The following is a 53,791-nucleotide window of genomic DNA, read 5'->3' on the forward strand; positions in this document are numbered from 1 at the left end:
AGCGAGGCCACCAGTGGCGCGACGTTTTCTGCCAGCGCATGCTCATAGGCGGCGTCATCGGCCAGGTGGACCTTGCCCACGCCCGCAATCTTGGCGGCGGTGTCAGCAACGGCTGCACAGCCCGAGCCTGCGACAAGCAGGTGGACTTCGCCCAGCTTCGCCGCAGCGGTGACGGCCGACAGCGTGGCGTCCTTGACCGAGGCGTTGTCGTGTTCGACCCAAACGAGAGTTTTCATCTGTGAATCCTTTCCTGTCAGGGCCGCTTACGCGATGCGCGGCCCTATTTCGCGGGCTCTTAGGCGATCCCGAGGGCCTTGATCTTGGCGACGAGCGCATCGACGTCGGCCACCTTTTCACCGGCCTGGCGGACGGGCGGTTCGGCGACATGGGTGGTGGTGAGGCGCGGAGTGATGTCCACGCCGAAATCGCCCGGGGTCTTGGTGTCGAGCGGCTTCGACTTCGCCTTCATGATGTTGGGCAGCGAGGCGTAGCGCGGCTCGTTGAGGCGCAGGTCGGTGGTGACGATCGCCGGCAGCGACAGCTTGACGGTCTGCAGCCCGCCGTCGATCTCGCGCTTCACGACCACGCTGTCGCCATCGACCTCGACGGTGTTGGCGAAGGTGCCCTGCGGCCGGTTCATCAGCGCGGCGAGCATCTGGCCGGTCTGGTTGCTGTCGTCGGAAATCGACTGCTTGCCCAGCATGACGATGCCGGGCTGTTCGGCGTCGGCAATTGCCTTGAGGATCTTGGCGACGGCCAGCGGCTCGACATCGACGTCGTCATCGACCTGCACCAGGATCGCGCGGTCGGCGCCCATGGCGAGCGCGGTGCGGAGCGTTTCCTGCGCCTTGGCCGGGCCGACGCTGACGGCGACGATCTCGGTCGCGGCGCCTTTTTCCTTCAGCCGGATGGCTTCCTCGACGGCGATCTCGTCGAACGGGTTCATGCTCATCTTGACGTTGGCCAGGTCCACGCCCGTGCCGTCCGCCTTGACGCGCGGTTTGACGTTGTAGTCGATGACCCGCTTGACGGGCACGAGGATTTTCATGGGAGTTCCTTCCTCTTCCAAAAGTCCTTGGCAAGAATCGCAAAAGCCAATCTTGGCCGTCCGCCTAGCTTGCGTTTACGTAAACGTCAAGTGAGGCGGGCGAAGGTCGATCCTTGCCTTGGCGACTTCCCTTCACCTGTGCCGCACATAGGTCAAGACTGGCTTTGGGCCAGAGTGTGCTACAAGGTGGCAGTCGCATCGGATCGATGGGGGGATTGCATGAATTGCAAAACGTTTCTGGCGCTGCTGGCAACGCTAACGGCCGCGCCGCTTGCGGCACAGGAAACCCGCGTCGGCGAAGCCGATTTTGCCTCTCCCCCTGCCACGATTGCCGATGCCGCCTGGCTGATCGGGCAATGGAGCGGCGAGGGCATCGAGGGGGCCGAAGCCCACGAAAGCTGGCTTGTCCCGTCGGCGACCACCATGGTCGGCACCTTCGTGCAGGAAACCGAAGATGGTGGGATCATGTTCACCGAACACATGTACCTGATGGAACAGGACGGCAGCCTCGTGGTGAAGCTCAAGCATTTCAACGCCGACCTGACCGGATGGGAGGATAAGGAAGGCATGGTAACCTTCCGCCTGCTCGCGGCGGAACCTTGTGCGCTCTATTTCAACGCGCTCACCTATCGCTGCGACGGCGAGGGCGGGATGGTGGTGGCGGTGCGTATGAAAAGCGAAGGGCCGACGCCGACCGAGCTCCTGTTCCGCTTCACCAGGCAGCCTGCACTTTCGGACTGACGCGAAACCAATGCAGCGCCCGGCCGTTGTGGCGGCGGGGAGCATTACGATGGCCGCCACGCCGCTTTGTGTCGCCGATACGCTGGATTGTCTCGACGAACTCGCTGCCCAGAGCGAGCGGGTGTCGGTCGGCAGCATAATGGATGCCTTCGGTACGCGCAGCTACGGCCCGATGATCATGATGCCCGCCCTGCTCGAACTGACCCCGGTCGGCGCCATTCCCGGCGTGCCGACCTTCCTCGCGGTCACCATCATGGTCGTCGCGGCGCAGAAGATGATCGGACGGCCGCGACCATGGCTTCCGGGTGTTCTCGGCAACCGGACGGTGTCAGCGGACAAGCTCGGCAAGGCATCGGTCAAGCTGCGACCGCTCGCCGACCGGATGGACCGGGTCTTCACTCGCCGGCTGAAATTCATGACGCGTGCACCCTTCGCGCAGATCGCGGCGGGCATGGTCATCATCCTCTGCCTGACGGTGCCCCTGCTCGAAGTCCTCCCCTTCGCCAGCAGCGTGCCGATGATCACCATCGCGGCCTTCGGATTGGCGGTGCTGGTGCGCGACGGCGTGGCGATGATCGCGGCGCTCGCGGTCAGCGTCGGTGCGTTGGGAATGGGGTTGGACTTGTGGGACGGCGGGCTCAGCGACACGGCGCAGGTCGACGGCATGGTCGACCAGCAAATGGTCGACGATGCGCAGCAGGGTGCAATGGAGGCCGGTGAGGCCGTGAGCGCAGCGAGCGAAGAACTCGGCGAAGTAGCGGGCGAGGTCGGCGAAGAAATCGGGCAGGCGGCCGAGGACGCGGGCGAGGATATCGGACAGGCGGCCGAGGACGCCGGCGACAGGACTGCCGACGCGCTCGGAACCGAATGACCGCGCTGGCCCGGCGTCAGGCTGCCTTCTTGACCTCTGCCACGATCTTGCGGGCTGCGTCACCCAGGTCGTCCGCACTGACGATGGCCAGCCCCGAATTGTCGAGGATCGCCTTGCCTTCGTTGACATTGGTGCCTTCGAGGCGGACCACCAGCGGGACCGACAGGTTCACGTCCTTCGCCGCCTGGACGATCCCATTGGCGATGACGTCGCACTTCATGATCCCGCCAAAGATATTGACGAGGATACCCTCGACCGCCGGGTCCTTGAGGATGATCTTGAACGCCGCGGTCACCTTTTCCGTGGTGGCACCGCCGCCCACGTCGAGAAAGTTGGCCGGGAAGGCGCCGTTCAGCTTGATGATGTCCATCGTCGCCATCGCTAGCCCTGCGCCATTGACCATGCAGCCGATGTTGCCGTCGAGCTTGATGTAGGCGAGGTCGTATTCGCTCGCCTCGACCTCGGCCGGGTCTTCCTCGGTCTCGTCGCGCAGCGCTTCGACGTCGGGATGGCGATACATGGCATTCGAATCGAAGCTCATCTTGGCATCGAGCACCATCAGCTTGCCGTCCGATTCGGCCAGCGGGTTGATCTCGATCATCGAACAGTCGAGCGCCATGAACGCATCGTAGAGCTGCTTGCCGAGTTTCTGCGCCTGCTTGTTGAGGTCGCCCGTCAGCTTGAGGCCGAAGGCGAGTGCGCGGCCGTGGTGGGGCATGAAGCCCTGGGCCGGGTCGATCACGATGGTGGTGATCTTCTCGGGCGTCTCGTGCGCGACATCCTCGATGCTCATGCCGCCTTCGGTCGAGGCAATCATGGCGACACGGCCGGTTGCCCGATCGACCACCATCGAGAGGTAATATTCCTTGCCGATGTCGACACCGTCGGTGATGTAGAGGCGGTTGACCTGCTTGCCGGCATCGCCCGTCTGGACCGTCACCAGCGTGTTGCCGAGCATTTCGCGCGCATTGGCTTCGACTTCCTCGACTGACCTTGCCAGCCGGACGCCGCCCTTTGCATCGGGGCCGAGCTCCGTGAACTTGCCCTTGCCGCGCCCGCCGGCGTGGATCTGGGCCTTGACGACCCACAGCGGACCCGGAAGATCCTTGGCAGCGGCAACCGCGTCCTCGACCGAGAGGGCAGGGATGCCGCCGGGAACCGGCAGGCCGAACTTCGCCAACAGTTCCTTGGCCTGGTATTCGTGAATGTTCATGGAGAGCGCGTCCTGTGCGTCGTAGCTGCGGGTAAGTGATCGCTGCGCGCCTAAGCATGGATCGGGGCGCTTGAAAAGTGCCCATCGGGGCCGCATGGCGGTTCGTGCGACGTCCCATGATCGACCACACCCGTCTCCAGTCCATTGTGCGCCAGGCCGGCGCGATTGCGCTCGCCGCGTGGCCCGGGGCCGGGCATGTGCTCCAGAGCTGGGACAAGACCCCGGGCAACCCCGTCAGCGCCGCCGACATGGCGGTGGACCATTTCCTGAAACATGAACTCGGGTCGCTGCTGCCGGCAGCCGGATGGCTGTCGGAAGAGACCGCCGACGCACCCCATCGCCTCGATAACCGGCTGATCTGGCTCGTCGATCCGATCGACGGCACGCGCGATTTCATCAAGGGCCGCAGCGGCTGGTGCGTTTCGGTCGCGCTGATCAGCGAAGGGCGGCCGCTCATCGGCATGCTCAGCGCCCCGGCGCGCGACGAGGAATGGATCGCAGTCGCCGGCCAGGGAGCGACCCGCAACTGCCGCGCCCTGACCGCTTCACGGCGCACAAGCTTTATCGGAGCGAGGGTGCCGACCGATTCGCTGATGCGCGACGATCGCATGCTCCAGCCGGTCGACAAGCCGAACAGCATCGCCTTGCGGATCGCCATGGTCGCGGCGGACGAAGCCGATCTGGTGGCCACCCTGCGCTGGGGCTATGAATGGGATATTGGCGCGGCGGCTCTCATTGCCCGCGAGGCGGGTGCCGCGACCACCGATGCGTTCGGCCAGCCCCTGGCATACAACAAGCGCGATCCCCGCGCGTTCGGCCTCCTCGTCAGCGCACCGGCCATCCATGCCGAGGCGGTCGAGCATCTCTCGGCCCGGGCCAGCGCGATTGCGGCAGGATCGCGGCCGGAGGTGACCTGAAAGCAAGAAGGGCCGGCATCGCTGCCAGCCCTTCCGCGAAAATACCGGAACGGTTGTCCCGGTCAGTTGCCGCGGGCGGCGCGGACATCCGCCTCGCTGATCGGCACGATCTTGATTTCCACGCGGCGGTTGAGCGGCTCGGCCACGCCATCGGCGGTCTTGACGCGGAGATACTCGTAGCGTTCGCCGAAACCCTGCGTGGCAAGGCGCGAGCGGGCGACGCCGCGAGCGGCGAGGTAGTCGTTCACAGCCTGCGCACGCTGCTCCGAGAGGCGCTGGTTGAGATCGGTCGAACCGGTGGTGTCGGTGAAGCCGTACACGTCGATCAGGCTGTTGGGATATTTCACCAGGCTGGCAGCCACCGAATCGAGCGTCGAGTAGAAGCCCGCATTGATGCTGGCCGACCCGCTGGCAAAGGTCACGCCGTCGGGCAGGCGAACGAGGATCGCATCCTGGTCGCCGATTTCCTCGACGTCCACGCCGCTTCCGGCAGTCTGCTCGTCCAGTTCCTTGATCTGGTCGTCGAACTGCTTGCCGATCACCGCGCCGGCGCTGCCGCCGATGCCGGCACCGATGATGCGGGCCGTGTTGCCGCCGATGGCGCCGCCGAGCAGGTAGCCGAGCGTGCCGCCGATGGCCGCACCGGCCACGGTGCGCGAGAAGGTCTTTTCGCCGGTATTGGGGTCGGTCACGCAGGCCGAGGTTCCCAGCAGCGCAAGGGTCGCCACCGAGGCGAGGATCTTTCTGGATGTTTTCATTGTTCGTCCCTCTTCTGTTTCGCGGCACCCCCCGCGCGGGATCGTGTGCCCGCAAGGGCACCCTCTTCGCCTTAAACCGCCGATGCCCCGGCCTTGTTCCGCGCGTTACGCAGATTCCGGCACCGGGCATGGCGTTCGGGCTGGCACACCTTTCGTTTTGTGCTAGCGCATCTTCGCCGTGACACCCTTTCCCTGGCCTGACTTGCTGATCATCGGCGCGCTGATCCTGCTCAACGGGATTTTCGCGATGTCGGAACTCGCGATCGTTTCGGCGAAGCACAACCGGTTGAAAGCAAAGGCTGAAAAGGGCAGCGGCTCGGCCCGGGTCGCGCTCGACCTGGCTGCCAATCCGGGTAAATTCTTGTCAACCGTGCAGATCGGCATCACGCTGGTGGGCATCATCGCCGGTGCCTATTCGGGCGCCAGCCTCGGCGGACCGGTCGGCGAGCGGCTCGAGGCATCGCTGGGAATGGAAGCCGACGATGCGGCGCAACTGGGTTTCGGCCTCGTCATTGCGGTCGTGACCTATCTGAACCTCGTCATCGGCGAGCTCGTGCCCAAACAGCTCGCCCTGCGCGCGGCGATGCCGATTGCGCTGGTCATGGCACGTCCGCTCCAGCTCCTCTCGCGAATTGCCGCGCCCATCGTGTGGTTGCTGGACACTTCGTCGGGGACCATCGTCCGACTGTTCGGCGTGCGTCCGGCGGGCCAGGCATCCGTCACCGCCGAAGAGCTTCACATGATGTTCGCCGATGCGACCCATTCGGGCGTGCTGGAGGAAGAGCAAAGCGCGATCCTGACCGGCGTTGTCCGGCTGGCGGAACGTCCCGTGCGCGAAGTCATGACCCCGCGTACGGATATCGACTGGATCGATGCGGGCGCCAGCGAGGAAGAGATTGCCAGCACGATAGCGGAAAGTCCGCACTCGCTGTTGCCGGTGGCCGACGGTTCGCCCGACCGGATGCTGGGTGTGGTCAAGGTTCGCGAGATCCTCGCTGCCCAGGTTGCCGGGCAGCCGGTCGATCTCGTCGCGCTGATGAAGAAGGCCGAAGTGATACCCGACCAGCTCGACGCGATGGACGCGCTGCGGGTATTGCAGCAGGCCGAGATCGCCATGGCGATGGTGCATGACGAATACGGCCATCTCGACGGGATTGTTACACCCATCGACCTGCTGACAGCCATCGTCGGCCAGTTCGCCAGCGACCAGGACCAGGGCGAGATTCCCGATATCGTCGAACGCGAAGACGGCTCGCTGCTGGTATCGGGCGCGCTGCCGGCCGATGCCCTCGCAGACCGGCTGGGACTCGATTATGGCGAGGACCGCGAGTTCGCGACCGTGGCCGGCTATGTCCTGGCAGTGCTCAAGAAGCTGCCAGAGGAAGGGGAGCACTTCACCGACCAGGGCTGGCGCTTCGAGATCGTCGACATGGACGGGCGCAAGATCGACAAACTGCTGGTCAGCGAAGAGGGGTGAGTTTGTTTTCCGCACGCCATCTGGCGCGCGATATCCTCGCTCAAGGGGCCTGGCGGCCCAATCGCTGCGTGCGGCCGGTCGGCCTTGCCCTCGCCTTACGGCTCGCGTTTGGAGAGCAGAGCTGGACTCTGCTGGAGGTGTCATCACCGGGCCGGTGGAGGCCCGGCAAGGGCGACTGCCCGCCCGCAGGGGCCCGTAGCGAAGCGAAGGAACAGCCCCGAGGACGCACCCGCGGAGGCGGGTGCGCAATCACAGGCTTCAACCCGGAATAACGCTCTGCGCTGCCTGCCCGTCGCCTTCCGGGGCGGCGATGATGTCGCGGGTGACGCGGCCCTTGGCGACCGTATTGGTCTGGGGGTCGCCGACGCCGGAACGGATGCCGGGAGCCGCGCTGCCCGCCCGGCTGATGGCAGTGCTTTCGACCGCGCTGCGCGGGGCCGGGCCGCCGAACAGTACATCGAGCGCCTGTTCGGCTGCAGAACCTTCGGTCGGGCGCGGGGCGCCCGGGCTCGGCGGTTCGAGGCTGAAGTCGGGCGGGACGACCAGCGGCGCCTGCCGCTGCACGGCGAATTCGTCGGGACGTTCGCGGCCGAGGATGCCGCCGCCCGAACCGCAGGCGGCGAGCATGGCGCTGCCCGTGACGAGCAGGAGGAGGCTGGAGGTCTTTTTCATCGCTTTCAACTCTCTGCCGGAAGCTGGTCCGGCGTGTCTTGATCGGCTGGCTTGGCCTTCTTTTCGGGCACCAGGAACGATCGGGCAAGGATAATCAGCACCCCGATGGTAATCGCGGCATCGGCGATATTGAAGATCAGGAAGGGACGGAATTCCCCGAAATGCAGGTCGGCATAATCGATTACATAGCCCCAGCGATAACGGTCGTAGATGTTGCCCATCGCCCCGCCGAGGATCAGCGAAAGGCCGAAGATATCCCCCTTGGCCGTTTCGCGCAGCAGCCAGACCAGAACGACGAGCGCAATCAGTGCCGTCGCGGCGACGAGGCCCCAGCGCATCTCCATGCTGGTCGCCTCGAACATGCCGAGCGAGATGCCGAAGTTGCGGGTCCAGCGCAGGTCGAAGAAGGGGAGCAGTTCGTAGAGCCCCTCCGGCCGGTTGCGCAGGTCAAGCTGAACGCGCACCACCCATTTGATGTACTGGTCCGCCGCGCAGACGAACAACGCCAGGACTATGCCCCACAGGCGGCGTTTTCCGATCGTGCCCATCAGCCCACTACCTCGTCACAGCGCCCGCACAGCGCGCCGTCCTCTATCACTTCCGGCAGGAGACGCCAGCACCGGCCGCATTTGTGATTGGTTGAACGCGAGACGGCCACGGTGTCGCTATCGCCGCGCGTCACTGACGCGGTGATGAACAGTTCGGCGAGGTCCGCATCGCTGAAGCCCTCGGGCACGGCGCTGGCAGGAACAACCACGTCGGCCTCGTTGCTCGAGCGGATGACCTTGTCGCGCCGCAGCGGCTCGATCGCTTCGTTGACCCGCTCGCGCAGGGTGCGGATCGCGGCCCAGCGTTCGCCATCGGCCTCGACACCGGGCACGCATGGCCATTCGAGCAGGTGGACGCTGCCGCCGTCGGGGTAGCGCGACTGCCACACTTCCTCTGCCGTGAACACCAGCACGGGCGAGGCGTAGCGCACCAGGGCGTGGAACAGGATGTCGAGCACGGTGCGATAGGCGTTGCGCTTGTCGCTGTCCGGCCCGTCGCAATAGAGGCTGTCCTTGCGGATATCGAAGTAGAACGCGCTGAGGTCCTCGTTGCAGAAATCGACCAGCAGGCGGGTGTAGCTGTTGAAGTCGTAGGTCTCGACCGCATGGCGAAGCTTGCCGTCGAGATCGGCCAGCAGCGCCAGCACATAGCGCTCCAGCTCCGGAATCGCGCCCGCATTGCCCATGTCGCCGACAAAGCCGTCGAGCGCGCCGAGCAGGTATCGGAAAGTGTTGCGCAGGCGGCGGTACTGGTCGGCCACGCCCTTGAGGATCTCGTCGCCGATGCGGTGGTCCTCGGTGAAATCGACACTCAGCGCCCACAGCCGGATGATGTCGGCCCCGTATTCCTCCATCACCTTCAATGGATCGACGGTGTTGCCGAGGCTCTTCGACATCTTCTTGCCCTTGGCATCCATGGTGAAGCCGTGGGTCAGGATCGCGTCGTAGGGCGCGCGGCCACGGGTGCCGCAGCTTTCGAGCAGCGAGGACTGGAACCAGCCGCGATGCTGGTCGCTGCCTTCGAGATAGAGATCGGCGGGCCAGCGCTGGTCGGGCCAGCGATCGCTCTCGAGCGTGAAGACATGGGTGCAGCCCGAATCGAACCACACATCGAGGATGTCCATCACCATCTCGAATTCGTCGGGGTTGTAATCGGGGCCGAGGAATTCTGCCTTGCGGCTTTCCTCCCAGGCATCGACGCCCTGCTCGCGCACGGCAATGACCACGCGGGCGTTGACCGCCGGGTCCTGCAGGTAAGTGCCGTCGGGGCGCACGAACAGGGTGATCGGCACGCCCCAGGCGCGCTGGCGGCTCAGCACCCAGTCGGGGCGGCCTTCGACCATCGAGCGGATGCGGTTGCGACCCTTCTCGGGGAAGAACCTGACCCGGTCGATTTCCGAAAGCGCGCGTTCGCGCAGGGTCGAATGATCGCGGCTGACGAAGGGCGCGACCGCGCCGCCGAGCGGGCTGGCGGGCGCAACCTCGAAATCGCCGACGTCCAGCGGCTTGTCCATCGGCACGAACCACTGCGGGGTGCAGCGATAGATGACCTTGGCCTTCGACCGCCACGAATGCGGATAGCTGTGCTGGTAATCGGCGCTCGCGCTCAGCAGCGCGCCGGCGGCGCGCAGGTCCGAACAGATCGGCCCGTCGGGCGCGTTGAAATTGGCGTTGATGACTGCGCGGCGGCGCGGCTTGCCTTCGGCATCGACATCACTCGCGCCCAGCCACAGCCAGTCGTCGCGATAGACCCCGCCGTCATCGACCGCGAACACCGGATTGATGCCGTGGGCCTTGCACAGGTCGAAATCGTCCTCGCCATGGTCGGGTGACATATGGACGAGGCCGGTGCCGCTGTCGGTGGTGACGAAATCGCCCGGCAGCAGCGGACGCGGCGCGGCGTAGAACCCGCCGAGATGGTGCATCGGGTGGCGGGCGACTGTTCCGGCGAGGTCGGAGCCTTTGATTGTTTTGAGTACAGTGAGACTCTTCACCGAAGTTCCCGGCGGAGCTTTGCGCTCTTCCGCCAACTTCCTGAACTGCGCGTCGATCCTGACTTTCACGGACTCGAGCAGATTTGCAGCGAGAAGAATGCGTCGCGGCTTCTGCTTCGCAACAGCTTCCTTGATTCCGTCGACAAACTTTCTGGAAACTTCGTCTGTTGGTTCCGGCATCCTCGAAAGCAAATCAAGATCGATGGTGGTCAGAACATACTCAACCTCCGGCCCATAGGCCAAAGCCTGGTTCACCGGGATCGTCCACGGCGTCGTCGTCCAGATCACCGCATAGGCGCCGACCAGTTCCTCGACAGGCGACTCCACAATCTCGAACGCCACATCGATCTGGGTTGAGACGATGTCCTCATATTCGACCTCGGCCTCGGCCAGCGCGGTCTTTTCGACCGGGCTCCACATCACCGGCTTGGCCCCGCGATAGAGATTGCCCGCTTCGGCAAACTTCATCAGCTCGGCAACAATGGTCGCCTCGGCGTCGAAATCCATCGTAAGGTAGGGATTGTCCCAGTCGCCCTGGATGCCGAGCCGCTTGAACTGTTCGCGCTGCACATCGACCCAATGCTGGGCGTAGGCGCGGCATTCGGCGCGGAACTCCTTGGCCGGAACCTCGTCCTTGTTCTTCTTCTGCTTGCGGTACTGCTCCTCGACCTTCCACTCGATCGGCAGGCCGTGGCAGTCCCAGCCGGGCACATAGGGCGCATCCTTGCCCAGCAGGCTCTGGCTGCGCACGACCATGTCCTTCAGCACCTTGTTGAGCGCATGGCCGATATGGATCTCGCCATTGGCGTAGGGCGGGCCGTCGTGGAAGATGAACTTCTCAGCACCCCGCCGAGCCTCGCGCAGCTGGCCATAGACATCCTCAGCCTGCCAGCGCGCCAGAATGCCCGGCTCCTTCTGCGGAAGGCCGGCTTTCATGGGGAAGTCGGTCTTGGGAAGGAAGACCGTGTCGCGGTAGTCAGGCTGTTCAGGCATAGGAGAGCGCCGTTAGGGCAATTGTGCGCGGCGATAAAGGGCGAGTTCGCGCCCGCACCGCTATAGCGCGCGGCGCCGTTCCAGGGCAGCCTCTGCCGCGTCGACTTCCTGCTGCCGACGGTTGTCGAACCGGGGCACCCGCGCGGGTATCACGGTGAAGCCGTCCTCGACCAGGATGAAGCCGTTGAAGCTGCGCGGGATATCGCCCAGCTGCTCGGGCAGGGTCAGGCCACGCAGCGGTGCCCCCTCGTCGTAGGATTCGACCACCACGATCTTGCCGCCGTGTTCCTCCATCCGCTGGATGAGCCGGTTGGGCCAGCCCCATAGGGTCCACTGGCTGTCGAGCGGCACCAGCATGGTCTTGCCCTTGCAGCTTTCGGGCAGAAACCCCGTCCACCCGGTCAGGCGATAGTCGCTGGTGCATTGCCAGGCCTCCTCCCGTGTCCAGGCCCAGGCCTTGGGGAAGAGTTGGCGGATGCGGGCGACGGCTGCGGGCTCGCCGTAAAAGGCATCGCGCGCCTCCACAGGATCGCGCCCGGCCTCCCTCAGCCGCTTGGCAAGCAGGTCCGCATCGCCCGCCTCGTCGGCAGTGAACCGGTACAGGATGCGGGTACGGCGCGGGGTGAAGGCATGCATTTCCGCCAGCGTCGCCATCTTGCCTGTGCCGCGACCGCGCAACGGGAAACTCAGACCGTTCGCCGTGTAGCCGTACCCCATGTCGAGCGCCTTGAGCTCCGTTAGCGTCTTGCCGCGCACCGGCCCTGTGCCGTCGGTCCGGCAATCGAGCGCCGCATCGGCAAAGAACACGATCTCGTCGTCGCGCGACTTCGTGACGTCGAGCGAAACCAGATGCGCGCCCAGTTGCACCGCCCGCCGTGCCGCGTCGACCGTGTTGTCGATCAGGAGGTGATAGGGCTCGTCGATGCCGCGGGCGCTGCAGTCGTTCGCCGCCTTGCCGCTGGCGTAGGAAAGCTGGCCGATCCCGCGGTGCGCCACCAGCATGGGCACGCCCGATGGCTTTGCTGCAAGCCAGCTGGCATTGACCACCGTGTAGGCCAGGAACGCAATCGCCAGTCCCATGCCGGCGACCCTCAGCCATGAATTCACGCAAGCAGTTCCTTAGCCCGGGCGCAATCCGCCTCCATCTGTTCGACGAGCGCTTCGAGCGTGTCGAATTTGGCCTCGGACCGCAGGAAATGATAAAATGCGACTTCTATTTCCTGCCCGTATAGATCGCCTTTGAAATCGAAGAAATAGGGTTCGAGCAATTCCTTCGGCGGCTCGAATTGGGGGCGAATGCCGATATTCGCCGCGCCCTTCAGTATTTGTCCGGTTGCGAGGATGCGTCCCGTCACTGCATAGATACCGTAGCGCGGGCGCAGATAGCTCTCGATGCTGAGATTGGCGGTGGGATAGCCGATGGTGCGCCCGCGTTTGTCGCCGTGCTCCACTACGCCCCTGATGGCGAAGGGCCGGGTCAGCAGGCGCGTCGCCGTCTCGCAGTCGCCGTCGCGCAGGGCCTGGCGGATGCGGCTGGAGGAGATGACCTCGCCATCGCTGACGGCTTCGACCACGCGGCTTTCAAGGCCATGCGTGCCGCCGAAGCTTTCGAGCAGTTCGACATTGCCCCTGGCCCCTTGGCCGAAGGTGAAATCGCCGCCCGTCACCACGCCGTGCGCGCCGAACCGGTCGAGCAGGATCTGCGCGATGAAATCCTCGGCGCTGGTGCTCGCCAGCTCCCTGTCGAAATGGAACACCAGCATCGCAGTCGCCCCGGCGGCGAGGTAGAGTTCGTGCCGCTGTTCCAAAGTGGTCAGCCGGAACGGCGGGGTGTCGGGCCGGAAGAAGCGCACCGGATGCGGGTCGAAGGTGGCGATGATGCTCGGCCGACCTTCGGCATGGGCCCAACGGATCGCCTCTCCCGCCACTGCCTGGTGGCCGCGGTGAAAGCCGTCGAAATTGCCGAGCGCGATAATCGCACCACGCAAGGGTTCAGGAACGGAATTCCGGTGATCGAGCCAGCGCATCAGCGACGCTCATAGGTGATGTAGGAATAGGCGGGAAGCGTATCGGTCGCGGGATGATCCTCGCGCGCCACCTCGCACCACTCGCTGCCGGGCGCGTCCATGAAAGTGTCGCCGTCGTAGTCCGCATGGACCTGGGTCATCTCGATGCGGGCCGCCTCGCCTTCGAACAGGCGATAGACTTCCGCCCCGCCGATGATGGCGACGGGGTCTTCGCCTGCGAGAGCCAGCGCTTCGGCCTTGGAGTGAACGACTTCCGCACCCTCCGCCTGCCAGCCCCTTGCCCGGGTCAGCACGATATGGCGGCGGCCGGGCAGGGGCCTTGGGAAACTCTCGAAGGTCTTGCGCCCCATGATCATGGCATGGCCCATGGTGAGCGCCTTGAACCGCCTGAGGTCGGCGGGGATATGCCAAGGGATCGTCCCGTCCCTGCCGATGACGCCATTCGCGGCGCGAGCGTAGATCATGAAGGGCGACAGCAATCCCGCCACATCAAGCGCCCCACACCAGCTGCGTCGCATGGCCCATCTTGCGCCCGTCGCGCGCCTTGGCCTTGCCGTAGAGGTGCAGGTGGGTCGCCGGATCGTCGAGCCAGCGCGCGGCATTGTCCGCGTCCCTGCCGACGATGTTGGTCATCACCACGCCGGGGCTGACGGTGCGGGTATCGCCTAAAGGCAGGCCGCAGATGGCGCGGATGTGGTTCTCGAACTGGCTCGTCGCCGCGCCCTCGATGGTCCAGTGGCCCGAATTATGCACCCGCGGGGCCATCTCGTTGAAGACGGGACCCTGGGGTGTGGCGAAGAACTCCAGCGTCAGCACGCCGACATAGCCGAGCGCATCGGCGACTTCGCCCGCCAGCCGGCGCGCTTCGCCCAGATGCCGCTCCACCGCATCGCCGGCGGGGAGGGTGGAGGTGTGCAGAATGCCGCCGACATGGACATTGGCGGTGCTGTCCCAGAACGCCTTCTCGCCTTTGGCAGTGCGGGCGAGGATGACGGAAAATTCCGCCTCGAACCGGACCATGCCTTCATAGACGCAAGGCGCATCGGGCAGCGAAATCCCCTCGGCATCGCGCGAAGTGGCAATGCGCCACTGGCCCTTGCCGTCATAGCCTTCGCGGCAGGTCTTGAGGATGCCCGGCGTGCCGATCCGCTCCAGCGCGTCCATCAGCTCCTGGCGCGAGGAGACCGCGACGAACGGCGCCGCGCGCCCTCCCAGCCGCTCGACGAACCGCTTCTCGTTGAGCCGGTCCTGCGCCGTTTCCAGTGCGCGCGGGTGCGGCGCGAGCAGCGCCTCGATCGGGCCGAGCGCGGCGGCGGGGACGTTTTCGAACTCCCACGTCACCACGTCGCATTTCTGCGCGAAGGCGGCCATGGCCAATGTGTCTTCCCATCGATTGACGAAGACATCATGGCACACGTCCCCAACGACATGGTCCTTCTCGGGCGTGTAGGCAATGCAGCGATAGCCAATCTGTGCGGCGGCAATCGCCATCATCCGGCCGAGCTGGCCGCCGCCCAGGATCCCGATCGTGCCCCCCGGTTTGATCATGTTACTCGGGCTTCTCCGCCACCGCCTCGGTTCGCGCGGCGCGCCAGGCCTTGAGCCGTTCGGTCAGGGCCGGGTCGGACGTGGCGAGGATACTCGCGGCGAGCAGCCCGGCGTTGGTGGCCCCGGCCTCGCCAATCGCCAGCGTGCCCGTGGGGACGCCAGCGGGCATCTGCACGATCGAAAGCAGGCTATCCATGCCGCTCAATGCCTTCGACTGCACCGGTACGCCCAGCACGGGAAGGTGGGTCATCGCCGCGACCATGCCGGGCAGGTGCGCCGCGCCGCCCGCGCCCGCGATAATGACCTTGAACCCCTCGGCTTCCGCGCCCTTGGCGAAATCCGCCATCCGGTCCGGCGTGCGGTGGGCCGAAACGATCCGCGCGTCATAGGCGACGCCCAGTTCGTCCAGCACCTTGGCGGCGCAGTGCATGGTCGGCCAGTCGGACTGGCTGCCCATGATGATCGCGATCGGTGCCGCTGCCATCCTCACATGTCCTTCAGGTAACGGCGTTCGCCAGGCTGCATCGCCTCGTCGAAGTCGTAGACGATCGGCTGGCCGGTGGGAATCTCGAGCTCGGTGATCTCGTCGTCCGATATGCCGGAGAGATGCTTGACCAGCGCCCGTAGCGAATTGCCGTGGGCGCTGATAATCACCGTCTCGCCGCTGGCGAGCACCGGCAGGATCGCGCTTTCCCAATAGGGCAGCACGCGCTCGATGGTCAGCTTGAGGCTCTCGGTCGAGGGTATCGCGATGCCGGCATAACGCGGGTCGCTGGCGAGATCGTACTCGCTGCCTGCCTCCAACACCGGTGGCGGCACATCGAAGCTGCGGCGCCAGATATGGACCTGCTCGTCGCCATGGCGCTCGCGGGTCTCCTGCTTGTCGAGCCCGGTCAGACCCCCATAATGCCGCTCGTTGAGCCGCCAGTCCTTGGTTTCCGGGATCCACAGGCGGCCGCAATGCTCCAGCGCGAAATGGAGCGTCTTGATGGCGCGGGTCTGGAGCGAGGTGAAGGCCGCGGTCGGCAGAAGGCCCTTTTCGCGCAGTAGATCACCGGCAGCGCGCGCCTCGGCCTCGCCTTGCGACGTCAGATCTACATCCCACCAACCGGTGAACCGGTTTTCGAGGTTCCATTGGCTTTGGCCGTGGCGGACAAGAATGAGGGTGGGCAAGAGTTCGCTCCTCAGCGGATCAGGAGCACGCCGCGTTAGCCGCGCTCGCCTCCGTTGGAAACCCCGCTTTCGCCCGATTCGCGGTCCGAGGCGCCCATTTCCCGCGCCTGCGCCTTCCTCCGGCGGAGGTTCTCGCGCAATTTGGCCGCGAGGCGCTCCTCGCGCGACATATTCTTGTGCGGGGCTTCATTCATGCGAAATGCTTTGGCCTTATTGCCGTCCAACCTCAAGCTTGGCTTGACAATCGGGGCACCCGCGCCAATAGGCCGCGCCTCGTTCCGGTACGCTGCTGTAGCTCAGTGGTAGAGCGCACCCTTGGTAAGGGTGAGGTCGGGAGTTCAATCCTCCCCAGCAGCACCATATTCCCGCAAACATCCCGTCAATCAGACGGCGCCTGGCCGTCCCGGGCCGGGACATGCCCGCCTGCGGGGTAAACGTAAGCGTCGATCGCTGTATGGAGGGGGTCCTGCACGCGATGGGCGACTATGATTCCTGCCGATTTCCTTCTCAATGTTGCGGTCATCGGCGCCGACAGCCCGATCGGGCTGACTGTCGTGCGCGAACTCGGCATGCACGGCCTGAATGTGCTGGTTCTGAGCCGCAAGCCGACTTCGCTTGCCCGCTTTTCGCGTTGGGCCAGGACATTCGGATTGTTACGAGGCTCGCTCGCGGAGTCGCTTCCGGCCCTGCTGACGCGGCACCGGATCGGCGCTGTTCTCGCGATTTCCGAAAGCGATCTGGTGCAGCTGGCGGAACTCAAGACATCGCTCCCCGAGCACAATTTGCTGGTCCCCGACAGCGACAAGCTGGCGATCGTGCTCGACAAGGCGCAGACGCTCGAAATTGCCGCCCGCATCGGGATCGACGTGCCGGCCTCGTGGCAGCCGCAAGCGGGCGAGGACTTTGCCGAAAAGGCGCAGGAACTCGCTTTCCCGGTGGCGGTCAAGTGGGCCGACCCGGGCACGGTCCTGCCACTACTGGAGGCACATCGCCTCGCCTTCGAAAAGGTCGAATATGCCGACGATGCGCCGTCGTTGCTGCGCATCCTTGCGCGATACGATGCTCTCGGCCGCTGGCCGCTGGTGCAGTATCGCTGCCCGGGCTACGGGTTCGGCCAGATGCTCAACATGCACCGCGGCAAGGCCACGCTTCGGTTCCAGCACGAACGTCTGCGTGAATACCCGCCCAGCGGCGGCGTTTCGTCCTTCTGCCAGTCGCTGCCCGTGACGGACCACGCCGCCCAGTTCGAACTGTCGGAGCGGCTGTTGCAGGAAATCGGCTGGGAGGGCCCGGCGATGGTCGAATACCGCCACGACCCGCAGACGGGCAAATACTGGCTGATGGAGGTCAACGGGCGGTTCTGGGGCAGCCTGCCGCTCGCCCATCATTGCGGGGTCCATTTCGCATGGGAAAGCTACCGCTGCCAAATGCTCGACCAGGAAGCCGCGCCGCAGGTCCGCTATCCCGGTCGCCGGGCGCGGTTCCTGATCCCCGATGCCAAGCATGCACTGGCGGTCATGACCACACCGGAATGGTCGATCCGCCGTCGCCTTGGAACCCTCGCATCTTTCGTAGCCGGCTTTTTCGATCCGCGTGTCAGATATTACGTAGGCAGCCTGCGCGATCCGCGCCCGCTGCTGGTCGACCTCTGGCTCGGCCTCACGAAGTTCCGGCGGCGGGAAACGACCGGCAGAGGAGCCTGACCGCATCCTCGATCCTGCCGAGGCAGGTAGGCAGGTATTCCTCCGCGAGCATGTAGGGATCGTGCAAGTGCGGCACCGGAACTGGCAAGTAACTGCCTAGCAGCACGCGGGGGAAGGCCCCCAGCACCGGGTCTGCCGCAAGCCGGTGAAGGTGGCGCACCTCCATCGCGACGAGCAAGTCCCCTTCGGCGGCACGAAAATCGGCAAGAGCGGTCGACCGGTGCGCCGAAAGATCGTGCCCCATGGCCGCCGCCTGCGCCGCAACAGGGGGATGGGCCGGCTTGCCGCTGGCGGTCGAAAGGCCGAAGGATGCCGTACGATATCCCGCTTGCCGGGCTATTTCCTCGCCGAAGGGGCTGCGGCAGATATTGCCGTGGCAGACGAACACCAGCCGCCGCACGGCGACGGGTTCGGGCGCCCGCACAGCGGCGATACCTGCGGCGACCTGGATATAACTGAGCGCCAGCCGCAATCCGCCGCGCCAGGTTCCAAAGGATCGCGAGGCGATGCCGGCCATCAGCCGTACAGGTAATTCGCCAGCGCCTGCTCGCCCATCCGCCACGCGGTCCGGGGCAGGCTGTGCGGCAGGGGAGCGAGAGGCCGGACTTCATCCTGTGTCCGGCGCAGGAGCATGTCCGGATCGAGATCGCCGAAGGGCAGGGTGGAACATCGCGCCGCGTCTCCCAGCCATTCGCAAAACCGCTCGAACCGGCGCTGCACGATGCGGTTGGCGAGTTGTCGCCGTCGGTTGACCAGCTCGAAGCTGTGCGAGACGATCACGAAGGCGGGCCAGTCTGCCTCGCGGGCATGGCGGACACCGGCGGCAAGTTCGCTGTGCGACAGGGCGGTGATCTGGGCGTGGCGCGCTCCGCCTCGCGGGCCGCCGATGAGGCCGATGGGAATTTCGAGGGTGCCGTGATGGATGACGGGCGCGATGTCCTCGCTGCCAAGCGAAATGCGGCAGGCCGAGGAAGGAATGCCAGGTGCATGGCTGGTGTCGTAACGGATGCCGAGCTGCGCCAGCGCTCTCAGTGTTGCATCGTCCGCGCCGTAATTTCCGGCCCTGAACGCCGCAGGCATGGGCGCACCTGCGGCCATGAGCTGTCCAGCCGCGTAATCGAGCAGCGACAGCTGGTCCTCGTAGCCGAAATCCGCGAGGGTCTGCCCTGTCTTGCCCGGCCATGGTTTGTCGGGTGCCAGGGCCAGCCATTCGGTGTGGAGGTGCAGCTGCACATCGTGCCCGCGCTCCAGGATCGGCTTCACGATGCGTTCGATGGGGCCGATCCCCCAGACGAGCGATGGCATGGGATCGACGAAGAAGGTCGCTGTCAGGCCGTGCCGGTCGAACACGTCCATCTGGTAATGGATACCTGCCGGTCCGTCCGCCGTGTCGCAGCCGACGCAGCGGCGGTAGCTTTCCTCGGGATCGCGGGCGATCCCGGCGGCGAACAGGCCGGCCGAATACTCGGTGTCGATGGTCAGCAGCACGGGCAGCATGAGGGCGATCCTACCGGTTTCGCCTTAAGGTTCGGTAACGTGGCATGGCACCGCTTGAAAACCGGACTGTCTTAGACCATTGATACACCATGACTGACGGGGAAGACGGGGGCGCGCTTGCCGCGCCCGGGACGCTTGAAAATGTGGTTGCGCGGTCGCCGGCGATCGTGCCCGAGACGTTCGAGGATATCGACGGAACGCTGACCCGGGTCCACCGCGATTACGAGAAGGTGGTCAGGATCAGGGGCGCGGGCTTCGCCCTCGTCGGCGCGATTGCCACGGTCGCCGGTGACGCGGCCTTGCCCTTCGTGCCGGGCGCGATAGCGGTGCCGGTGCTCGTGCTGCTGGCAGTCCTGTTGTGGCAAATGCCGCATCGCCGCTTCATCGCGCGCGGCTATTCGTTCGATCAGGACCGGTTGCGGGTGGTGCGAGGGCTGCTGTTCCGGTCGGACACGGTGGTTCCTTTCGGACGGGTCCAGCACATCGACGTCGATCGCGGGCCGCTGGAACGCTATTTCGATCTCGCCACCATCACGCTGCACACGGCCGGCACCCATAATGCCTCTGTCAGCCTGCCCGGCCTTGCGCACGACACAGCTCTAACCATGCGCGAGGAGATTCGCGCCCGCATCAGGCGCGAAGCGCAGTGAACGGTGAGGCGACAGCCTTGCGGGAAACCGTCGGTGCGGAAGCGCGCCGGACCCATCCGCTCAGCTTCGCGGTCAAGGGCCTGCAGGCCCTGCCACAGCTCGCCGTGCCGCTGGCCTTCGGGGGATACAGCATCATCGACAGCGAGCTTTCGGGGCTTGCCGGCAGCCTCGCGTTCGGCGCGCTTCTGGTCATCGCCGTGCTGTTCCTGCCATCGTGGCTACAATGGCGCCGCTTCACCTACAGCGTGGGGGCAAACGACATCCGGGTCGAGAGCGGCGTCCTGTCGCGCGCGGCGCGCTCGGTCCCCTACGAACGCATCCAGGATGTCAGCCTCGAACAGAAATTCGTGCCGAGGCTGCTGGGGCTGGTGCAGGTCAGGTTCGAGACCGGGGCGGGCGGCAAGGACGAACTGGCGCTGTCGTGGCTGTCGCAGTCCGAAGGCGAAACGCTGCGCGAACTGGTGCGCGAGCGGCGCGAGGGCAACGCCGCCGTCGAGACGCCAAGCGATGCAGCCCCGGTCCGCGAGGAGACCGAGCTGCTCTTCGCCATGGGCCCGCCGCGCCTGCTGAAATTCGGTGTGTTCGAGTTTTCTCTTGCCGTCTTCGCCGTGCTTGGCGGCCTCGCGCAATATGCCGAGATGTTCTGGAACGTCGAGGTTTGGGATCCCGATCTCTACATGGACTGGATTGCCGGTCCCGGGCACTGGTTGCTCGAACTCGGCCTGCTCGCCCAGGTGCTCGGCGTGCTGGCCGGCCTTGCCGCGCTGCTCGCCATCGGGCTGGTCACCGGTGTGGTGCGAACCGTGCTGCGCGACTGGGGTTTCCGGCTGGAAAGGACAGCCAAGGGATTCCGCCGGCGGCGCGGCCTCCTGACCCGGACCGACGTGGTGATGCCAGTGCACCGCGTGCAGGCGCTGGAGATCGTTACCGGGATCGTGCGTCGCCGTTGGGGCTGGTCGGGCCTCAAGTTCGTCAGCCTGGCCAAGGACGCTGGTTCTGCAAGCCATGTCGTGGCGCCTTTCGCACAGGACGAGGAACTTGTGCCCATCATCCGCGCGGCGGGCTTTCGTCCGGCTGGCCGGGACGTCGCCTGGCAGCGGCGCACGCAGGCCTATCGCAATGTCAGCATGCTGATCGACGGCGGGGTGCTGACGCTGCTGTCGGCGGCGCTGCTGCTCCTGTCGCAGGGGCTGGAGATCGAGGGGCTGGCCGACCGGTGGTACATGGCGCTGATCCCGGCCGCCTTCGGCGCAGGGCTGGTCTTGCGGCAGTATTTTCTCTGGCGACGCGACCGGTATGCCATCGACGAGGTGCAGGTCTATCGGCGGCACGGATGGCTATCGCCCGCTTTGCGCATTGCCAGCCGTACGAAGCTGCAGTCGGTCGAGATCAGGCAGGGGCCGCTGGCACGCAGGATGGGCTATGCCTCGCTTCATCTCGGGCTGGCGGGGGGAACCTTCTCTCTCGAAGGCATCCCCGTCGCCGGGGCGCGCGAATTGCGGCGCGCCGTGCTCGAATCGATTTCCGAACAGGATTTTTCGCAGCTGGACGGATAATCACACACGGCCGCGCAGAGTTGCCCATTCCGGATGCCGATCGAACATCCGGGCGACATAGGAACACTGAGGAACGATCACGAAGCCCTGCGTCCGGGCATCGGCAACAAGCCGCTCGACCAATTGCCGTGCGATGCCGCGCCCGCCGATCTCGCGCGGCACGATCGTGTGGGTGGCAATCCGCACATCGCCGGCAGGTCGATCGGCCGGTTCCCATTCGAGCGTACCGGTGAAACGGCTGCCTTCGATCTCGGCGACATATTTGCCGCCTTGGCCTTGGGCGTGGTGGCGGATGGTTACTTCGGCACGGGCTTCGCTCACGGTCATGCTCCTTCTTGCCATCAACGCTGGCCGCGCTAGGGGCGTTCCGATGCGCTTTCTCTCCGACAATGCGGCCACAGTCCACCCTCGCGTGTGGGACGCGCTGCGCGCCGCCGACGCGGTCGACACACCCTACGACGGCGACGCGCTGTCGCGGCGGCTCGACGAGGCATTCGGTGCGCTGTTCGGGCGCGAGGTGGCGGTGCTCTGGGTGGCGACGGGCACGGCCGCCAACTGCCTCGCGCTCGCGGCGATGGTGCAGCCGCACGGCGGGGTCGTGTGCCACCGCGAGGCGCATATCGAGATGGACGAGGCGGGCGCGCCCGGCTTCTACTTGCACGGGGCCAAACTGATGCTGGCCGAGGGGGAGGGCGCGAAGCTGACTCCCGCAGACATTGCCGCCGTGATCGACCCGATCCGCGACGATGTCCACCAGGTCCAGCCGCATGCGATCTCGGTCACGCAGGCGAGCGAATACGGCCGCGCCTACCGGCCGGAGGAACTTGCCGCAATTGGCGCTTTGGCGAAGGCGCGCGGGCTCGGGTTCCATGTAGACGGGGCGCGCTTCGCCAATGCCGTTGCCTTTCTCGGCTGCTCGCCTGACGAAGCGGTCGGACCGGCGCAGGCGCTCAGCTTCGGCTGTGTCAAGAACGGCGGGATGAGCGCGGAGGCGATCGTCTTCTTCGATCCCGCGCTGGCCGATGTCGTGCGCTATCGCCGCAAGCGCGCCGGGCATCTGCAGAGCAAGGGCCGCTTCATGGCCGCGCAATTGCTGGCGATGCTCGAAGGCGACCTGTGGCTGGAGAATGCGAGGCTGGCCAATGCGGCCGCGCAGGCCATCGTCGCGGAGGCGGGCGAGCGGCTGATGCACCCGGTCGAGGCTAACGAGGTCTTCATGCGGCTGACCCCGGCGGAGCGCGAGACTCTTCGCATTCAGGGCTTCGAGTTCTACGACTGGGGCGTGGACGCGGCCCGCTTCGTGGCCGCATGGGACAGCGATCCGGAGGCGACCCGCACGCTCGGCAAGGCCATCGCCGGACTGTGAACCACGATACGCCTTCGATGCTGCACCCGCGGGTGCTGGTACCCTTCATGCTGACCGGCATCATCTGGGGTTCGACCTGGTTCGTGATCACCGGGCAGATCGACGGCGTGCCGCCGGCGTGGGGCGTTTTCTATCGCTTCGCGCTGGCGACCCCGGCGATGTTCCTGCTGGCCGTGGCGACGGGCAAGAGCCTGCGGTTGGGCCGGCAAGGCCAGTTGCTGGCCGTGGGCGTCGGCATCGCCCAGTTCTGCGGCAACTTCCTGTTCGTCTATCATGCCGAGCTGCACATAACCTCCGGCATCGTCGCCGTGATGTTCGCGCTGCTGATGGTGCCCAACGCCATCTTCGGGCGGCTGGTGCTGGGCGAGCGGGTGCAGGGCGGCTTCGTGCTGGGCAGCGCGGTTGCCATCGTCGGCGTGGTGCTGCTGCTGGTGCACGAATGGCGCTCGGCCCCGATGGGCGACAATGTCGCGCTCGGCATCGTCCTGACGGTGGGCGGAATCCTCGCGGCCTCGCTCGCCAATGTGGTGCAGGCCAACGATGTCGGGCGCAAGCTTCCGATGGTCAGCCTGCTGGCCTGGGCCATGGTCTATGGCGTGATCGCCGATGCGATCTTCGCTTGGCTCGCCTACGGCCCGCCGCCCTTCCCGCAGGACTGGCATTTCTGGGCCGGGACCGCCTACCTCGCCATCATCGGTTCGGTGGTGACCTTCCCGCTGCACTACAACCTTGTGCGCGAGATTGGGGCTGGCAAGACCGCCTACAACTCGCTCGTCACCGTTTGCGTCGCGATGCTGCTGTCGACCCTGTTCGAAGATTACCGCTGGAGCGGCCTCGCCATCGGCGGGGCGGCGCTGGCGCTGCTCGGCATGGTCATCGCGCTGAGCTCGCGCAAGGCGAAGGGCATCAAGGTCGACCAGGCCAGCAGCTTCCGGCACGACCCCGACTAGAGCATCGACGCAAGCCCGCTGCGATAGTCAGGATACGTCGGTACCCACCCCAGCACCCGTTTCGCTTTGCCGTTGGCGACTCGGCGGTTCTCGGCATAGAAGCCGCGTGCCATGGGGGAGAGGTCGGCTACTGCCATGCTCTGCAACGGCGGCGGGGCCGTTCCCAAAAGGCGGCAGGCTTCCTCGATCACCGCGTTCTGGCTGCACGGCAGGTCGTCGGCGAGGTTGTAGGCACCCGGCGGACCTTTGAGGCCCGCCATAACGCCGGAGACAATATCGTCCACATGCACCCGGCTAAAAACCTGGTCCGGGATGTCGATCCGGTGCGCCTTGCCTTCCCGCACCCGGTCGAGCGCGCTGCGGCCCGGGCCGTAGATGCCCGGCAAGCGGAACACCCGTGCCCCGCGCTCCAGCCAAAGTGCATCGCACTCCGCCCGCGCCGAGCTGCGACCGCCGCCGGTCGGCGTGCCCTCGTCCACCCATGCCCCCTGCGCATCGCCATAGACGCCGGTCGAGGAGAGATAGCCCAGCCAGCCCTGGCCCAGCGCATCGCCATAGGTTTCGAGCACAGGATCGGCCCCGCTCTCGCGTCCGGGCGGAACCGATGACAGCACGTGGCTCGATGCAGCAAGCGCTTCGCGGACCGCTGCGCCATCGGTGAAAGGGATGCTGCCCCGGCTGCCGGTGGAAACGACGCGCCACCCCTCGCGCTCCAGCGCCGCAGCGATGCGCCCGGCCGTGTAGCCCAGCCCAAAGATGAACATTTGTTTCATGCTTGCGTTCTAGCCCCTACATGCCCCTTAGAAACCCCGCAAAAACAGAGTAGGCTCGCGACCCATGGATATCGCCCGCAATCCCGAAATGGCCGACGCCGCCCCCACGCCGCACGAACCGCCGGTGATCCGGCGCGAGGATTACAAGCCTTTCCCCTGGCTGGTGCCGGCGATCACACTCGACTTCGACCTCGGCCTCGAGGCAACCCGCGTGGTCGCAACGCTGACGGCCGCGCGCAACGCCAGGGCCGATGCCTCGCCCACGATCCGCCTCAACGGCGACGGACTCGCGCCGCTGTCGGTCACGGTCGATGGCGAGCCGGTTAACGACTGGTCGATGGACGGCGACGACCTGATCCTGCCGCTGCGGGGCGACGCGCATAAGATCGCAATCGCGACGCAGATCGATCCTGCCGCCAACACCCAGCTGATGGGCCTCTATGCCTCGAACGGCATGCTCTGCACCCAGTGCGAATCGGAGGGCTTCCGCCGGATCACCTTTTTCCCGGATCGGCCCGATGTACTGTCGACCTACACCGTCAGAATGCGCGGGCCCAAGGCGCAATTCCCGATCCTGCTGTGCAACGGCAACAAGGTGGCCGAGGGCGAGGAGGGCGCCGACCACTGGGCCGAATGGCACGATCCCTGGCCCAAGCCGAGCTACCTCTTCGCGCTGGTGGCGGGAGACCTCGTCGCCAATAGCTCCAGCTTCACGACCATGTCGGGCCGCGAGGTGGAGCTCAACGTCTGGGTCCGCGAGGCGGACCTGCCGCGCACCGACCACGCGATGGAATCGCTAAAGAAGTCGATGCGCTGGGACGAAGAGGTGTTCGGCCGCGAATACGACCTCGACCTGTTCAACATCGTCGCGGTCAGCGATTTCAACATGGGGGCGATGGAGAACAAGGGGCTCAACGTCTTCAACACCAAATACGTGCTGGCCGACCCCGACACCGCCACCGACGCCGATTTCGACGCCATCGAGGGCGTGATAGCGCACGAATACTTCCACAACTGGTCGGGCAACCGCATAACCTGCCGCGACTGGTTCCAGCTGAGCCTCAAGGAAGGGTTCACCGTGCTGCGCGACCAGCTGTTCAGCCAGGACATGCAGGGAGAGGCGGTCAAGCGGATCGAGGATGTGCGAATTCTCCGCAGCGCCCAGTTCCCCGAGGATTCGGGGCCGCTGGCGCATCCGATCCGGCCTGACAGCTACCGCGAGATCAGCAATTTCTACACCGCCACGGTCTACAACAAGGGCGCCGAAGTCATCCGCATGATGCGGGTCATGGCGGGGCCAGAGGCTTTCCGCCAGGGCACCGACCTCTATTTCGAGCGCCACGATGGCGAGGCCGCGACCTGCGAGGATTTCGTCAAGGCGATGGAAGACGGGGCGGGGCTGGACCTCGAGAAATTCCGTCTTTGGTATTCGCAGGCCGGGACTCCGAAAGTCGACGTCGCGCTGACGCATGAGGGCGACACCGCGACGCTGACCCTGAAGCAGACCGTCCCGCCGACCCCGGGCCAGCCGGCCAAGCTGCCGATGCCGATCCCGCTCAAGATCGCGCTGTTCGATCGCGAGAGCGGTAGCCATTCCGGCGAGCAGCTGGTCATCCTCGACAGCGCCGAGAAGGTACTCCCGTTCGAGGGTTTCTCGGCCCCGCCGGTGCTGTCGATCAACCGCGGCTTCACCGCCCCCGTCGCAATCGAGCGGCATGTTCCGCGCGAGGACCTCGTCTTCCTCGCCGCGCGCGATGACGACAGCTTCGCCCGCTACGAAGCGATGCAGGAACTGGTCGTCGGCCATCTCGTCGCCGTGCTGGGCGATGGCCTGTCCGAGGCCGAACAGGCGGCTGGGCAGGACGCCATTGCCGAGGCCTTCGGCGCCATCCTGACCGATGCCGCGCTGGACGATTCGATGCGCGGCGAGCTGATGATGCTGCCGAGCCAGACATATCTGATGGAGCAGATGCTGGTCGCCGATCCTGGCCGCATCCACGAGGAGCGAGAGGCGCTGAAGGCCTGGCTGGGTGCCCGCTTCAAGGGTGAACTCGAAGCGCTGCATGACCGCGTTCCGACGGTTCCCTACAGCCTCGACGGTGCCGCCCGCGGCGCGCGCAAGGTCAAGACACAGGCGCTGGTCTATCTCGCGGCGGGCGATCCGGCCGCCACCGTCACGCGTGCCTGGGCCCAGTTCGAAGCGGCGGACAACATGACCGACCGCCAGGGCGCGCTGATGGTGCTTTGCGGGCTCGACGGGATCGAGCGGACCAATGCGCTGATTGCCTTCTACAACCGGTATGAAGGCAATGAGCTGGTGATCGACAAATGGTTCACCTTGCAGGCATTGTCGCTCCACCCCCATGCGCTCGATCATGTGAAGGCTTTGGCGAAGCACCCCGACTTTACCCTGCGCAATCCCAACCGCGTGCGGTCGCTCTATATGGCCTTTGCCGGCAATCCCGGGGCATTCCATGCCGCCGATGGCGAAGGCTACCGGATGGTCGCCGACCTCATACTCGCGCTTGATCCGATCAACCCGCAGACGGCGGCGCGCTTCGCTCCGGCGCTCGGTCGCTGGCGGCGGGTCGAGCCGGGCCGGGCGGCGCTCATGCGCGCCGAGCTGGAGCGGATCGCGCAGGCGCCCAAGCTCTCGCGCGACACGTTCGAGCAGGTCAGCCGCAGCCTTGGCTGACGGGCTCGACATCACGCGATCGGCCCTCCTCGAAGGCGTCCCGCACGGCTTCCTCGGCCGGGCGGGCGGCGTTAGCACGGGCGAGGTCGCCGGCCTGCAGATGGGCTTCGGCGCGGAGGACGATCCGGAGCATGTCGCCGAGAATCGCCGCCGTGCGGTTGGCGCGATCCTGCCCGGCGCGGCGCTGGCGATGCCCTACCAGGTTCATTCGCCCGACGCGGTCGTGGTAGAGAAGGCCTGGAGCCACGAGGACCGTCCGCGCGCCGACGCCGTGGTGACGGATCGTCCCGGCCTGCTGCTCGGCGTGGTCACTGCCGACTGCGCACCGATCCTGCTGACGGACCACGAGGCGGGTGTTGTCGCCGCCGCCCATGCCGGCTGGCGCGGGGCGCAGGGCGGGGTGATCGAGGCCACGGTCGAAGCGATGGAATCGCTCGGTGCCCAGGCTGGCCGAATCGTGGCCGCCGTCGGACCCTGCATCGCGCAGCCGAGCTATGAGGTCGATGCACCCTTCCGCGCGCACTTCACCGAGGGAGAGACAGGCTTCTTCGCGCAAGGGCGCGAGGGGCGATGGCAATTCGACCTCGAAACCTATGTCGCCAGCCGGCTTGCGGCATGCGGCGTTGGCGGTATCGATCGGCTCGGCCTCGACACCTATACGCTCGAAGACCGATATTTTTCCTACCGTCGCGCCACCCATCGGGGCGAGGCTACCTACGGACGACAGGCCTCGTTTATCGGGCGGGCCTAGCGGCCCCTGCGGCAGTTGCACGAATCTGCACATCCCCTGCCCAAAAGGCCATTGGCATAAGCGACCAATCGGGCTAGGAGCGCGCCCAAACAGGCGCAGGCCCCGGCGACGGGGGAATGCGAAGGGGCCGTTTCCCGGACGCTTTCGCACCAGTTCCTGGCAATATTCTGAACTTTGCCGCGCCCGATGGCGCGGTGATTGGCAAGGCAGGAAAGATGGCTGACAATTCGGGCACCGCCGTGGCGGATGTCGTAACCGATCCAAGCGATGGCGGCGTCGACCGCCGCGACTTCATCCACATCGCCGCGATCAGCGCCGCCGGCGTCGGCGGCCTTGCCGTGGTCTATCCGCTGGTCAGCCAGATGGCGCCTTCGGCCGACGTTCTCGCGGAAAGCTCGACCGAACTCGACGTTTCGGCAATCCAGCCCGGACAGGCGATCAAGGCGGTCTTCCGCAAGCAGCCGCTGTTCGTCCGCCGCCTGACCGCGCAGGAAATGCAGGAAGCCAATGCGGTCCCGCTCGGCGAGCTGCGCGATGCGCAGACCCTGGCCGAACGGACCAAGGAAGGTCACAACGACCTGCTCGTCACCATGGGCGTCTGCACCCATCTCGGCTGCGTGCCGCTGGGCGCAGCCGAAGGCGAAAACAAGGGGGAATACGGCGGCTACTTCTGCCCCTGTCACGGTTCGCACTACGATACCGCAGGGCGCATCCGCAAAGGCCCGGCACCGACCAACCTCGACGTGCCGGAATATGAATTCTCGCCCGACGGCGCCAAGATCACCGTCGGCTAGGAAGGACGAAAGACAGAGCCATGAGCTTTCCCTGGGCCAAGCAATACACCCCGACCTCGCCGGCCATGCAGTGGATCGACGAGAAGCTTCCGCTTCCGCGTCTCGTCTACAACGCCGTGGGTGCGGGTTATCCGGTGCCGCGCAACCTCAGCTATTTCTGGAATTTCGGCGTGCTCGCCGGGTTCTGCCTGGTGATGCAGATCATCACCGGCGTGGTGCTGGCGATGCATTATGCCGCCGATGCGACGGTCGCTTTCGGCAAGGTCGAGCACATCATGCGCGACGTCAACTGGGGCTGGATGCTGCGCTACATGCACGCCAACGGCGCCAGCTTCTTCTTCATGGTGCTCTACATCCATATCTTCCGCGGGCTGTTCTACAGCTCGTACAAGGCCCCGCGCGAGATGATCTGGCTGCTCGGCGTGGTCATCTTCCTGCTGACCATGGCCACCGCCTTCATGGGCTATGTCCTGCCTTGGGGGCAGATGAGCTTCTGGGGCGCGAAGGTCATCACCGGCCTGTTCGGCGCCATCCCGCTTGTCGGCGAACCGCTGCAGGTATGGCTGGTCGGCGGCTTCGCGCCGGACGATGCGGCGCTCAACCGCTTCTTCTCGCTGCACTTCCTGCTGCCCTTCGTGATCGCGGGCGTCGTGATCCTGCATATCTGGGCGCTCCACCTGACGGGTTCGTCGAACCCGACGGGCGTCGAGGTGAAGAGCGAGAGCGACACCGTGCCGTTCCATCCGTACTACACGGCGAAGGACGGTTTCGGCCTCGGCGTCTTCCTGCTGATTTTCGCAACCTTCGTGTTCTTCATCCCGAACACGCTGGGTCACCCGGAGAACTACATCGAGGCGAACCCGCTCTCGACACCGGCGCTGATCGTGCCCGAATGGTATTTCTACCCGTTCTACGCGATCCTTCGGGCCTTCACGTTCGACTTCATCTTGCCGGCCAAGCTGTGGGGCGTGCTGGCGATGTTCAGCTCGATCCTGCTGTGGTTCCTGCTGCCCTGGCTCGACCGTTCGCCCGTGCGCAGCGGCCACTATCGCCCGCTGTTCCGCAAGTTCTTCTGGTTCGGCCTGATCCCGTGCATGGCCGTGCTGTTCTACTGCGGCGGCGCGCATGCCGAAGAACCCTATATCATGCTCAGCCAGCTGGCGACGGCGTACTACTTCATCCACTTCCTCGTCATCATCCCGATCGTCTCCTCGATCGAGAAGCCCGAACCGCTGCCCTACTCGATTACCGAAGCGGTTCTCGGGCAGGACAAGGATGCCGTGCTCGGCGAGAACAAAGTGCCTGCGGCCTGAAGCGCATAGGAAAGACCAGACTATGATCCGCCTTTTCTCCATCGCCGCCGGGCTCGTTTTCACGCTCGTCGTGATGACCGCCTTTGCCGTCGGAGCCTACACCTTCGCCACCGAAGAGGTGGAACACGACGCGTCCTATTACTTCTACCAGAAGCCGAAGGCGCCTGCCGGCGGTTTCTCTTTCGAAGGCCCGTTGGGCAAGTGGGACCAGGCGCAGCTGCAGCGCGGCTTCAAGGTATACAACGAGGTCTGCGCGGCCTGCCACAGCCTGAAGTACGTCGCTTTCCGCAATCTGGCGGCGCTCGGCTACAACGAAGGCCAGATCAAGGCCTTTGCCGCTTCCAAGCAGGTCCCCGGCATCGATCCGGTAACCGGCGAGGCAACGACCCGCCCGGGCCTGCCGACCGATCACTTCCCCTCGCCCTATCCTAACGATGTGGCGGCGCGTGCGGCGAACAACAACGCCGTTCCGCCCGACCTCTCGCTGATGACCAAGGCGCGCAAGGACGGCACCAACTACGTCTATTCGCTGCTGACCGGCTATGGCGAACCGTCGGCTGAACTGATGAAGAAGTTCCCCGACTTCGAAACCCCGCCGGGGCTGAGCTACAATCCCTATTTCCCCAACCTCAACCTCGCCATGGCGGCACCGCTGGCCATCGAGGGCCAGGTGACCTACGACGACGGCACCAAGGCGACGGTCGACCAGATGTCGCAGGACGTTGCCGCGTTCCTGACCTGGACTGCGGAACCGACCATGGTGAAGCGCAAGCAGACCGGCTGGGCCGTACTCGGCTTCCTGCTCTTCGCGACTATCCTGGCCTATCTGTCGAAGCAGCAGATTTGGGCCGCGGTGAAACCGAAGAAGGCCAAGTAGGCCCTCATCGGTTTGACCATCCGAGTTCGAAGCGCCCCTCCATCAGCCGATGCGAGGGGCGCTTTCGTTTCCGACGGAGCGAGCATGACCCCCGAAGCGCTGAAATCCCTGATCCGTACCGTGCCGGACTTTCCTGCGCCAGGAATCCAGTTCCGCGACATCACGACGCTGCTAGGCCACGGAGATGGGCTGGCGGCGACCATGCGACACCTCGCCGCAGCGGCCCAGTCGGCCGGGGCGCAGGCGATTGCGGGGATGGAGGCACGCGGTTTCATCTTCGGGACGGGGGTCGCCGTGGAACTTGGCATCGGCTTCGTGCCCGTCCGCAAGCCCGGCAAGCTGCCCGTCGCCACGATCGGGATCGACTATGCGCTGGAATATGGCAGCGACCGGCTGGAGATCGATCCGTCGGCGATAACGGGCGGGCAGCGGGTGGTGATCGTCGATGACCTCATCGCCACGGGCGGCACGGCACTGGCGGCCGCGGAATTGCTTCGCCGGGCGGGGGCGATTGTCGACCAGGCGCTCTTCGTGATCGACCTGCCCGAATTGGGCGGTGCACAGAAGCTGCGGAACGCGGGCATCGCTGTCGAAGCCTTGATGGCCTTCGACGGCCACTGACCTTTGCGCCTTGTCCGGTTCAGCCGGCAAGCGCCTCGAAAACGCTCCGGGTCAATTCGGGACGGCAGATCAGCAGGTCGGGCAGGTAGGTGTCGCTTCGGTTGTAGGCCAAGGGCGCGCCGTCAATGCGCGAACAATGGAGCCCATGCGCCTGTGCCACCGCAACGGGCGCACAATTGTCCCATTCATACTGCCCACCGGAATGGAGGTAGATCTCGGCCTCTCCGCGCACCACCGCCATCGCCTTGGCCCCGGCAGAGCCCATGGCGACCAGCTCGGCACCGATGTTTTTGGCGACGGCCAGTGCCTCGGCCGCTGGGCGCGTGCGGCTGACCAGCATGCGCGGGCGTTCCGGCATCGCCGCCAAGGGCGCGGGATGATCCGAACGCAGCACCACTCCGCCATCGAGACCGGGCAGGGCTACCGCGCCGGTGTGCGCGGCACCTTCTATCGCCAGCCCGACATGGACGGCCCAGTCGCTCCGCCCCTCGCCATATTCGCGGGTGCCGTCGAGCGGATCGATGATCCAGACCCGCCGCTTGCCGAGGCGTTCGGCGGTGTCGCGGCTTTCCTCCGACAGCAGGCCGTCGCCCGGCCGCTCGGCCCGGATGGCCTCGACCAGCAAGCGGTTTGCCGCCGCATCGGCCGCATCGCCGAGCGCCTTGCCTGTCAGGCCCGAGTTCGCCTGCATATCGAGCAGCAGCGCCCCTGCCCTTGCGGCGAGCTCGGCTGCCAGTTCGGCGTCCGTCCTGCTCATTTGAGCGGCATGATCCGGGCGATGATGTAATCGGCTGCCTCGTCCACGGTCATCTCGACGGTGTTGACGCGGATTTCGGGCGCCTCCGGCTCCTCGTAGGGGCTGTCGATGCCGGTGAAGTTCTTGAGCTGCCCTTCGCGTGCCTTCTTGTAGAGGCCCTTCACGTCGCGTTCCTCGGCCACTGCCAGAGGCGTATCGACAAAGATCTCGATGAACTCGCCTTCAGGCAGCATCTCGCGCACCATGCGCCGCTCCGCCCGGAACGGACTGATGAAGGCGGTCAGCACGATCAGTCCGGCATCGACCATCAGCTTGGCCACTTCCCCGATCCGGCGGATATTCTCGATCCGGTCGGTTTCGGTGAAGCCCAGGTCCTTGTTGAGCCCGTGGCGCACGTTGTCTCCGTCGAGCAGGAAGGTGTGCCGGTTCATCAGCGCCAGGCGCGCCTCGACCGCGTTCGCAATGGTCGACTTGCCCGACCCGCTGAGGCCGGTGAACCAAAGCAGGCGTGGCTGCTGATTCTTCATCCCGGCGCGGTCCTCGCGCGTGATGGTGGTCGGCTGCCAGTGGACATTGTCTGCCCGGCGCAGGCTGAAATTGAGCATGCCGGCGGCGACCGTCGCATTGCTCAGCTTGTCGATGAGGATGAAACCGCCCAGCGTGCGGCTGTCGGCATAGGGTTCGAAGACGATTGGCCGGTCAGTGCGCAGTTCGGCAACGCCGATGGCATTGAGCGCCAAGGTCTTCGCCGCCAGCTTTTCCAGCGTGTTGACGTTGAGCTCGTACTTGGGGACCTGCACCGTCGCCGATACCGTCTGCGTCGCCAGCTTGAGCCAGTAGGCGCGCCCGGGCTTCAAGGCCTCTTCGCCCATCCACACCAGCGTCGCCTCGAACTGGTCGGACACCTGCGGCGGGTCGCCGGCCGCCGCAATCACGTCGCCGCGCGAACAGTCGACCTCGTCGGCCAAGGTCAGCGTGACCGATTGACCGGCCACGGCCTGTTCGAACTCGCCCCCGTAGGTCACGATCGATGCGACCGTGCTGGTCTTGCCCGAAGGGACAATGCGTACCGGATCGCCGCGCCGGATCGTCCCTGCACTTATCAGGCCGGCAAAGCCCCTGAAGTCGAGATTGGGCCGGTTGACCCACTGCACCGGCATGCGGAAGGCGGTTTCCTGCTGCGCATCGTTGCCGATCGCGACCGTCTCGAGATACTCGATCAGGCTCGGCCCGGCATACCAGGGCGTGGCGCCGGAAGGCGCGGCCGTGATGTTGTCGCCCCTGAAGCCCGAGATCGGCATCGCGGTGAACCCGGCGATGCCCGCATCCTCGGCAAATGCACGGTAGTCGGCAACGATCCGTTCGAACACGTCCTGGCTGTAGTCCACCAGGTCCATCTTGTTCACGGCCAGCACGAGGTGCCGGATGCCCAGCAGCTTGGCGATGGTGCTGTGGCGCTTGGTCTGGACCAGCACGCCCTTGCGCGCATCGATCAGGATCACGGCCACATCCGCCGTGGACGCTCCGGTGACCATGTTGCGGGTGTATTGTTCGTGACCCGGGCAGTCGGCGACGATGAACTTGCGCTTCTCGGTCGCGAAAAAGCGGTAGGCGACATCGATCGTGATGCCCTGCTCGCGCTCAGCGGCGAGGCCGTCGACGAGCAGGGCGAAATCGATCTCGCCGCCCTGTGTCCCGACCTTCCTGCTGTCGCTTTCGAGCGCGGCCAGTTGGTCCTCGAAAATCATCTTGGAATCGTAGAGCAGCCGCCCGATCAGGGTCGACTTGCCATCGTCGACGCTGCCGCAGGTTATGAACCGGAGCAGCTCCTTGTTCTGGTGGCGGTCGAGATAGGCGTCGATATCCTCGGCAATCAGCGCGTCGGTTTCGTAGGAGGAGGAGCGATCCATCAGAAATAGCCCTCCTGCTTCTTTTTCTCCATCGACCCGTCGCCCGCATCGCGGTCGATCACGCGGCCCTGTCGCTCGCTGGTGGTAGTGAGCAGCATTTCCTGCACGACCTCGGCCAGGGTTGCCGCCTCGCTCTCGACGGCCCCAGAGAGCGGGAAGCATCCGAGTGTGCGGAACCGGACGGAGCGGGTGACGATTTCAGGGCGCTTGCCCATGACCCGTTCCAGCCGCTCGATGTCGTCGGCCATGAACAGCCCGCCTTCGTACTCGTAGGTCGGCCGCGGGGCGGCGAGATAGAGCGGGACGATCTCGATGTTCTCGGCCATGATGTATTGCCAGATGTCGAGCTCGGTCCAGTTGGAGAGAGGAAACACGCGGATGCTCTCGCCCTTGGCCTTGCGGGCATTGTAGAGGTTCCACAGCTCGGGCCGCTGGTTCTTCGGGTCCCAGCCATGGGTGGTGCTGCGGAAGGAAAACACGCGCTCCTTGGCCCGGCTCTTCTCCTCGTCGCGGCGCGCGCCGCCGAAGGCCGCATCGAAGCCGTAATGGTCGAGGGCCTGCTTCAGCCCTTCGGTCTTCCACATGTCGGTGTGCAGCGGGCCGTGGTCGAACGGGTTGACCCCTCGTTCACCTGCTTCGGGGTTCTGCCATACCAGCAGCTCCATCCCGGCATCCGCAGCGCTCTTTTCGCGCAGGGCATACATGTCCCGGAACTTCCAGGTCGTATCGACATGGAGCAGGGGGAAGGGCGGCGGCGCGGGATAGAACGCCTTCTTGGCCAGATGCAGCATAACCGCGCTGTCCTTGCCGATCGAATAGAGCATCACCGGGCGCGCGGCTTCGGCCACCACTTCGCGCATGATGTGAATGCTTTCGGCCTCGAGCCGCTGCAAATGGGTAAGCCGGGTTGCCATCATCGAAGCCTAGCTAACTATTGCATGGTCTTTCACAAACAAAAAACGAGTCTGCAAATGCAAAGCGGCTTATATTGGCATCGCATTGCGATATTGACGAAACCGCTTGATTTGCCGAAAGGGAAGCCGCATCGGCACCTGCCGGGAGCGCGGGTATAGCATAGTGGTAATGCTCTAGCCTTCCAAGCTAGCTAGAGGGGTTCGATTCCCCTTACCCGCTCCAATCCTCCGAAGAGGATTGGATTTCTTGTTTGGCCTCAAGCGCCGGCGTTCGCATCCGCTCACTCGGCTTTCCTCGCAGTCGCGATCTGACGACCACTTCGCTGCGAGCACTTCACTGCGGGCACTTCGCTGCGGGCGCGCGGTCGCGCTTGCGACCTGCGCTCGTATGTGGCTCAGCCCACCGCCATATTGTCGATCAACCGGGTTCCACCGATACGCGCAGCGACCAGGAGGCGCGAAGGGGCGTGGCCCAAAACCTCGATCCGCTCCAAGGTGACCGGGTCGGCCAGCGCGGCGTAATCGACACTGTCGAAACCGGCCTGCAGCAGCGCGCCTTCGAACGAAGCCAGGGTCGGCGCGACTGCGCCGCCGTTCTCGATCGCGCCGACCGCCTCGCGCATCGCCCGCGGCAGGACCGCGGCGGCGGCGCGGTTCGCGGCCGAAAGGTAGCGGTTGCGGCTCGACATGGCGAGGCCATCCGCCTCGCGAACCGTCGGCACACCGTGGATGGCGGCGACATGCGGTTGGGTCAGGTCGAGATCGCGCGCCATGGCGCGGATCACCGCCAGCTGCTGGAAATCCTTCTCGCCGAAGAATGCCATGTCGGGCAGGACGTGATGGAAAAGCTTGCACACCACGGTCGCCACACCGTCGAAATGCCCCGGCCGCGCCGCGCCGCAGAAATCGTCGCTGACACCCTTGACGGAGATGCTGGTCGCAAAGCCCTGCGGATAGACTTCGCCGACCGTTGGAGCCCATAGCACGGCAACGCCTTCGGCCTCCAGCATGGCGCTGTCTTCGGCCATTTGCCGCGGATAGGCGTCGAGATCCTCGTTGGGACCGAACTGGGTCGGGTTGACGAAGATCGAGACGACGACGTGATCGGCGTGCCTGCGGGCCTCGCGCACCAGGGTCAGGTGCCCTTCGTGCAGTGCACCCATGGTCGGCACCAATGCGATCGTTCGGCCACCTTCCCTGAGCATGGAGACGGCGTTTCTCAACACATCCAGCCGATCAATGGTTTGCACGGCCTGCGGCCCTCCCGTATGTTTCGCGCCAGAAACTGACGGCTCGCCCTAGCGCGACCGGAATGACCCCGAAAGGCCCCTTGCGTGACCACCCACCGCCCGCATCGTATCGTTTTCGCCAACGAGAAGGGCGGAACGGGCAAATCGACCACGGCGGTCCATGTCGCCGTGGCCCTGGCCTACAAGGGCGCGCGGGTGGCGGCGATCGACCTCGATCACCGCCAGCGCACCATGCACCGCTATTTCGAGAACCGGGTCGAGACGGAGGCGCGCCGCAAGGTCTCGCTCTCCGGCGCGCGATGCGAGGTTTTTGCCGACAACAATGTGCAGCGGCTGGAGGCACTGGCGTCCAAGCTCGGCCAGGATGCGGACTTCCTCATTTTCGACACCCCGGGACGCGACGATCCCCTGGCGCGCCACGCCGCGACCGAGGCGGACACGCTGGTGACTCCCTTGAACGACAGTTTCGTCGATTTCGACCTGATCGGCCAGGTCGATGCCGAAACCTTCAAGGTCCGACGGCTCAGCTTCTACGCCGAACTCATCTGGGAAGCGCGGCTGAAGCGCAGCAAGGCGACGGTCGAACAGCAGCGGCGCGAAATGGACTGGGTCGTGGTGCGCAATCGCACCGGTTACACCGAGGCGCGCAACATGCAGCGTATCGAGCGCGCCTTGACCGAACTGTCGAAGCGGGTCGGGTTTCGCGTCACAGCCGGCCTGTCCGAACGCGTGATCTACCGCGAGCTTTTCCCATCCGGCCTGACGCTGCTCGACAAGGGTCACCTGGGCGATCTCGGCACCAGCCACCTCGTCGCGCGGCAGGAACTGCGACAGCTCGTCATGGGGCTCAACCTGCCAATGCCCGCCGACGCCCAGCCGAGCCTCGAGCTCGCCTGACCGATCGATGGTGCGCTTTCTCGTAATCGCCGCACTGCTGTCGCTGTTGTGCCGCTGGGCGCTCGGCAAATGGCCGTGGCAATATCTTGCCAAGGGCCGCTCGACCCGTGCCGATGCGGTGTTTCGCGCAAGACGCTTGCTGGCGGTTCCGCAAAATGCCAGTCGTTCTGACATAATTGCCGCCCACAAGCGGCTCGTCGCCATGGTCCACCCGGATCGCGGCGGCAGCAACGAGCAGGTGCACGAGGCCAATGCCGCGCGCGACCTGCTGCTCGACGAATTGCCGAAAGAGGTTCCCCCGCAATGAAACATGCCTTCCACCCCACGATCCTGCGCGAATACGACATCCGCGGGATCATCGGCGAAACCCTGTCGGCCGACGACGCACGCGCCATCGGCCGCAGCTTCGCCACGCTGTTGCGCCGGGCCGGCGGCCGTACAGTGGCTGTCGGCTATGACGGGCGGGTCAGCTCCCCCATGCTCGAGCACGCTCTTGTCGAAGGGCTGACCGCCAGCGGCTGCGATGTCGTGCGGATCGGCATGGGGCCGACCCCCATGCTCTATTACGCGGCGGCTTCAGCCGAAGAGGTGGACGGCGGCATTCAGATAACCGGCAGCCACAATCCCGCCAATTACAACGGCTTCAAGATGGTATTCCAGGGGCGCCCGTTCTTCGGCGCCGATATCCAGGACCTCGGGCGGCTCGCTGCGGAAGGCGATTGGCTCGACGGCGCCGGCACGGCGCAGTCGCGCGACGTTCAGGGGGATTACGTTGCTCGCCTGCTCGGGGCGCTCGACGGGGTCGATCCCGCTGCACTTTCCAGCCTGCGGATGGCGTGGGATGCCGGCAACGGCGCTGCCGGCCCCGTGCTCGAGCAACTTGCCGCGCGCCTGCCGGGCGAGCACCACCTGATGTTTACGGAAGTCGATGGCCATTTCCCCAATCATCACCCGGATCCTACGGTCGAGGAGAACCTGGCCGACCTGAAGGCTGCCGTCGCACAGAAGAGCCTCGATTTCGGAGTGGCATTCGATGGCGACGGCGACCGGATCGGCGCCATCGACGGGGCGGGCCGCGTGGTTTGGGGTGACCAGTTGCTGATGATCTACGCCGAGGACCTGCTGCGCGATCGGCCCGGCGCGACGATCATCGCCGATGTGAAGGCCAGCCGCGCACTGTTCGATCACGTCGCGGCGCATGGTGGCGAGCCGCTGATGTGGAAGACCGGCCATTCGCTGATTAAATCCAAAATGAAGGAAACTGGCAGCCCGCTGGCCGGCGAAATGAGCGGCCATGTATTCTTCGCCGATACCTACTACGGTTATGACGATGCGCTCTATGCCGCGCTGCGCCTGGTGGCGGCCAGCGTGCGGCTCGGACGTTCGGTGACCGACCTTCGCGGTGCCATGCCGCCGATGGTCAACACGCCGGAACTCCGCTTCCAGGTCGACGAGAGCCGCAAGTTCGCCGTGATCGACGAGGTCAAGGCGCGCCTTGCTGCGGCAGGCGCGGATGTCGATGCGACCGACGGCGTGCGCGTGTCGACGCCGGACGGCTGGTGGCTGCTGCGCGCGTCGAATACGCAGGACGTGCTTGTCGCCCGTGCCGAAGGCGATAGCGATGAAGCGGTCGATCGGCTGCTTGGCCAGATCGACGATCAGCTGGCGCAATCGGGGCTGGAACGCGGCGAACAGGCGGGGCACTAAGTCACCACCATGCTTGGGAGGAAATGATCATGGTTCGCAACACACTGTTGGCGCCACTAGCGCTGCTCGCGACGACAGCGGCTGTGCCGGCACTGGCCCAGCAAGAAACATCGGCGTCGCACCAGCAATCGGCCGAACCGGCCCCGGCAGCGGAAGAGCTCGATCCCTTCGCGATGCTGGGCGGCCTGTTCGCCGTCGAACCGTTGACGGCCGACCAGGAAGCGCGTTTGCCGCAAGCCAATGCGATCATCGCCAAGCTGATCCCCGAAGGCGCCATGGCCGAGATGATGGGGTCGATGTTCGACAAGTTCATCAAGCCATTGGGCGACCTGCCCAAAACCTCGGCAGCCACGCGCGCGGCGCAGGGCATCGGCTATGAGGAAGGCGACCTGGAGCTGACCGAAGAGCAGGCGAAGGAAATCGCCGACATGCTTGATCCTGCCTTCGAAGAGCGCGAGGCGCGCGAAATGGCGCTGATGCCGGAAATGATGGCCACGATGATGAACGCGATGGAACCGCCGATGCGCAAGGCCATGGCGGAACTCTACGCGATCAATTTCACCGCCGCCGAACTTTCCGATATCGACGCCTTCTTCTCCACCCCCAGCGGTGCGACCTACGCCCGCAAGTCCTTCACCATGGCGAGCGACCCGCGCGTCATGGCAGCCACTTTCGAAGCCATGCCGGCGATGATGGGGCCGATTTCGCAGATGGAGGAGAGGGTCAAGGCCGCAACCGCCGACTTGCCGCCGGTCCGCGGATATGCCGAGCTGACCGCTGCGGAACGCGCGCGCATCACCGCCCTGACCGGGCTTACCGCAGCCGAGATCGAAGAGGCCCTGGCCGCCCAGGAAGGCTGGACCGCTGAGGCCGCAACCACGCCCTCTGCCGCGGCAGACGAGGATCACGTCCACTGACGGTTGTGGCATGACGGGCGGGTACGGCTGGTCCCGTCGAGGCCGGTCGTGCGTTGACGCGGCATGATCGACGCCGTTCCGCCGGAAATCGATGCCTGGTTCGCCGGTCGCGGCTGGCGCGTGCGGCGGCACCAGGCGGAAATGCTCGCGGCTTCCGACAGCGGGCGGCACGCGCTGCTGGTGGCGGATACCGGCGCCGGCAAGACCCTCGGTGGCTTCCTCCCGACGCTGGCCGAGTTCTGCCCTTCGCGGTTGGCGGGGAGTGCTCCGCCCGATGGGCTCCACACGCTCTACGTGTCGCCGCTGAAGGCGCTGGCGCATGATGTGCAGCGCAATCTCCTCACCCCCGTCGAGGAAATGGGCCTGCCGATCCGGATCGAGACCCGCAGCGGCGATACACCGTCGGACCGTAAGCGGCGCCAGCGTGAAAAGCCGCCGCATGTCTTGCTGACGACACCGGAAAGCCTGTCGTTGCTGCTGAGTTACCCCGACAGTTTCGAACTCTTCGCGGGGCTCCGGCGGATCGTGATCGACGAGGTGCACGCCTTTGCCACCGGCAAGCGCGGCGACCTGCTGGCGCTCAGCCTGGCTCGCCTGCAGGCGATTGCGCCCTCGCTCCAGCGTGTCGCCCTGTCGGCGACGCTGGCCAATCCCGAGGGCTTTCGCGAATGGCTGGCGCCGTGGGGGGAAATCGACACCGTCGTACTGGTAGAAGGCGAGGCCGGCGCTCCGGCCGAGGTCGAGATCCTGCTGCCAGAGGAGGAGCGTGTTCCCTGGGGCGGACATGCGGGTACCTGGGCCGTGCCGCAAGTCTACGAAACAATCCGCCAGAACCGGACGACGCTGGTGTTCACCAACACCCGCTTCCTTGCGGAGTTCCTGTTCCAGCAACTGTGGGACATCAACGACGACCTGCTGCCGATCGGCGTCCATCACGGCTCGCTCAGCAAGGAGGCGCGGCGCAAGGTCGAAGGGGCGATGGCGCGGGGCGAACTGCGCGCATTGGTGGCGACGGCCAGCCTCGACCTCGGCGTTGACTGGGGAGATATCGACTGCGTGGTCCAGATGGGGGCGCCAAAGGGATCGTCCCGCCTGCTCCAGCGGATCGGGCGCGCCAATCATCGGCTCGACCAGCCGAGCAGGGCCCTGCTGGTCCCCGGTAACCGCTTCGAGTTCCTCGAGGCGCAGGCGGCCAAGGATGCGGTCGACGAAGGCCAGCGCGACGGGGAGGAGTTCCGCCCCGGCGGGCTCGACGTTCTGGCCCAGCACGTCATGGCCTGCGCCTGCGCCGCGCCCTTTGCGGAAGCCGAACTGCTAGGGGAAATCCGCTCCTCGCTATCCTATGCCTGGGTCGACGAGACCGTTTGGGAGCGCGTGCTGAACTTCGTTGCCACCGGCGGCTACGCGCTGAAAGCCTACGACAAATTTCGCCGGATCGTGCGCGACAGGGCAGGCGTCTGGCGGCTCGCCCATCCGGAAATGGCGGCGAAACACCGGCTCAATGCGGGCATCATCATCGATTCCGAAATGCTCGAAGTGCGGTTTCGCAATGGCCGCTCGCTGGGGAAGGTAGAAGAACGGTTTGCCGCATCCTTGCGCCCCGGCGACACCTTCGCTTTCGCGGGGCAGGCGCTGGAGGTCGAACAGCTTCGAGACATGGAGATCGTCGTCCGGGCGACTGCGAAGTCGGCGATGATCCCGAGCTATGGCGGCGCGCGCATGCCGCTGACGACCCATCTTGCCGACCGGGTGCGCGCGATGCTGGTCGACCGGGCGGGCTGGGCTCGGTTTCCCGACGATGTGCGCGAATGGCTGGAAGTGCAGGACTGGCGCAGCAGGATGCCTGGCCCGGACAAGTTGCTGGTCGAGAGCTTCCCCCATGCGAAGAAGCATTACACGGTCTATTACACCTTCACCGGCTGGAACGCGAACCAGTCCCTCGGCATGCTCATCACCCAGCGGATGGAGGTGCAGGGGTTGATGCCGGGCGGGTTCGTGGCCAACGACTATTCGTTGGCGGTCTGGGGCCTCCGCCCGGTGACCGATCCGGCGCCGCTGCTATCGCCGGATATCCTCGCGCATGAATTCGTCGAGTGGGTTCAGGAAAGCTACCTGCTAAAACGGGCGTTCCGGGAAGTGGCGGTAATCGGCGGGCTGGTCGAGCGCCAGCAGCCGGGCAAGCGCAAGAGCGGGCGGCAGGTCACCTTCTCGACCGACCTCATCTACGATGTGCTCCGCAAGTACGAGCCCGACCACGTTCTGCTCGAAGCGGCCTGGGCCGATGCGCGCGAGCGGCTGACGGACATCGGGCGGTTGCAGGACCTGCTCGAACGCTCCGCCGACCAGCTCGAGCACGTTGTGCTGGACCGCGTCAGCCCCTTGGCGGTGCCCGTCATGGTCATGATCGGCCGCGAAAGCATGCCGCAAGGGTCGGTCGACGACGAACTGTTGCTGGAAGCCGAAAGCCTGGCCAGTGCGGCGATGCGGCTGGATAGCTTGCCCGGCTGATCCCCTATTTGCCGAAGCTTGCGTATTGCTCGTTGCCGACGAAGCCGAAGCGCTCGACACCTGCTTCCCTGATCAGGGCGATTGTCTTGGCCGACCGGTCGTAACTGGCACCCGCGGCGGGCTGAAAGCGTAACTCGGCGCGATCGGCCTGGGCTGCAAGCGCCGTCAACTGGCCGCGTAGTGTCTCCCGGTCGACCGGGGTTCCGTTCCAGTATAGCCGGTCGGCCTCGTCGATGAAGACCGCGTTGCGATCCGCGAGCGGCAAAATGGCCCTGCCCGGACCGGGAAGGTCGACCTGGACCGAATGGGTCATGACGGGAACGCTGAGAATCATCATCACCAGCAGCACGAGCAGGACATCAATCAGCGGGGTCATGTTCATTTCCCCCGTGGTGGCTTTCGGCAGTCGCGTGAAATGGAGCCTGCGTCGTCTCATAGCCTCTCTCCCCATTAGATACACAATAACATAACATACGAGGGCGGGCCGGCAATAGCCATGTTCGGGGGCGAGCCAAGGAGTGGGGCAAGCGTTTCGCAACAAAAAAGGGGGCGGATCGCTCCGCCCCCTCATTGGTCGTTTGTGCCGGTTTTCGCTTACTGCGAGCCGCCCGCTGCGGGGGCATTCGGCGACTTGCCGAACACGCGGTACTGTTCGTTGCCGACGAAGCCGAACTTGGTCACGCCCGTGCCCTTGATGATGCGCAGGACGTTGGCCGACAGCTCGTAGCTGGTCTGCCCTTCCGGTTCGAACTGCAGCTCGGGCTCCGGATCCATCGTCTTGGTCTGCTCGAGATAGGTCACGAGCTGGCTCTGATTGATGACCTCGCCGTTCCACAGGATCTCGTTGCCCTGGGTGAGAACGATCTTGTTCTTGACCGGGTCGATCGCATCGGGCGGCGGCGGGTTGGGGTCGGGGCTCGGCAGGTCGATATCGACCGAGTGGGTCGCGACCGGGATGGTGATGATGAACATGATGAGCAGCACGAGCAGGACGTCGATCAACGGCGTCATGTTCATGTCGGTCATCGGCTGGCCATCATCCTTGCCGCCTGACATTGCCATGGTGGGATACTCCTCTTGTCTCTAACTGCGGTCGATCGGTGCCGCTTACGGCTCGACCGGGTTGGAGATGAAGCCGACGGTCGGATAACCTGCCCGCTGGACCGTGTAGATGGCCCCGGCCACGCAGCGCCACGGGGCGTTGACGTCGCCGCGGATGTGCACCTGCGGGATCAGCTCGGGGTTTTCCATCATCGCCTCTTCGCCGCCGGCGCGCTGCACCAGAGCTTCGAGGCGATCGAAGGCCTGCTGATACAGTTCTTCCGAATCGACGGGGGTGATGTTGTTGAAGTAGATCCGGCATTCGCCTTCGCGTGCGGCGCCGGTATAGCCCGGCTCCCCGGCGCTACGGCCGTTTGCGTCGGTGGTGCTGACGGTCAGCGACAGGTTTTCGACCTTGTCCTTGGACTCGACCGCCACCATCACCGGGATCTTCAGCTTTTCAATGGTCTGGATCGCGACCGGGACCGCGATCAGGAAGATGATCAGGAGAACCAGCATCACGTCCACCAGCGGGGTGGTGTTGATGTCGGACATCGGCGTTTCGCCGCCGCCTCCCATAGAAATCGCCATGACTACATCCTATCCGTCTGTGGTCGTTTCGTGACCGGACCGGGGCGGTGTGGCGGCAAGGCCCCGCCGCCCCGGTTCCGAATGCGCTCAGTTCTTGGTCGGAACGCCGCCGACAGTGGTGGCCGGAGCTGCTGGCTTGGCCGGAGCAGCCTTGGCCGGAGCCGCCGCGACGACGGCCGGCTTGATCGTGCCGTTGGAGTTGATGTTCGCCAGCAGGTCGGTCGAGAAACCGGTCAGCAGTTCGGCAATGCGACGATTGCGTGCCTGCAGCCAGTTGTAACCGAGCACGGCGGGAACGGCGACGAGCAGACCGATGGCGGTCATGATCAGCGCTTCACCGACCGGGCCGGCGACCTTGTCGATCGAGGCCGAACCGGCGAGGCCGATGTTGATCAGCGCGCGGTAGATACCGATAACGGTCCCGAGCAGGCCGACGAACGGCGCGGTCGAACCCACCGAAGCGAGGAACGACAGGCCACCGGCGAGGCGGGCGTTGATGGTGTCTTCCGAACGCTGCAGCGAACCGTGGAGCCAGTCGTGGGCTTCCAGCTTGTCGGTCATCTTGCCGTGCTGGTCGTCGGCGGCGAGCGCGTCGTCGACGAGCTGGCGCCAGGCACTGTTCTTTTCCAGCTTGGTGGCGCCGTCACGGATGGTCGGAGCCTTCCAGAAGTTTGCGCGGACCTGGTTCTTGTACTGGTTCATGATCTTGTTCTGCTCGAGCAGCTTGGTGATCAGGATGTAGAACGAACCGACCGACATGATGATCATGACGGTAAGGATGGCCCAGGCGATGACACCGCCCTGTTCCATGGCTTCCATGAAGCCGAATTCGGTCTTGGGCGCCCCTTCGGCCGCGGCGGCAGTGAGAAGTTGGGTAATCATTTCGCGAGTTCCTCTCGAAAAATAGCTGAATCAGATGAATTACTGCGGGATCTGCCAGCGCACCGACTGGGAATAGGAGCCGGCGACCGGCTGCCCTTCGCCGTTGGTGGCAGGATTGAAGCGGGCACGACGCTGCATGTTCTTGCAGGTCGCATCGTCGAGCAGCGGCGAGCCGCTCGAACCGGTGACGGTGCAGCCGGTCACATTGCCGCTGGCATCCACCGACAGGCGCACGGTGGTGACGCCTTCCTGCTCCTCACGCAGCGCGCGCGAGGGGTAGTCGTTGGTGGTCACCCAGCGCGACGCATTGCCCTTGGGGGTCGGCGGCTTCGGCGGAACCGAGGCCTTCTGCGCAGGGCAGGTTGCATCGATGCGGACGACTTCGCCGCCAGGGCAGGTCTTGGTCTGCGGACCGCACGATGCGGAAGCATCGATAACGCGACCGTCGGCGCAGGTCTGCGTAGTCGCTCGCCTGTCGACCTCTTCGCTGCGATCGTATTCCTGATCGGTGGTGTTCGTCGCCGTGTTCTGGGTGTTCTCGAACCGCGGCTGCGGAATCACCATCGGCGGCGGGGCCGTGTCAGGAACTTCCTCGGGCGGGGGCGGCGGGGGCTCTTCCTCGGGCTCCGGCTCTTCCACATCGACGGTCGTGACCCGTTCGACGACGGCTTTCGCCGCCTCGTAGGCAAGACCGGTGACGAGGGTATAGCCGATTGCAACGTGAAGGAGAGCAACTAGGACGATGGCAATCATCCGATTGCCGCTCATCTGTTGGTCAGCGTAGGCCATGCAGTCGCATCACTCCGTCTGCGCCGGTATTTCCGGCTCTCAAATGTCCGGCGGCTGCACCGGACGGCGATCCTTTTCATCCATCGGAAAACGGCCGCACAGCGTCGAATCGGCATTGCGCCGACCGGGCCGTGCCCCCAAGATGGAATCAGTCCGGGAGTTTTGTTTCTCCAGCCCCGAACCGGCCAAGCCTTAGCTATTGTGCCGGTGAGGCGCAAACGCTTTATCGGTTAAGGGCGGATTCACGGGCTTGACACAAGGTTTGGTAGGAATTGCCGCGATTGCCGGCCCGCCGCCCGCGCAGGAGTATTCATGTCGTTCGTTTCTCTGATCCATGCCGATGTCCCCTCCGCACACGCCACGAGGACGATACGCGCGGCGACCTGTGCGGCGGCAGTGCTGCTTGCGGCCGCAGTCCCTTCGCCAAGCTTTGCGCAGGCTACCGCGCCCGGCGCCGCGCCGACCTATGCCGACCTCGCCGACCTTGCCGATGCCGCGCAGATGGTGGTGCGGGCAAAGGTACGCAAACAGGTGGCGGTGGAGCCGGACCGCGCCACCGGCGTCGCCCCCGGGTTCGCCCGGGTATATATCGAGGCCGATACCCAGGCGCTGATCGCCGGCACGGTCCCGGTCGGGCAGCAGCTGCGCTACCTGGTCGATGTCCCGCTCGATGCGCGGGGCAAGGTCCCCAAGCTCAAGAAGACCGAAGTGATCCTCTTTGCCCGAACGGTTCCGGGCCGCCCGGGCGCGATCCAGCCGGTCGCTGCCGACGGCCAGTTGCCGTGGAGCGCTGAGCTGGAGGCGCGCCTGCGCCCGATCCTTGCCGCGCTGGTGGCGCCGGGTGCGCCACCGAAGGTCGCGGGCATCCGAGACGCTTGGTCCGTGGCCGGCAATCTGTCCGGCGAATCGGAAACACAGGTCTTCTTCCGCACTCCGGGCGGCGCGCCGCTGGCAATCAGCGTGGTCAGGCGGCCCGGGGCGCAGCCGGCGTGGGGCGTTTCCTATTCCGAGATCGTCGACCAGGCGGTGCGCCCGCCGCAGCCGCAATCACTGGGCTGGTACCGGCTGGCCTGCTTCCTGCCGCCGGCCTTGCCGGGCGCTGCCAACATCTCGACCCAACAGGCCGACCGGGCGCGGGCCGAGGCGGATTACCGCTTCGTCCTGCAGCAGCTCGGCCCGTGCGAGCGAACCCGCAAGCCGCCGGTCGGCTGAGGCCATAGGCCGGCTGTCGCGCCCGCAAGATTAAGTGCTTCCCATGCCCGCAGGCCGCTCGCTAGAGCTTGCGGCCGATGGAAACCGACGCCGCCAAGCCGCCCCTGCGTATCGCCCTTGCCGGTCTCGGCACCGTGGGGGCGGGGGTCATCCGGTTGCTAGGGGAGAACCGCGCGCTGGTTGAGGCACGGGCCGGGCGGCCGATCGAAGTCGTCGCGGTCAGCGCGCGCGATCGCGGGCGCGACCGCGGGATCGACCTGTCATCCTATCGCTGGGACGACGACATGGCGCGCCTCGCCGCGGGCGAGGATGTCGACCTGGTGGTCGAACTCGTCGGCGGGTCCGACGGACCGGCGCTGGCGCTGGCCCGCGATGCGCTGGGGCGCGGCAAGGGCCTCGTCACCGCCAACAAGGCGATGATCGCGCATCACGGCATGGAACTGGCCCGGCTGGCCGAAAGCACCGGCGCGCCGCTGCGGTTCGAAGCGGCGGTTGCCGGCGGCATCCCCGTGGTCAAGGGATTGCGCGAGGGTGCTGCCGCAAATGATGTGCAACGCGTCTATGGCATCCTCAACGGGACCTGCAATTATATCCTGACCACGATGGAACAGCGCGGGGCCGACTTTGCCGAGACGCTGGCCGAAGCGCAGCGGCTGGGCTTTGCCGAAGCCGACCCCGCCTTCGACATCGACGGGGTCGATGCGGCGCACAAGCTCGCCATCCTTGCCGCGCTGGCGTTCGGGGCCGAGGTCGACTTTCCCGCGGTCGAGATCGAGGGAATCCGCCGCGTTCGCGCGGTCGATATCGCCCAGGCCGATGCGCTTGGCTATGTGATCCGCCTGATCGGTGTAGGCGATGTCGAGGCAGATGAGGGCGGCGCTGGCGCGCGGCGGTTGCTGCAGCGTGTCCGCCCGTGCCTCGTCGCCAAGGACCATCCGCTGGCACCGATAACCGGCGCGACCAATGCTGTGGTGGTGGAAGGCAATTTTTCCGGGCGCCTGCTGTTCCAGGGGGCCGGGGCCGGAGACGGACCGACTGCAAGCGCGGTTGTCGCGGACCTTATCGACCTGGCGCGCGGCGACAGGGGCGCTGCCTTTTCGGTCCCCGCGCATTCCCTGGCGGCCTTGCCGAAGGCTGATTCGGGCGCGCGCGAGAGCCGCAGCTACATCCGCTTCATGGTCGCCGACCGTCCCGGCGTGCTGGCGGAAATCGCCGCAGCCATGCGCGATGCCGGCGTGTCCATCCAGAGCCTCCACCAGGGAGGGGAGGCCAAGGGCGGCGCCGGTGTGCTGGTCGCCATGGTGACGCATCCCGGCCCCGTGCGCTGCGTGCGCGAGGCCGTGGCCCTGCTCGAAGGGTCCGACAGCCTTGTCGAGGAACCACTCGTCATGCCGATCCTGCGCAGCTAGCGGCTATTCCGGCCTTTCGCCCTTGGCGATCTTGTCGGCATCCGACCCCGGCGGTGCCTCGGGCAAGGCAGTGATGTCGAAGATATAGGCAGGCGGCGGCGGGCAGGTCACACCCTTGATGCAGCCGGAAGCTGTGGCTTTTCCCCTGAAGATGCCCGGTCCTGCCACATCGGGCGGATCGCCGTCCCAGCTGAGATGGCTGTCGTCGCCCTGATCGAGGCGTGACGGCACCCGGAACTGCGACTGTTCCTCCAGCGCCGCGCAGACGACGATCTCGCCCGGTGCAGGATCCTGGCAATCGACCGCAACTTCGGGTTCCGGTTCGGCCGGGCCGTAGGCGGCGTTGGCAGCGGCGAAAGCTTCTTCGGCCGTGGCTGGCGTGGCGGCCCCGTTCCCGGGTGGGTCTGACTCGGGCGCAGACTGGCCGGTGAGCGCGAGACCTGCAAATGTGGCAATCGCCCCGCGCCGTATCGACAATGTCACGCTCCCCGTCTACGCGGCGCGCAAAACGCCTGAGAGGGACTGAATCCGACATGAACACCCCTACCTCCGCTGCCGGCACCGAAAGCGAACTCGATCGCGTCCTCGTGCTGGAGATGGTCCGCGTAACCGAAGCCGCAGCCATTGCCGCTTCGGCCCTGATCGGGCGCGGCGATGAGAAGGCTGCCGATGCAGCGGCGGTGGAGGCCATGCGCAAGGCGTTCGACCGGCTGTACATGGACGGCACGGTCGTGATCGGCGAAGGCGAACGCGACGAGGCGCCGATGCTTTACATCGGTGAGAAAGTGGGCGGCGCCCCGGGCAAGGGTCCGCGGATCGACATCGCGCTCGACCCGCTCGAAGGAACCACCATCACCGCCAAGGCCGGGCCCAATGCTCTGGCCGTGCTGGCGGCAGCCGAAGAGGGCAACCTCCTCAACGCGCCCGACACCTACATGGACAAGCTGGCCGTGGGCCCGGGCTATCCCGAAGGCATCATCGATCTGGCCAGATCGCCGTCGGACAATGTGCGCGCCGTCGCAGCCGCCAAGGAGTGCGATCCCGCCCAGATCAACGTCTGCGTGCTCGACCGTCCGCGCCATGCGGCGCTGATCGAGGAATTGCGCGGGCTCGGCTGCGGGGTCGTGCTGATCGGCGATGGCGACGTCGCCGGCGTAATCGCGGTGACCGATCCGGAAACCACCATCGACATGTACATGGGCCAGGGCGGCGCGCCCGAAGGCGTTCTTGCGGCAGCGGCGCTGCGCTGCGTCGGCGGACAGTTCAACGGCCGGCTCGTCTTCCGCAACGACGACGAAAAGGCGCGGGCACGCAAGTGGGGCATCCCGGACAGCGAATTCGACCGGATTTACAAGCTGGAGGAACTGGCCCGGGGCGACTGCATCTTTGCAGCGACCGGCGTGACTTCGGGCTCGCTGCTCGACGGGGTGAAGCGCAAGCGCGGCCCGGCCGGGGAGGACATCCTCACGACCGACAGCGTGGTAATGCGTGCATCGTCCGGCACCGTGCGCTGGATCAAGGGCGAACACCGCGTCTGATTCCCTGGGCGGCGCGGGTCGCATGCTTTCACAGGGCTTTCGCGCCGGTTCAGCCCGCCGTCACCCCGGCGACGCCATACGCGCCGCATGACCTTCCGCCCGCTCGTCCTGGCCATATCGGCCGCCCTCTCGGCTGCGATCCCCTTGTCGGTCGCAGCGATGCCGCCCGCCGATGCCTGGGAAATCGGCCCTGTGATCAAGGGTCGCAGCTACTCGATCGGCATGCCGCGCCAGCCCGATGCCGAGCGCGGCGGCGCGGTGGGTTTCGCTTTCCCGGTCGAAGGCGAGGTCGATGCCCTGACCACCGCCGTAGGCTCGCTCGAGGGCGCGCGGCAGATCACGATGCGCTACCGGATCGAGGCTGCCCGCGGCACGCGCTTCGTCCCCAGCGAAGCGCCCGACCAGACGGCGACGGTCTCGCTCTACCTCCAGCGCGCCGGCGATACATGGTCGGCCCGAGGCAAGTACAGTTCCTACCGCTGGTATGTGCCGGTGCGGGCGGTCATGCCGATCACGCCAGGCACGCATACGGTGACGATCCGCTTCGACGAACAATGGACCAATGTCTTCGGTGTCCCCAATACCGACGACCCGCAGGGCTTCGCTGCGACGATGCGGAACACGGCCCGGATCGGTGTCGCATTCGGATCGGCGGGCCTGCGGAGCCATGGCGTTTACGCCACCGGCCCGGCCCGTTTCACCCTGCTCTCGCTCGATATCGACTGATGGGCGGCTGTCCAGCGCGATGTAGCGTCGACAAGCCGCCGGTGCGCGTTGCAATTCCGTGACGCGCCGCTAGGCGGGTTTGCATCCGCAGCCAGGGGGATTCGCATTCCATGAAGATCATGTCCGGCAACTCCAACCTGCCGCTGGCCCGGGCGATTGCCGCCTATCTCGAAATCCCCCTGACAGATGCCAGCGTGCGCCGTTTCGCCGACGAGGAGATCTTCATCGAGATCCACGAAAATGTGCGCGGCGAAGATGTGTTCCTGGTGCAGTCCACCAGTTTCCCGGCGAACGACAATCTGATGGAACTGCTGATCGGGATCGACGCCCTCCGCCGCGCCTCGGCCAAGCGGATCACGGCGGTCGTGCCCTATTTCGGCTACGCCCGGCAGGACCGCAAGCCGGGCCCGCGCACACCGATCTCGGCCAAGCTGGTCGCCAACCTCATCACCGAGGCGGGCGCCGACCGGGTCCTCGCGGTCGACTTGCATGCCGGCCAGATCCAGGGTTTCTTCGATATCCCGACCGACAATCTGTACGCCGCGCCGGTCATGGCGGCCGATATCCAGGCGCGTTACGGCGATCGCGAGCTGAAGGTCGTCTCGCCCGACGTCGGCGGCGTGGTGCGTGCCCGCGCCCTGGCCAAGCGGCTCAACGACGCCTCGCTTGCCATCGTCGACAAACGCCGCGACCGGCCGGGCGAAAGCGAGGTGATGAACATCATCGGCGAAGTGAAGGGATGCCATTGCATCCTGATCGACGACATCATCGATTCGGGCGGCACGCTGTGCAATGCGGCCCAGGCGCTGCTCGATGCGGGCGCGTCCTCGGTGGCCGCCTACATCACGCACGGCGTCCTTTCGGGCGGGGCCGTGGCCCGGGTCGAGGGATCCGCCCTGACCGAACTGGTCATCACCGATACCATCGGCGCGACCGATGCGGTTGCGGATGCGAAGAAAATCCGCTCGCTGACCATTGCGCCGCTGATCGGCGAGGCGGTCCGCCGGATAGCCGACGAAAGCTCGGTCAGCTCGCTGTTCGACTAGTCCCGCCCTGCCGCCCAAGCGGCAAGCTCACTGCCAGGGCCGGCGTTCGCCTTCGGCCAGACGGTCGAGAGCTTCGAGCCGCCGAGCCTGTCGTGCTTCGAGGGTAATCGTCATCAGCGGTTGCGGAGTGCGCACGAATTGCATCGGGGTCATCCCGAACATCGAAGAAAAATCCCTGATCAGGTGCGACTGGTCGAAATAGCGCAACGCCAGTTCCTGGGCCTCCGCGATGTCGGCCACCCCGCGCAGGTGTGCGGCCATGTCGAGCGCGCGCGCACGGCGCAGCACCTGTTTCGGGCTCAGGCCGAAATCGCGTTTGGAGACCCTTTCGAGCTTTCGCTTGTCCACTGCCAGCCGCGCGGCACAAGCCGCGACCGAGAGGCCCGGGTCCTCGAACGCCAGCCGGTTGAACCCTTCCGTGGTCTTTCCCGGTGGCTTCGCCTGAGCCTGTGCGAGCAGGGCTTCCATGCAGTCTTCCAGCGAATCCATCCAGGCCGCGACATCGTCGGTCCCGGCAAAGCGATCCATCAGCGCCGCCTCGTTCCACCCGAGGGCCGAATAGGACAGGACCCGGTCGAGCAGGTCGGTCGAAGGCAGCCCGCCGAGCGCGTGACAGGCACCGGGCTTCAGGGCGAGCCCTACGCTCGCAAAGCCGCCGCGGACGCTGACCGGCATCCGCCGCGTCTGCGGGCCGAAAAACAGGGCCTGCCGCCGGAACAGGTGCGACCCGTCGGCGGAATCGGCGTGCCAGTCGCCGTCAAGCAGGACCCGCAACACCGGACCGTCGGAAAATATGCCGCAGGATATGATCGCATCCCGCGGCGCTTCGACCCGAATGCCGTAGACATGCGCGACCCACGGCCGCAAGCTGGCCCGCGGTTGCCGGTTGAAAGATATGGCTTGCCCGTCGCGGGTCGTTTCGTGGAGCGAACCCTGTTTCCGGGCAGGTTGTTCGGGTTTGGCCGACGCCATCCGTGCCTCCAGTCGGACACACCCTAGCAGCGCGCATGGGGCGTGCAAGCTCGCTTGACGCGGTGGCCCATAGCGGGGCAGGGCACAGCGGATGGTCACCGACGCCGATATCGCCCTCGCCCACCGCCTCGCAGACGCTGCACGGGCGGAAATCGTGCCGCGCTTTCGCCAGGTCGGCAGCGAACGCAAGGCGGATTCCTCCCCGGTGACCGAGGCCGACCGGGCGGCGGAAGAGGCGATGCGGCGCATCCTCAAGGCCGAAGTGCCGCATGACAGCGTGCTGGGAGAGGAATTCGGACTGGAGCCCGGGCGCAGCACGCGCCAGTGGGTGCTGGACCCTATCGATGGCACCACGGCCTTTCTTGCCGGGCGTCCGCTGTTCGGCACGCTGATCGCGCTCTTGCACGACGGGTTTCCTGTCCTCGGCATTATCGACCAGGCCATCCTCGGCGAACGCTGGCTCGGTGTTGCGGGGCGGGCGACCAGTTTCAACGGGTCGCCGGTGCGGACGCGGGTGTGCCCGACCATGGAAGAGGCGACCATTGCCACTACTGGCCCGCACTACTTCACAGTCGAGCAGGGCAACCGCTTCATGGCGCTGGCCGGGACGACCGATCACAAGCGGATGGTGATGGGCGGCGATTGCTACAATTACGCCATGCTGGCGAGCGGGCATATCGACATGGTGGTCGAGGCCGGGCTCAAGCTGCATGATTTCGCCGCCCTGGTGCCGGTTGTCGAGGGGGCCGGCGGCGTCATGGCCGACTGGAACGGAGATCCGCTCCACGCCGGGTCCGATGGCCACGTAATCGCGCTGGGCGATCCGGCACGGTTGGAGGACGTGGTGGAGGCGTTGGGGTAACTCATCGCGCAGGTCCGGTACCAATCGGCTTGTCGGCAGTTGCAGCGATCATGCGGACCATTCTCGTCACTGGCGCAGGCAATGGCATCGGCCGTGCCGTCCTGATGCACTTCCACTCCCTCGGCTGGCGCGTAATCGGCCTCGACACCGATGCCGAAGCTCTGGCCGAACTGCGCGATGCGACGGCGCCTCAGCAGGCGCTGCTGCTCAGGTGCAACGTTGCCAAGGAAGGCGCAGTCATCCGTGCGTTCGGGCGGATAGGCGACTGGCTTGGCAGTGATGCGCTCGCCTGCCTCGTCAATAACGCAGGCATTGCCGACCCTTTTTGTGGGCCGCT

56 protein-coding genes and 2 tRNA genes (2 of these 58 only partly in view) are annotated in these 53,791 nt (G+C 65.7%); 29 read left to right on the forward strand and 29 right to left on the reverse strand.

The genetic code is table 11. From position 1 onward, the window contains the following. Both WAB17_RS06610 and WAB17_RS06615 read right to left on the reverse strand, forming a co-directional pair. Positions 1-236, reverse strand: the 5' end (the start) of a protein-coding gene (locus WAB17_RS06610; protein WP_435419219.1) for an electron transfer flavoprotein subunit alpha/FixB family protein. It extends 694 nt beyond the left edge of the window; the window shows 236 of its 930 coding nt (coding positions 1-236); it begins with the start codon at positions 234-236; its stop codon lies off the left edge, out of view. A 59-nt stretch (positions 237-295) separates the two neighbouring features. Continuing rightward, positions 296-1,048 (reverse strand): electron transfer flavoprotein subunit beta/FixA family protein, encoded by a 753-nt coding sequence (locus WAB17_RS06615; RefSeq protein WP_435419220.1) that lies wholly within the window; start codon positions 1,046-1,048, stop codon positions 296-298. A 219-nt stretch (positions 1,049-1,267) separates the two neighbouring features. Between WAB17_RS06615 and WAB17_RS06620 the strand changes: the two genes are divergently transcribed. Together WAB17_RS06620 and WAB17_RS06625 are read left to right on the forward strand one after the other, a co-directional pair. Next, positions 1,268-1,789, forward strand: coding sequence for a DUF6265 family protein (locus tag WAB17_RS06620; protein WP_435419221.1), 522 nt, complete (start codon positions 1,268-1,270; stop codon positions 1,787-1,789). Between the two features lie 49 nt (positions 1,790-1,838). Beyond that, a complete protein-coding gene (locus WAB17_RS06625; protein ID WP_435419222.1) occupies positions 1,839-2,660 on the forward strand; it encodes an exopolysaccharide biosynthesis protein in 822 nt (273 codons plus the stop codon). Between the two features lie 16 nt (positions 2,661-2,676). Here the strand turns inward: WAB17_RS06625 and sucC are convergent, their stop codons facing one another. Next, entirely contained in the window at positions 2,677-3,873 is a 1,197-nt protein-coding gene (gene sucC, locus WAB17_RS06630; RefSeq protein ID WP_435419223.1) for an ADP-forming succinate--CoA ligase subunit beta, read from the reverse strand. A gap of 116 nt (positions 3,874-3,989) precedes the next feature. Here sucC and WAB17_RS06635 point away from each other — a divergent pair, with 116 nt between their 5' ends. Then, on the forward strand, positions 3,990-4,790 hold the full coding sequence (locus WAB17_RS06635; protein WP_435419351.1) for a 3'(2'),5'-bisphosphate nucleotidase CysQ: 801 nt from the start codon (positions 3,990-3,992) through the stop codon (positions 4,788-4,790). A 62-nt stretch (positions 4,791-4,852) separates the two neighbouring features. Here the strand turns inward: WAB17_RS06635 and WAB17_RS06640 are convergent, their stop codons facing one another. Continuing rightward, positions 4,853-5,548: an OmpA family protein gene (locus tag WAB17_RS06640; RefSeq protein ID WP_435419224.1), complete on the reverse strand. Its 696-nt coding sequence runs from the start codon at positions 5,546-5,548 to the stop codon at positions 4,853-4,855. A 178-nt stretch (positions 5,549-5,726) separates the two neighbouring features. Between WAB17_RS06640 and WAB17_RS06645 the strand changes: the two genes are divergently transcribed. Then, positions 5,727-7,025 carry a hemolysin family protein gene (locus tag WAB17_RS06645; RefSeq protein ID WP_435419225.1) on the forward strand — a complete coding sequence of 433 codons (1,299 nt, stop codon included), beginning with the start codon at positions 5,727-5,729 and terminating at the stop codon, positions 7,023-7,025. Positions 7,026-7,283: 258 nt separating this feature from the next. On the opposite strand, the gene WAB17_RS06650 is transcribed toward WAB17_RS06645, so the two are convergent. From WAB17_RS06650 to WAB17_RS06695, 10 genes are read right to left on the reverse strand one after another with little or no spacing between them, the layout of a single operon-like run. Beyond that, positions 7,284-7,697, reverse strand: a complete 414-nt coding sequence (locus WAB17_RS06650) for a DUF3035 domain-containing protein (protein WP_435419226.1) — start codon at positions 7,695-7,697, stop codon at positions 7,284-7,286. Between the two features lie 5 nt (positions 7,698-7,702). After that, positions 7,703-8,245, reverse strand: coding sequence for a signal peptidase II (lspA, locus tag WAB17_RS06655; RefSeq protein WP_435419227.1), 543 nt, complete (start codon positions 8,243-8,245; stop codon positions 7,703-7,705). Next, positions 8,245-11,232: an isoleucine--tRNA ligase gene (locus WAB17_RS06660; protein ID WP_435419228.1), complete on the reverse strand. Its 2,988-nt coding sequence runs from the start codon at positions 11,230-11,232 to the stop codon at positions 8,245-8,247. The genes lspA and WAB17_RS06660 overlap by 1 nt, the downstream gene beginning before the upstream one ends. Before the next feature lie 60 nt (positions 11,233-11,292). Beyond that, positions 11,293-12,339 carry a glycerophosphodiester phosphodiesterase family protein gene (locus WAB17_RS06665; protein ID WP_435419229.1) on the reverse strand — a complete coding sequence of 349 codons (1,047 nt, stop codon included), beginning with the start codon at positions 12,337-12,339 and terminating at the stop codon, positions 11,293-11,295. Then, complete coding sequence (locus WAB17_RS06670; protein WP_435419230.1) at positions 12,336-13,259, reverse strand: bifunctional riboflavin kinase/FAD synthetase; 924 nt, start codon at positions 13,257-13,259, stop codon at positions 12,336-12,338. Before WAB17_RS06670 ends, WAB17_RS06665 begins: the two co-directional genes overlap by 4 nt. Then, positions 13,259-13,723, reverse strand: a complete 465-nt coding sequence (locus WAB17_RS06675) for a dihydrofolate reductase (protein WP_435419231.1) — start codon at positions 13,721-13,723, stop codon at positions 13,259-13,261. The genes WAB17_RS06670 and WAB17_RS06675 overlap by 1 nt, the downstream gene beginning before the upstream one ends. 25 nt (positions 13,724-13,748) lie before the next feature. Further along, complete coding sequence (locus WAB17_RS06680; RefSeq protein WP_435419232.1) at positions 13,749-14,807, reverse strand: 5-(carboxyamino)imidazole ribonucleotide synthase; 1,059 nt, start codon at positions 14,805-14,807, stop codon at positions 13,749-13,751. A gap of 1 nt (position 14,808) precedes the next feature. After that, positions 14,809-15,291 carry a 5-(carboxyamino)imidazole ribonucleotide mutase gene (gene purE, locus WAB17_RS06685; RefSeq protein ID WP_435419233.1) on the reverse strand — a complete coding sequence of 161 codons (483 nt, stop codon included), beginning with the start codon at positions 15,289-15,291 and terminating at the stop codon, positions 14,809-14,811. 2 nt (positions 15,292-15,293) lie between these two features. Further along, positions 15,294-15,980, reverse strand: coding sequence for a 2,3-diphosphoglycerate-dependent phosphoglycerate mutase (gene gpmA / locus WAB17_RS06690; RefSeq protein ID WP_435419234.1), 687 nt, complete (start codon positions 15,978-15,980; stop codon positions 15,294-15,296). A gap of 35 nt (positions 15,981-16,015) precedes the next feature. Next, positions 16,016-16,174: a hypothetical protein gene (locus WAB17_RS06695; RefSeq protein ID WP_435419235.1), complete on the reverse strand. Its 159-nt coding sequence runs from the start codon at positions 16,172-16,174 to the stop codon at positions 16,016-16,018. Positions 16,175-16,265: 91 nt separating this feature from the next. Here WAB17_RS06695 and WAB17_RS06700 point away from each other — a divergent pair. Continuing rightward, positions 16,266-16,340: transfer RNA gene (locus WAB17_RS06700), tRNA-Thr, on the forward strand. Positions 16,341-16,465: 125 nt separating this feature from the next. After that, positions 16,466-17,683, forward strand: a complete 1,218-nt coding sequence (locus tag WAB17_RS06705) for a carboxylate--amine ligase (protein ID WP_435419236.1) — start codon at positions 16,466-16,468, stop codon at positions 17,681-17,683. On the opposite strand, the gene WAB17_RS06710 is transcribed toward WAB17_RS06705, so the two are convergent. After that, a complete protein-coding gene (locus WAB17_RS06710; RefSeq protein ID WP_435419237.1) occupies positions 17,640-18,200 on the reverse strand; it encodes a phosphotyrosine protein phosphatase in 561 nt (186 codons plus the stop codon). The genes WAB17_RS06705 and WAB17_RS06710 overlap by 44 nt on opposite strands. Then, positions 18,200-19,180 carry a polysaccharide deacetylase family protein gene (locus WAB17_RS06715; RefSeq protein WP_435419238.1) on the reverse strand — a complete coding sequence of 327 codons (981 nt, stop codon included), beginning with the start codon at positions 19,178-19,180 and terminating at the stop codon, positions 18,200-18,202. Before WAB17_RS06715 ends, WAB17_RS06710 begins: the two co-directional genes overlap by 1 nt. An 89-nt stretch (positions 19,181-19,269) precedes the next feature. Between WAB17_RS06715 and WAB17_RS06720 the strand changes: the two genes are divergently transcribed. Both WAB17_RS06720 and WAB17_RS06725 read left to right on the forward strand, forming a co-directional pair. Then, positions 19,270-19,830 (forward strand): PH domain-containing protein, encoded by a 561-nt coding sequence (locus WAB17_RS06720; protein WP_435419239.1) that lies wholly within the window; start codon positions 19,270-19,272, stop codon positions 19,828-19,830. A gap of 17 nt (positions 19,831-19,847) precedes the next feature. Then, the gene (locus WAB17_RS06725; RefSeq protein WP_435419240.1) at positions 19,848-21,386 is read left to right on the forward strand and encodes a PH domain-containing protein; all 1,539 of its coding nucleotides are present in this window, start codon (positions 19,848-19,850) and stop codon (positions 21,384-21,386) included. Here WAB17_RS06725 and WAB17_RS06730 read toward each other — a convergent pair whose 3' ends face one another. Next, on the reverse strand, positions 21,387-21,707 hold the full coding sequence (locus WAB17_RS06730) for a GNAT family N-acetyltransferase (protein WP_435419241.1): 321 nt from the start codon (positions 21,705-21,707) through the stop codon (positions 21,387-21,389). It abuts the gene before it with no gap. Between the two features lie 49 nt (positions 21,708-21,756). On the opposite strand from WAB17_RS06730, the gene WAB17_RS06735 reads away from it, so the two are divergent. After that, positions 21,757-22,752: a threonine aldolase family protein gene (locus tag WAB17_RS06735; protein WP_435419242.1), complete on the forward strand. Its 996-nt coding sequence runs from the start codon at positions 21,757-21,759 to the stop codon at positions 22,750-22,752. Beyond that, positions 22,749-23,702, forward strand: coding sequence for a DMT family transporter (locus WAB17_RS06740; RefSeq protein ID WP_435419243.1), 954 nt, complete (start codon positions 22,749-22,751; stop codon positions 23,700-23,702). The genes WAB17_RS06735 and WAB17_RS06740 overlap by 4 nt, the downstream gene beginning before the upstream one ends. On the opposite strand, the gene WAB17_RS06745 is transcribed toward WAB17_RS06740, so the two are convergent. Next, positions 23,699-24,475 carry an SDR family NAD(P)-dependent oxidoreductase gene (locus tag WAB17_RS06745; protein WP_435419244.1) on the reverse strand — a complete coding sequence of 259 codons (777 nt, stop codon included), beginning with the start codon at positions 24,473-24,475 and terminating at the stop codon, positions 23,699-23,701. The two genes, WAB17_RS06740 and WAB17_RS06745, sit on opposite strands and share 4 nt — an antisense overlap. 64 nt (positions 24,476-24,539) lie before the next feature. Here WAB17_RS06745 and pepN point away from each other — a divergent pair, with 64 nt between their 5' ends. The 6 genes from pepN (at position 24,540) to WAB17_RS06775 (ending at position 31,526) form a co-directional block, all read left to right on the forward strand. Next, on the forward strand, positions 24,540-27,170 hold the full coding sequence (gene pepN / locus WAB17_RS06750) for an aminopeptidase N (RefSeq protein ID WP_435419245.1): 2,631 nt from the start codon (positions 24,540-24,542) through the stop codon (positions 27,168-27,170). Next, positions 27,163-27,921, forward strand: coding sequence for a peptidoglycan editing factor PgeF (gene pgeF, locus WAB17_RS06755; protein WP_435419246.1), 759 nt, complete (start codon positions 27,163-27,165; stop codon positions 27,919-27,921). Before pepN ends, pgeF begins: the two co-directional genes overlap by 8 nt. 215 nt (positions 27,922-28,136) lie before the next feature. Further along, positions 28,137-28,715 carry a ubiquinol-cytochrome c reductase iron-sulfur subunit gene (petA, locus tag WAB17_RS06760; RefSeq protein WP_435419247.1) on the forward strand — a complete coding sequence of 193 codons (579 nt, stop codon included), beginning with the start codon at positions 28,137-28,139 and terminating at the stop codon, positions 28,713-28,715. 20 nt (positions 28,716-28,735) lie between these two features. Further along, positions 28,736-30,028, forward strand: a complete 1,293-nt coding sequence (locus tag WAB17_RS06765) for a cytochrome b (protein ID WP_435419248.1) — start codon at positions 28,736-28,738, stop codon at positions 30,026-30,028. A gap of 22 nt (positions 30,029-30,050) precedes the next feature. Further along, complete coding sequence (locus tag WAB17_RS06770; RefSeq protein ID WP_435419249.1) at positions 30,051-30,905, forward strand: cytochrome c1; 855 nt, start codon at positions 30,051-30,053, stop codon at positions 30,903-30,905. Between the two features lie 84 nt (positions 30,906-30,989). Then, the gene (locus WAB17_RS06775; protein ID WP_435419250.1) at positions 30,990-31,526 is read left to right on the forward strand and encodes an adenine phosphoribosyltransferase; all 537 of its coding nucleotides are present in this window, start codon (positions 30,990-30,992) and stop codon (positions 31,524-31,526) included. A 19-nt stretch (positions 31,527-31,545) separates the two neighbouring features. Here WAB17_RS06775 and WAB17_RS06780 read toward each other — a convergent pair whose 3' ends face one another. Genes WAB17_RS06780 through cysD form a run of 3 tightly spaced genes read right to left on the reverse strand, consistent with a single transcriptional unit; the run spans position 31,546 to position 35,107 of the window. After that, the gene (locus tag WAB17_RS06780) at positions 31,546-32,283 is read right to left on the reverse strand and encodes a 3'(2'),5'-bisphosphate nucleotidase CysQ (RefSeq protein WP_435419251.1); all 738 of its coding nucleotides are present in this window, start codon (positions 32,281-32,283) and stop codon (positions 31,546-31,548) included. Further along, positions 32,280-34,193, reverse strand: coding sequence for a sulfate adenylyltransferase subunit CysN (gene cysN / locus WAB17_RS06785; protein WP_435419252.1), 1,914 nt, complete (start codon positions 34,191-34,193; stop codon positions 32,280-32,282). The genes WAB17_RS06780 and cysN overlap by 4 nt, the downstream gene beginning before the upstream one ends. After that, the gene (cysD, locus tag WAB17_RS06790; protein ID WP_435419352.1) at positions 34,193-35,107 is read right to left on the reverse strand and encodes a sulfate adenylyltransferase subunit CysD; all 915 of its coding nucleotides are present in this window, start codon (positions 35,105-35,107) and stop codon (positions 34,193-34,195) included. The genes cysN and cysD overlap by 1 nt, the downstream gene beginning before the upstream one ends. 149 nt (positions 35,108-35,256) lie before the next feature. On the opposite strand from cysD, the gene WAB17_RS06795 reads away from it, so the two are divergent. Then, a tRNA-Gly gene (locus tag WAB17_RS06795) sits at positions 35,257-35,330 on the forward strand. Between the two features lie 172 nt (positions 35,331-35,502). On the opposite strand, the gene panC is transcribed toward WAB17_RS06795, so the two are convergent. Next, positions 35,503-36,357: a pantoate--beta-alanine ligase gene (gene panC / locus WAB17_RS06800; protein WP_435419253.1), complete on the reverse strand. Its 855-nt coding sequence runs from the start codon at positions 36,355-36,357 to the stop codon at positions 35,503-35,505. Between the two features lie 84 nt (positions 36,358-36,441). On the opposite strand from panC, the gene WAB17_RS06805 reads away from it, so the two are divergent. The 5 genes from WAB17_RS06805 to WAB17_RS06825 all read left to right on the forward strand — a co-directional run bounded on the left by WAB17_RS06805 (position 36,442) and on the right by WAB17_RS06825 (position 42,386). Next, on the forward strand, positions 36,442-37,254 hold the full coding sequence (locus tag WAB17_RS06805; protein ID WP_435419254.1) for a division plane positioning ATPase MipZ: 813 nt from the start codon (positions 36,442-36,444) through the stop codon (positions 37,252-37,254). A gap of 7 nt (positions 37,255-37,261) precedes the next feature. Then, positions 37,262-37,561, forward strand: a complete 300-nt coding sequence (locus WAB17_RS06810) for a molecular chaperone DnaJ (protein WP_435419255.1) — start codon at positions 37,262-37,264, stop codon at positions 37,559-37,561. Then, positions 37,558-38,961 carry a phosphoglucomutase/phosphomannomutase PgmG gene (pgmG, locus tag WAB17_RS06815; RefSeq protein ID WP_435419256.1) on the forward strand — a complete coding sequence of 468 codons (1,404 nt, stop codon included), beginning with the start codon at positions 37,558-37,560 and terminating at the stop codon, positions 38,959-38,961. The genes WAB17_RS06810 and pgmG overlap by 4 nt, the downstream gene beginning before the upstream one ends. 29 nt (positions 38,962-38,990) lie before the next feature. Further along, positions 38,991-39,878, forward strand: coding sequence for a DUF2059 domain-containing protein (locus tag WAB17_RS06820; protein WP_435419257.1), 888 nt, complete (start codon positions 38,991-38,993; stop codon positions 39,876-39,878). A gap of 63 nt (positions 39,879-39,941) precedes the next feature. After that, positions 39,942-42,386, forward strand: coding sequence for a ligase-associated DNA damage response DEXH box helicase (locus tag WAB17_RS06825; protein ID WP_435419258.1), 2,445 nt, complete (start codon positions 39,942-39,944; stop codon positions 42,384-42,386). 4 nt (positions 42,387-42,390) lie between these two features. Here the strand turns inward: WAB17_RS06825 and WAB17_RS06830 are convergent, their stop codons facing one another. The 5 genes from WAB17_RS06830 to WAB17_RS06850 all read right to left on the reverse strand — a co-directional run bounded on the left by WAB17_RS06830 (position 42,391) and on the right by WAB17_RS06850 (position 45,689). Further along, positions 42,391-42,822 (reverse strand): ExbD/TolR family protein, encoded by a 432-nt coding sequence (locus WAB17_RS06830; protein WP_435419259.1) that lies wholly within the window; start codon positions 42,820-42,822, stop codon positions 42,391-42,393. A gap of 158 nt (positions 42,823-42,980) precedes the next feature. Next, a complete protein-coding gene (locus tag WAB17_RS06835) occupies positions 42,981-43,448 on the reverse strand; it encodes an ExbD/TolR family protein (protein WP_435419260.1) in 468 nt (155 codons plus the stop codon). Between the two features lie 45 nt (positions 43,449-43,493). Further along, entirely contained in the window at positions 43,494-44,018 is a 525-nt protein-coding gene (locus WAB17_RS06840; protein WP_435419261.1) for an ExbD/TolR family protein, read from the reverse strand. 87 nt (positions 44,019-44,105) lie between these two features. Further along, a complete protein-coding gene (locus WAB17_RS06845; protein ID WP_435419262.1) occupies positions 44,106-44,900 on the reverse strand; it encodes a MotA/TolQ/ExbB proton channel family protein in 795 nt (264 codons plus the stop codon). Positions 44,901-44,939: 39 nt separating this feature from the next. Continuing rightward, a complete protein-coding gene (locus WAB17_RS06850) occupies positions 44,940-45,689 on the reverse strand; it encodes an energy transducer TonB (protein ID WP_435419263.1) in 750 nt (249 codons plus the stop codon). Between the two features lie 312 nt (positions 45,690-46,001). Here WAB17_RS06850 and WAB17_RS06855 point away from each other — a divergent pair, with 312 nt between their 5' ends. Both WAB17_RS06855 and WAB17_RS06860 read left to right on the forward strand, forming a co-directional pair. Continuing rightward, entirely contained in the window at positions 46,002-46,901 is a 900-nt protein-coding gene (locus tag WAB17_RS06855) for a hypothetical protein (protein ID WP_435419264.1), read from the forward strand. A gap of 77 nt (positions 46,902-46,978) precedes the next feature. Continuing rightward, on the forward strand, positions 46,979-48,310 hold the full coding sequence (locus tag WAB17_RS06860) for a homoserine dehydrogenase (protein WP_435419265.1): 1,332 nt from the start codon (positions 46,979-46,981) through the stop codon (positions 48,308-48,310). A gap of 3 nt (positions 48,311-48,313) precedes the next feature. On the opposite strand, the gene WAB17_RS06865 is transcribed toward WAB17_RS06860, so the two are convergent. Next, complete coding sequence (locus WAB17_RS06865) at positions 48,314-48,793, reverse strand: hypothetical protein (RefSeq protein WP_435419266.1); 480 nt, start codon at positions 48,791-48,793, stop codon at positions 48,314-48,316. A gap of 50 nt (positions 48,794-48,843) precedes the next feature. Here WAB17_RS06865 and glpX point away from each other — a divergent pair, with 50 nt between their 5' ends. The 3 genes from glpX (at position 48,844) to WAB17_RS06880 (ending at position 51,620) form a co-directional block, all read left to right on the forward strand. Then, positions 48,844-49,848, forward strand: a complete 1,005-nt coding sequence (gene glpX, locus WAB17_RS06870) for a class II fructose-bisphosphatase (protein WP_435419267.1) — start codon at positions 48,844-48,846, stop codon at positions 49,846-49,848. An 87-nt stretch (positions 49,849-49,935) separates the two neighbouring features. Further along, the gene (locus WAB17_RS06875) at positions 49,936-50,574 is read left to right on the forward strand and encodes a hypothetical protein (protein ID WP_435419268.1); all 639 of its coding nucleotides are present in this window, start codon (positions 49,936-49,938) and stop codon (positions 50,572-50,574) included. Positions 50,575-50,684: 110 nt separating this feature from the next. After that, positions 50,685-51,620, forward strand: coding sequence for a ribose-phosphate pyrophosphokinase (locus tag WAB17_RS06880; protein ID WP_435419269.1), 936 nt, complete (start codon positions 50,685-50,687; stop codon positions 51,618-51,620). A 27-nt stretch (positions 51,621-51,647) separates the two neighbouring features. Here WAB17_RS06880 and WAB17_RS06885 read toward each other — a convergent pair whose 3' ends face one another. Further along, positions 51,648-52,592 carry a helix-turn-helix domain-containing protein gene (locus tag WAB17_RS06885; protein WP_435419270.1) on the reverse strand — a complete coding sequence of 315 codons (945 nt, stop codon included), beginning with the start codon at positions 52,590-52,592 and terminating at the stop codon, positions 51,648-51,650. 91 nt (positions 52,593-52,683) lie between these two features. Between WAB17_RS06885 and hisN the strand changes: the two genes are divergently transcribed. After that, positions 52,684-53,454, forward strand: coding sequence for a histidinol-phosphatase (gene hisN, locus WAB17_RS06890; RefSeq protein WP_435419271.1), 771 nt, complete (start codon positions 52,684-52,686; stop codon positions 53,452-53,454). Positions 53,455-53,504: 50 nt separating this feature from the next. Continuing rightward, positions 53,505-53,791: the beginning of an SDR family NAD(P)-dependent oxidoreductase gene (locus WAB17_RS06895; RefSeq protein WP_435419272.1), read on the forward strand. Its footprint extends 469 nt past the window's final position; 287 of the gene's 756 nt are visible here — the first part of the coding sequence; it begins with the start codon at positions 53,505-53,507; its stop codon lies beyond the right edge, outside the window.

The sequence above is a fragment of the Parerythrobacter aurantius genome (genome assembly GCF_045291475.1).
GTDB classification, from domain to species: domain Bacteria; phylum Pseudomonadota; class Alphaproteobacteria; order Sphingomonadales; family Sphingomonadaceae; genus Parerythrobacter; species Parerythrobacter aurantius.

What these genes read in the sequence shown, in the direction of transcription:
- WAB17_RS06615 (WP_435419220.1), bottom strand. Translation starts at nt 1,048, where the DNA reads ATGAAAATCCTCGTGCCCGTCAAGCGGGTCATCGACTACAACGTCAAA.
- WAB17_RS06620 (WP_435419221.1), top strand. Translation starts at nt 1,268, where the DNA reads ATGAATTGCAAAACGTTTCTGGCGCTGCTGGCAACGCTAACGGCCGCG.
- WAB17_RS06625 (WP_435419222.1), top strand. Translation starts at nt 1,839, where the DNA reads ATGGCCGCCACGCCGCTTTGTGTCGCCGATACGCTGGATTGTCTCGAC.
- sucC (WP_435419223.1), bottom strand. Translation starts at nt 3,873, where the DNA reads ATGAACATTCACGAATACCAGGCCAAGGAACTGTTGGCGAAGTTCGGC.
- WAB17_RS06635 (WP_435419351.1), top strand. Translation starts at nt 3,990, where the DNA reads ATGATCGACCACACCCGTCTCCAGTCCATTGTGCGCCAGGCCGGCGCG.
- WAB17_RS06640 (WP_435419224.1), bottom strand. Translation starts at nt 5,548, where the DNA reads ATGAAAACATCCAGAAAGATCCTCGCCTCGGTGGCGACCCTTGCGCTG.
- WAB17_RS06650 (WP_435419226.1), bottom strand. Translation starts at nt 7,697, where the DNA reads ATGAAAAAGACCTCCAGCCTCCTCCTGCTCGTCACGGGCAGCGCCATG.
- lspA (WP_435419227.1), bottom strand. Translation starts at nt 8,245, where the DNA reads ATGGGCACGATCGGAAAACGCCGCCTGTGGGGCATAGTCCTGGCGTTG.
- WAB17_RS06660 (WP_435419228.1), bottom strand. Translation starts at nt 11,232, where the DNA reads ATGCCTGAACAGCCTGACTACCGCGACACGGTCTTCCTTCCCAAGACC.
- WAB17_RS06670 (WP_435419230.1), bottom strand. Translation starts at nt 13,259, where the DNA reads ATGCGCTGGCTCGATCACCGGAATTCCGTTCCTGAACCCTTGCGTGGT.
- WAB17_RS06675 (WP_435419231.1), bottom strand. Translation starts at nt 13,723, where the DNA reads ATGATCTACGCTCGCGCCGCGAATGGCGTCATCGGCAGGGACGGGACG.
- WAB17_RS06680 (WP_435419232.1), bottom strand. Translation starts at nt 14,807, where the DNA reads ATGATCAAACCGGGGGGCACGATCGGGATCCTGGGCGGCGGCCAGCTC.
- purE (WP_435419233.1), bottom strand. Translation starts at nt 15,291, where the DNA reads ATGGCAGCGGCACCGATCGCGATCATCATGGGCAGCCAGTCCGACTGG.
- WAB17_RS06695 (WP_435419235.1), bottom strand. Translation starts at nt 16,174, where the DNA reads ATGAATGAAGCCCCGCACAAGAATATGTCGCGCGAGGAGCGCCTCGCG.
- WAB17_RS06705 (WP_435419236.1), top strand. Translation starts at nt 16,466, where the DNA reads ATGATTCCTGCCGATTTCCTTCTCAATGTTGCGGTCATCGGCGCCGAC.
- WAB17_RS06710 (WP_435419237.1), bottom strand. Translation starts at nt 18,200, where the DNA reads ATGGCCGGCATCGCCTCGCGATCCTTTGGAACCTGGCGCGGCGGATTG.
- WAB17_RS06715 (WP_435419238.1), bottom strand. Translation starts at nt 19,180, where the DNA reads ATGCTGCCCGTGCTGCTGACCATCGACACCGAGTATTCGGCCGGCCTG.
- WAB17_RS06720 (WP_435419239.1), top strand. Translation starts at nt 19,270, where the DNA reads ATGACTGACGGGGAAGACGGGGGCGCGCTTGCCGCGCCCGGGACGCTT.
- WAB17_RS06735 (WP_435419242.1), top strand. Translation starts at nt 21,757, where the DNA reads ATGCGCTTTCTCTCCGACAATGCGGCCACAGTCCACCCTCGCGTGTGG.
- WAB17_RS06745 (WP_435419244.1), bottom strand. Translation starts at nt 24,475, where the DNA reads ATGAAACAAATGTTCATCTTTGGGCTGGGCTACACGGCCGGGCGCATC.
- pepN (WP_435419245.1), top strand. Translation starts at nt 24,540, where the DNA reads ATGGATATCGCCCGCAATCCCGAAATGGCCGACGCCGCCCCCACGCCG.
- petA (WP_435419247.1), top strand. Translation starts at nt 28,137, where the DNA reads ATGGCTGACAATTCGGGCACCGCCGTGGCGGATGTCGTAACCGATCCA.
- WAB17_RS06765 (WP_435419248.1), top strand. Translation starts at nt 28,736, where the DNA reads ATGAGCTTTCCCTGGGCCAAGCAATACACCCCGACCTCGCCGGCCATG.
- WAB17_RS06770 (WP_435419249.1), top strand. Translation starts at nt 30,051, where the DNA reads ATGATCCGCCTTTTCTCCATCGCCGCCGGGCTCGTTTTCACGCTCGTC.
- WAB17_RS06775 (WP_435419250.1), top strand. Translation starts at nt 30,990, where the DNA reads ATGACCCCCGAAGCGCTGAAATCCCTGATCCGTACCGTGCCGGACTTT.
- WAB17_RS06780 (WP_435419251.1), bottom strand. Translation starts at nt 32,283, where the DNA reads ATGAGCAGGACGGACGCCGAACTGGCAGCCGAGCTCGCCGCAAGGGCA.
- cysN (WP_435419252.1), bottom strand. Translation starts at nt 34,193, where the DNA reads ATGGATCGCTCCTCCTCCTACGAAACCGACGCGCTGATTGCCGAGGAT.
- cysD (WP_435419352.1), bottom strand. Translation starts at nt 35,107, where the DNA reads ATGGCAACCCGGCTTACCCATTTGCAGCGGCTCGAGGCCGAAAGCATT.
- WAB17_RS06810 (WP_435419255.1), top strand. Translation starts at nt 37,262, where the DNA reads ATGGTGCGCTTTCTCGTAATCGCCGCACTGCTGTCGCTGTTGTGCCGC.
- pgmG (WP_435419256.1), top strand. Translation starts at nt 37,558, where the DNA reads ATGAAACATGCCTTCCACCCCACGATCCTGCGCGAATACGACATCCGC.
- WAB17_RS06820 (WP_435419257.1), top strand. Translation starts at nt 38,991, where the DNA reads ATGGTTCGCAACACACTGTTGGCGCCACTAGCGCTGCTCGCGACGACA.
- WAB17_RS06825 (WP_435419258.1), top strand. Translation starts at nt 39,942, where the DNA reads ATGATCGACGCCGTTCCGCCGGAAATCGATGCCTGGTTCGCCGGTCGC.
- WAB17_RS06830 (WP_435419259.1), bottom strand. Translation starts at nt 42,822, where the DNA reads ATGAGACGACGCAGGCTCCATTTCACGCGACTGCCGAAAGCCACCACG.
- WAB17_RS06835 (WP_435419260.1), bottom strand. Translation starts at nt 43,448, where the DNA reads ATGGCAATGTCAGGCGGCAAGGATGATGGCCAGCCGATGACCGACATG.
- WAB17_RS06840 (WP_435419261.1), bottom strand. Translation starts at nt 44,018, where the DNA reads ATGGCGATTTCTATGGGAGGCGGCGGCGAAACGCCGATGTCCGACATC.
- WAB17_RS06845 (WP_435419262.1), bottom strand. Translation starts at nt 44,900, where the DNA reads ATGATTACCCAACTTCTCACTGCCGCCGCGGCCGAAGGGGCGCCCAAG.
- WAB17_RS06850 (WP_435419263.1), bottom strand. Translation starts at nt 45,689, where the DNA reads ATGGCCTACGCTGACCAACAGATGAGCGGCAATCGGATGATTGCCATC.
- WAB17_RS06855 (WP_435419264.1), top strand. Translation starts at nt 46,002, where the DNA reads ATGTCGTTCGTTTCTCTGATCCATGCCGATGTCCCCTCCGCACACGCC.
- WAB17_RS06860 (WP_435419265.1), top strand. Translation starts at nt 46,979, where the DNA reads ATGGAAACCGACGCCGCCAAGCCGCCCCTGCGTATCGCCCTTGCCGGT.
- glpX (WP_435419267.1), top strand. Translation starts at nt 48,844, where the DNA reads ATGAACACCCCTACCTCCGCTGCCGGCACCGAAAGCGAACTCGATCGC.
- WAB17_RS06875 (WP_435419268.1), top strand. Translation starts at nt 49,936, where the DNA reads ATGACCTTCCGCCCGCTCGTCCTGGCCATATCGGCCGCCCTCTCGGCT.
- WAB17_RS06880 (WP_435419269.1), top strand. Translation starts at nt 50,685, where the DNA reads ATGAAGATCATGTCCGGCAACTCCAACCTGCCGCTGGCCCGGGCGATT.
- WAB17_RS06885 (WP_435419270.1), bottom strand. Translation starts at nt 52,592, where the DNA reads ATGGCGTCGGCCAAACCCGAACAACCTGCCCGGAAACAGGGTTCGCTC.
- hisN (WP_435419271.1), top strand. Translation starts at nt 52,684, where the DNA reads ATGGTCACCGACGCCGATATCGCCCTCGCCCACCGCCTCGCAGACGCT.